Source organism: Devosia honganensis (assembly GCF_042648785.1).
Lineage (GTDB): Bacteria > Pseudomonadota > Alphaproteobacteria > Rhizobiales > Devosiaceae > Devosia > Devosia honganensis.
On sequence record NZ_JBHRYD010000007.1, the window covers coordinates 112461 to 168739 of the forward strand.

General features: G+C 65.3%; 51 protein-coding genes, 1 tRNA gene and 1 pseudogene (2 of these 53 cut by a window edge). 28 read left to right on the plus strand and 25 right to left on the minus strand.

Going from position 1 to position 56279, the window contains the following annotated elements; genetic code table 11:
- The 4 genes from ACFOOL_RS09460 to ACFOOL_RS09475 all read right to left on the minus strand — a co-directional run.
- Positions 1–923: the 5' portion of an iron chelate uptake ABC transporter family permease subunit gene (locus ACFOOL_RS09460; protein WP_380096713.1), read on the minus strand. 70 nt of this gene lie to the left of the window's left edge; the window shows 923 of its 993 coding nt (coding positions 1–923); its start codon is at positions 921–923; its stop codon lies beyond the left edge, outside the window.
- Entirely contained in the window at positions 920–1882 is a 963-nt protein-coding gene (locus tag ACFOOL_RS09465) for an ABC transporter permease (RefSeq protein ID WP_380096714.1), read from the minus strand. The genes ACFOOL_RS09460 and ACFOOL_RS09465 overlap by 4 nt, the downstream gene beginning before the upstream one ends.
- 136 nt (positions 1883–2018) lie before the next feature.
- Positions 2019–2942, minus strand: a complete 924-nt coding sequence (locus tag ACFOOL_RS09470) for a siderophore ABC transporter substrate-binding protein (protein ID WP_380096715.1) — start codon at positions 2940–2942, stop codon at positions 2019–2021.
- 154 nt (positions 2943–3096) lie between these two features.
- Positions 3097–4008: a LysR family transcriptional regulator gene (locus tag ACFOOL_RS09475; protein WP_380096716.1), complete on the minus strand. Its 912-nt coding sequence runs from the start codon at positions 4006–4008 to the stop codon at positions 3097–3099.
- A gap of 384 nt (positions 4009–4392) precedes the next feature.
- Here ACFOOL_RS09475 and ACFOOL_RS09480 point away from each other — a divergent pair, with 384 nt between their 5' ends.
- Positions 4393–6150, plus strand: a complete 1758-nt coding sequence (locus tag ACFOOL_RS09480) for an ABC transporter ATP-binding protein (RefSeq protein WP_380096717.1) — start codon at positions 4393–4395, stop codon at positions 6148–6150.
- Positions 6147–8045 carry an ABC transporter ATP-binding protein gene (locus ACFOOL_RS09485; protein ID WP_380096718.1) on the plus strand — a complete coding sequence of 633 codons (1899 nt, stop codon included), beginning with the start codon at positions 6147–6149 and terminating at the stop codon, positions 8043–8045. Before ACFOOL_RS09480 ends, ACFOOL_RS09485 begins: the two co-directional genes overlap by 4 nt.
- A gap of 10 nt (positions 8046–8055) precedes the next feature.
- Here the strand turns inward: ACFOOL_RS09485 and ACFOOL_RS09490 are convergent, their stop codons facing one another.
- The 5 genes from ACFOOL_RS09490 to ACFOOL_RS09510 all read right to left on the minus strand — a co-directional run bounded on the left by ACFOOL_RS09490 (position 8056) and on the right by ACFOOL_RS09510 (position 12531).
- On the minus strand, positions 8056–9045 hold the full coding sequence (locus ACFOOL_RS09490; RefSeq protein WP_380096719.1) for a heparan-alpha-glucosaminide N-acetyltransferase: 990 nt from the start codon (positions 9043–9045) through the stop codon (positions 8056–8058).
- Between the two features lie 76 nt (positions 9046–9121).
- Positions 9122–10969, minus strand: coding sequence for a DNA helicase RecQ (recQ, locus tag ACFOOL_RS09495; RefSeq protein ID WP_380096720.1), 1848 nt, complete (start codon positions 10967–10969; stop codon positions 9122–9124).
- A gap of 56 nt (positions 10970–11025) precedes the next feature.
- On the minus strand, positions 11026–11343 hold the full coding sequence (locus tag ACFOOL_RS09500; RefSeq protein WP_380096721.1) for a plasmid stabilization protein: 318 nt from the start codon (positions 11341–11343) through the stop codon (positions 11026–11028).
- Positions 11344–11526: 183 nt separating this feature from the next.
- Positions 11527–12093: a DNA-3-methyladenine glycosylase gene (locus ACFOOL_RS09505; protein ID WP_380096722.1), complete on the minus strand. Its 567-nt coding sequence runs from the start codon at positions 12091–12093 to the stop codon at positions 11527–11529.
- 12 nt (positions 12094–12105) lie between these two features.
- Positions 12106–12531 (minus strand): organic hydroperoxide resistance protein, encoded by a 426-nt coding sequence (locus ACFOOL_RS09510; RefSeq protein ID WP_380096723.1) that lies wholly within the window; start codon positions 12529–12531, stop codon positions 12106–12108.
- A gap of 191 nt (positions 12532–12722) precedes the next feature.
- Here ACFOOL_RS09510 and ACFOOL_RS09515 point away from each other — a divergent pair, with 191 nt between their 5' ends.
- On the plus strand, positions 12723–13268 hold the full coding sequence (locus ACFOOL_RS09515; RefSeq protein ID WP_380096724.1) for a DUF924 family protein: 546 nt from the start codon (positions 12723–12725) through the stop codon (positions 13266–13268).
- Positions 13269–13321: 53 nt separating this feature from the next.
- Positions 13322–13501 carry a hypothetical protein gene (locus ACFOOL_RS09520; RefSeq protein WP_380096725.1) on the plus strand — a complete coding sequence of 60 codons (180 nt, stop codon included), beginning with the start codon at positions 13322–13324 and terminating at the stop codon, positions 13499–13501.
- Positions 13502–13531: 30 nt separating this feature from the next.
- On the opposite strand, the gene ACFOOL_RS09525 is transcribed toward ACFOOL_RS09520, so the two are convergent.
- Complete coding sequence (locus ACFOOL_RS09525) at positions 13532–15328, minus strand: ABC transporter ATP-binding protein (protein ID WP_380096726.1); 1797 nt, start codon at positions 15326–15328, stop codon at positions 13532–13534.
- A 382-nt stretch (positions 15329–15710) separates the two neighbouring features.
- On the opposite strand from ACFOOL_RS09525, the gene ACFOOL_RS09530 reads away from it, so the two are divergent.
- Complete coding sequence (locus ACFOOL_RS09530; protein WP_380096727.1) at positions 15711–17006, plus strand: aminopeptidase; 1296 nt, start codon at positions 15711–15713, stop codon at positions 17004–17006.
- Positions 17007–17060: 54 nt separating this feature from the next.
- Here the strand turns inward: ACFOOL_RS09530 and ppk2 are convergent, their stop codons facing one another.
- Positions 17061–17915, minus strand: a complete 855-nt coding sequence (ppk2, locus tag ACFOOL_RS09535) for a polyphosphate kinase 2 (RefSeq protein WP_380096728.1) — start codon at positions 17913–17915, stop codon at positions 17061–17063.
- 69 nt (positions 17916–17984) lie between these two features.
- Here ppk2 and ACFOOL_RS09540 point away from each other — a divergent pair, with 69 nt between their 5' ends.
- Positions 17985–19289, plus strand: a complete 1305-nt coding sequence (locus ACFOOL_RS09540) for a sensor histidine kinase (RefSeq protein ID WP_380096729.1) — start codon at positions 17985–17987, stop codon at positions 19287–19289.
- A 91-nt stretch (positions 19290–19380) separates the two neighbouring features.
- Here ACFOOL_RS09540 and ACFOOL_RS09545 read toward each other — a convergent pair whose 3' ends face one another.
- Complete coding sequence (locus ACFOOL_RS09545) at positions 19381–19938, minus strand: GcrA family cell cycle regulator (RefSeq protein ID WP_380096929.1); 558 nt, start codon at positions 19936–19938, stop codon at positions 19381–19383.
- Positions 19939–20307: 369 nt separating this feature from the next.
- Between ACFOOL_RS09545 and ACFOOL_RS09550 the strand changes: the two genes are divergently transcribed.
- The 6 genes from ACFOOL_RS09550 (at position 20308) to ACFOOL_RS09575 (ending at position 27177) form a co-directional block, all read left to right on the plus strand.
- Positions 20308–21507 carry an aspartate aminotransferase family protein gene (locus tag ACFOOL_RS09550; protein WP_380096730.1) on the plus strand — a complete coding sequence of 400 codons (1200 nt, stop codon included), beginning with the start codon at positions 20308–20310 and terminating at the stop codon, positions 21505–21507.
- A 121-nt stretch (positions 21508–21628) separates the two neighbouring features.
- On the plus strand, positions 21629–22558 hold the full coding sequence (gene argF / locus ACFOOL_RS09555) for an ornithine carbamoyltransferase (RefSeq protein ID WP_380096731.1): 930 nt from the start codon (positions 21629–21631) through the stop codon (positions 22556–22558).
- A 178-nt stretch (positions 22559–22736) separates the two neighbouring features.
- Entirely contained in the window at positions 22737–23738 is a 1002-nt protein-coding gene (locus tag ACFOOL_RS09560; RefSeq protein ID WP_380096931.1) for an Hsp33 family molecular chaperone, read from the plus strand.
- A gap of 113 nt (positions 23739–23851) precedes the next feature.
- Positions 23852–24568, plus strand: coding sequence for an autoinducer binding domain-containing protein (locus tag ACFOOL_RS09565; RefSeq protein WP_380096732.1), 717 nt, complete (start codon positions 23852–23854; stop codon positions 24566–24568).
- 90 nt (positions 24569–24658) lie between these two features.
- Entirely contained in the window at positions 24659–25309 is a 651-nt protein-coding gene (locus ACFOOL_RS09570; RefSeq protein WP_380096733.1) for an acyl-homoserine-lactone synthase, read from the plus strand.
- An 8-nt stretch (positions 25310–25317) separates the two neighbouring features.
- Positions 25318–27177: a glycosyltransferase family 2 protein gene (locus tag ACFOOL_RS09575; protein ID WP_380096734.1), complete on the plus strand. Its 1860-nt coding sequence runs from the start codon at positions 25318–25320 to the stop codon at positions 27175–27177.
- A gap of 3 nt (positions 27178–27180) precedes the next feature.
- Here the strand turns inward: ACFOOL_RS09575 and ACFOOL_RS09580 are convergent, their stop codons facing one another.
- Positions 27181–28215 carry a sulfate/molybdate ABC transporter ATP-binding protein gene (locus ACFOOL_RS09580; RefSeq protein WP_380096735.1) on the minus strand — a complete coding sequence of 345 codons (1035 nt, stop codon included), beginning with the start codon at positions 28213–28215 and terminating at the stop codon, positions 27181–27183.
- A gap of 233 nt (positions 28216–28448) precedes the next feature.
- Between ACFOOL_RS09580 and ACFOOL_RS09585 the strand changes: the two genes are divergently transcribed.
- The gene (locus tag ACFOOL_RS09585) at positions 28449–29669 is read left to right on the plus strand and encodes a GGDEF domain-containing protein (RefSeq protein WP_380096736.1); all 1221 of its coding nucleotides are present in this window, start codon (positions 28449–28451) and stop codon (positions 29667–29669) included.
- Between the two features lie 10 nt (positions 29670–29679).
- On the opposite strand, the gene ACFOOL_RS09590 is transcribed toward ACFOOL_RS09585, so the two are convergent.
- Complete coding sequence (locus ACFOOL_RS09590) at positions 29680–30579, minus strand: dihydrodipicolinate synthase family protein (protein WP_380096737.1); 900 nt, start codon at positions 30577–30579, stop codon at positions 29680–29682.
- 23 nt (positions 30580–30602) lie between these two features.
- Positions 30603–32339, minus strand: coding sequence for an L-arabinonate dehydratase (gene araD / locus ACFOOL_RS09595; RefSeq protein WP_380096738.1), 1737 nt, complete (start codon positions 32337–32339; stop codon positions 30603–30605).
- A gap of 137 nt (positions 32340–32476) precedes the next feature.
- Here araD and ACFOOL_RS09600 point away from each other — a divergent pair, with 137 nt between their 5' ends.
- Complete coding sequence (locus tag ACFOOL_RS09600) at positions 32477–33505, plus strand: LacI family DNA-binding transcriptional regulator (protein WP_380096739.1); 1029 nt, start codon at positions 32477–32479, stop codon at positions 33503–33505.
- Between the two features lie 113 nt (positions 33506–33618).
- Positions 33619–35220, plus strand: a complete 1602-nt coding sequence (gene ctaD, locus ACFOOL_RS09605; RefSeq protein WP_380096740.1) for a cytochrome c oxidase subunit I — start codon at positions 33619–33621, stop codon at positions 35218–35220.
- Positions 35221–35251: 31 nt separating this feature from the next.
- On the opposite strand, the gene ACFOOL_RS09610 is transcribed toward ctaD, so the two are convergent.
- The gene (locus ACFOOL_RS09610) at positions 35252–36427 is read right to left on the minus strand and encodes a M24 family metallopeptidase (RefSeq protein ID WP_380096741.1); all 1176 of its coding nucleotides are present in this window, start codon (positions 36425–36427) and stop codon (positions 35252–35254) included.
- Between the two features lie 445 nt (positions 36428–36872).
- On the opposite strand from ACFOOL_RS09610, the gene ACFOOL_RS09615 reads away from it, so the two are divergent.
- From ACFOOL_RS09615 to ACFOOL_RS09635, 5 genes are read left to right on the plus strand one after another with little or no spacing between them, the layout of a single operon-like run.
- The gene (locus ACFOOL_RS09615; protein ID WP_380096742.1) at positions 36873–37724 is read left to right on the plus strand and encodes a transporter substrate-binding domain-containing protein; all 852 of its coding nucleotides are present in this window, start codon (positions 36873–36875) and stop codon (positions 37722–37724) included.
- Positions 37725–37750: 26 nt separating this feature from the next.
- Entirely contained in the window at positions 37751–38434 is a 684-nt protein-coding gene (locus tag ACFOOL_RS09620; protein WP_380096743.1) for an amino acid ABC transporter permease, read from the plus strand.
- Entirely contained in the window at positions 38431–39135 is a 705-nt protein-coding gene (locus ACFOOL_RS09625; RefSeq protein WP_380096744.1) for an amino acid ABC transporter permease, read from the plus strand. Before ACFOOL_RS09620 ends, ACFOOL_RS09625 begins: the two co-directional genes overlap by 4 nt.
- 9 nt (positions 39136–39144) lie before the next feature.
- Positions 39145–39855 carry an amino acid ABC transporter ATP-binding protein gene (locus tag ACFOOL_RS09630; RefSeq protein ID WP_380096745.1) on the plus strand — a complete coding sequence of 237 codons (711 nt, stop codon included), beginning with the start codon at positions 39145–39147 and terminating at the stop codon, positions 39853–39855.
- Between the two features lie 18 nt (positions 39856–39873).
- The gene (locus ACFOOL_RS09635; protein WP_380096746.1) at positions 39874–40233 is read left to right on the plus strand and encodes a cupin domain-containing protein; all 360 of its coding nucleotides are present in this window, start codon (positions 39874–39876) and stop codon (positions 40231–40233) included.
- A gap of 113 nt (positions 40234–40346) precedes the next feature.
- Here ACFOOL_RS09635 and ACFOOL_RS09640 read toward each other — a convergent pair whose 3' ends face one another.
- Genes ACFOOL_RS09640 through ACFOOL_RS09650 form a run of 3 tightly spaced genes read right to left on the minus strand, consistent with a single transcriptional unit; the run spans position 40347 to position 43146 of the window.
- On the minus strand, positions 40347–41735 hold the full coding sequence (locus tag ACFOOL_RS09640; RefSeq protein WP_380096747.1) for an amidase: 1389 nt from the start codon (positions 41733–41735) through the stop codon (positions 40347–40349).
- Positions 41732–41941, minus strand: a complete 210-nt coding sequence (locus tag ACFOOL_RS09645) for a hypothetical protein (protein ID WP_380096748.1) — start codon at positions 41939–41941, stop codon at positions 41732–41734. The genes ACFOOL_RS09640 and ACFOOL_RS09645 overlap by 4 nt, the downstream gene beginning before the upstream one ends.
- 2 nt (positions 41942–41943) lie before the next feature.
- A complete protein-coding gene (locus ACFOOL_RS09650) occupies positions 41944–43146 on the minus strand; it encodes an amidohydrolase family protein (RefSeq protein ID WP_380096749.1) in 1203 nt (400 codons plus the stop codon).
- Between the two features lie 325 nt (positions 43147–43471).
- Here ACFOOL_RS09650 and ACFOOL_RS09655 point away from each other — a divergent pair, with 325 nt between their 5' ends.
- The 4 genes from ACFOOL_RS09655 to ACFOOL_RS09670 all read left to right on the plus strand — a co-directional run bounded on the left by ACFOOL_RS09655 (position 43472) and on the right by ACFOOL_RS09670 (position 47090).
- Entirely contained in the window at positions 43472–44305 is an 834-nt protein-coding gene (locus ACFOOL_RS09655; protein ID WP_380096750.1) for an HpcH/HpaI aldolase family protein, read from the plus strand.
- A gap of 44 nt (positions 44306–44349) precedes the next feature.
- Complete coding sequence (locus ACFOOL_RS09660; protein WP_380096751.1) at positions 44350–45519, plus strand: pyridoxal-phosphate-dependent aminotransferase family protein; 1170 nt, start codon at positions 44350–44352, stop codon at positions 45517–45519.
- A 116-nt stretch (positions 45520–45635) separates the two neighbouring features.
- Positions 45636–46298 (plus strand): GntR family transcriptional regulator, encoded by a 663-nt coding sequence (locus ACFOOL_RS09665; RefSeq protein WP_380096752.1) that lies wholly within the window; start codon positions 45636–45638, stop codon positions 46296–46298.
- A gap of 27 nt (positions 46299–46325) precedes the next feature.
- Positions 46326–47090 carry an amino acid ABC transporter ATP-binding protein gene (locus tag ACFOOL_RS09670; protein ID WP_380096753.1) on the plus strand — a complete coding sequence of 255 codons (765 nt, stop codon included), beginning with the start codon at positions 46326–46328 and terminating at the stop codon, positions 47088–47090.
- A 189-nt stretch (positions 47091–47279) separates the two neighbouring features.
- Here ACFOOL_RS09670 and ACFOOL_RS09675 read toward each other — a convergent pair.
- Positions 47280–47353 (minus strand) — tRNA-Gly (locus ACFOOL_RS09675).
- Positions 47354–47451: 98 nt separating this feature from the next.
- On the opposite strand from ACFOOL_RS09675, the pseudogene ACFOOL_RS09680 reads away from it, so the two are divergent.
- Positions 47452–47745: pseudogene (locus ACFOOL_RS09680) on the plus strand (LacI family DNA-binding transcriptional regulator); the annotation flags it as partial.
- 113 nt (positions 47746–47858) lie between these two features.
- On the opposite strand, the gene ACFOOL_RS09685 reads toward ACFOOL_RS09680, so the two are convergent.
- Positions 47859–49139: a hypothetical protein gene (locus ACFOOL_RS09685; RefSeq protein WP_380096754.1), complete on the minus strand. Its 1281-nt coding sequence runs from the start codon at positions 49137–49139 to the stop codon at positions 47859–47861.
- A gap of 274 nt (positions 49140–49413) precedes the next feature.
- Between ACFOOL_RS09685 and ACFOOL_RS09690 the strand changes: the two genes are divergently transcribed.
- Complete coding sequence (locus tag ACFOOL_RS09690) at positions 49414–50352, plus strand: IclR family transcriptional regulator (protein ID WP_380096755.1); 939 nt, start codon at positions 49414–49416, stop codon at positions 50350–50352.
- A 103-nt stretch (positions 50353–50455) separates the two neighbouring features.
- On the opposite strand, the gene ACFOOL_RS09695 is transcribed toward ACFOOL_RS09690, so the two are convergent.
- The 4 genes from ACFOOL_RS09695 to ACFOOL_RS09710 all read right to left on the minus strand — a co-directional run bounded on the left by ACFOOL_RS09695 (position 50456) and on the right by ACFOOL_RS09710 (position 54140).
- On the minus strand, positions 50456–51199 hold the full coding sequence (locus ACFOOL_RS09695) for an SDR family NAD(P)-dependent oxidoreductase (RefSeq protein ID WP_380096756.1): 744 nt from the start codon (positions 51197–51199) through the stop codon (positions 50456–50458).
- A 225-nt stretch (positions 51200–51424) separates the two neighbouring features.
- Positions 51425–52246, minus strand: a complete 822-nt coding sequence (locus tag ACFOOL_RS09700; protein WP_380096757.1) for an ABC transporter permease — start codon at positions 52244–52246, stop codon at positions 51425–51427.
- Between the two features lie 26 nt (positions 52247–52272).
- Positions 52273–53049, minus strand: a complete 777-nt coding sequence (locus ACFOOL_RS09705; protein WP_380096758.1) for an ABC transporter ATP-binding protein — start codon at positions 53047–53049, stop codon at positions 52273–52275.
- Between the two features lie 35 nt (positions 53050–53084).
- Positions 53085–54140: an ABC transporter substrate-binding protein gene (locus tag ACFOOL_RS09710; protein ID WP_380096759.1), complete on the minus strand. Its 1056-nt coding sequence runs from the start codon at positions 54138–54140 to the stop codon at positions 53085–53087.
- 592 nt (positions 54141–54732) lie between these two features.
- Between ACFOOL_RS09710 and ACFOOL_RS09715 the strand changes: the two genes are divergently transcribed.
- Positions 54733–55506: an SDR family NAD(P)-dependent oxidoreductase gene (locus ACFOOL_RS09715; protein ID WP_380096760.1), complete on the plus strand. Its 774-nt coding sequence runs from the start codon at positions 54733–54735 to the stop codon at positions 55504–55506.
- Between the two features lie 177 nt (positions 55507–55683).
- Positions 55684–56279 carry the start of a dihydropyrimidinase gene (gene hydA, locus ACFOOL_RS09720; protein ID WP_380096761.1) on the plus strand. 808 nt of this gene lie beyond the right edge of the window, so the window shows 596 of its 1404 coding nt (coding positions 1–596); the start codon lies at positions 55684–55686; its stop codon lies off the right edge, out of view.

The window sequence follows — 56279 nt, forward strand, 5'->3', positions numbered from 1 at the left end:
AGGGCCGTATCGAAGGCGAAGACGCGCTCCAGCAGCGTCTGGCCGCCCACCAGGGCGATGATGCCCAACAGGACGGCGGCGGGAAGAACATAGCGGTGCTTGGAATTGCCCACCAGCGAATGGGCGAGCGTCGCCACCAGCAGGCCGAAAAAGGTGACCGGCCCGACCAGGGCGGTGGAGACCGAGACCAGCACGGCGACGAGCACCAGGATGATGGCGACGGTGCGCTTGTATTCGACGCCCAGATTGATCGCCGTGGCGCGCCCGAGCGAGAGCACGTCATAGGTGTGCATCAGCCGCCAGCCGACCAGGCTCGCCGCCGCCACGATGATGGTGGAAATGCCCAGGAGCGTGGGGTCGGTGGTGGCGAAGCTGGCGAACAGCGTGTCCTGCAGGACGTTGAAGGCGCCCGGATCAAGCATGCGCTGCATGAGCTGGGAGAGCGAGCGGAACAATATGCCGAAGATGATGCCGACCAGCACCAATAGATGCAGGCTCCGCTCTTCCCCCAGGAACAACCAGCGGAACAGCAGGCCCGAAAACCCGATCATCACCAGCACCTCGACGAGGAACTGGACCTGGCTGTCGATGGCGACGAGCGCGCCCACGCCGAGGAAGAACACCACGGCGGTCTTGATTAGCACATAGAGCGCGTCGAACCCCATGATCGAGGGGGTGAGGATGCGGTTGTTGGTGACGGTCTGGAACAGCACGGTGGAGATGGCCACCGAATAGGCCACGAGCAGCAGCGAGAGCAGCTTCTTGCCGCGGAAGGACAGCACGAAGCTCCAGCTTCCCCGGGCGCCCAGGGTCATGAACAGCACGATGGAGACGAGGGCGAGCAGCGTCAGCCCGATCAGCACCAGGGCCGGGCGGCTCAGCCGGCGCGGCGAGGGGGCCGCCTCGAGCGTGGTATCGGTCATGTCGCGCCCCTCGGCGTGCGCAGCAGCAGATAAAGGAAGATGGCGCTGCCCACCACGCCCATGACCACGGCGATGGGGATTTCGTAGGGAAAGCGGATGAGCCGGCCGATGATGTCGCAGGCCAGCACCATGCCGGCGCCGCCTATGGCCACCCAGGGCACGGTGCGGCGCATATTGTCCCCGATCATCAGGCTGACCAGATTGGGCACGATCAGCCCCAGGAACGGGATGGACCCCACCGAGACCAGCACCACGGCGCTGACCACCGAGACGATGACGAGGCCCAGCGCCATGACGCGCTGATAGTTGAGCCCCAGATTGGTGGTGAAGTCCTTGCCCATGCCCGCCACGGTGAAGCGGTCGGCGGCGATATAGGCCAGCGCGCAGCACACCAGGCCCAGCCAGAGCAACTCGTAGCGCCCGCGCAGCACGCCGGAGAAATCGCCCATGTTCCAGGCCAGCAGCGAGGCCATGAGATTGGCGCGATAGGCGATGAAGGCGGTGAACGCGCCGATGACCCCGCCCAGCATGATGCCCACCAGCGGCACCAGCAGCACGTCACGCAGCGGCACCACCCGCAGGATGCGCAGGAACAGCGCCGTGCCGCCCAGCGCGAACAGCGCCGAAACCCCCATCTTGGCCATGAGCGGCCAGCCGGGGGCGAACAGGGTGACGACGAGAAAGCCCAGCGCCGCCGATTCGGTGGTGCCGGTGGTGGAGGGCTCGACGAAGCGGTTGCGCACCACCATCTGCATGACCAGGCCCGCAATGGCCATGGACGCCCCCGCCAGCACCAGCGCCAGGGTGCGCGGAATGCGGCTGATCAGCAGCACTTCGAGCGCGCGCCCTTCCGCCCCGCCGGCCAGGAGCGAGGCCAGCGACACGTCGCTGACGCCGACGAACAGGCTGACGGCGGCCAGGACCAATGTGATTGCGAAGGCGAGGATGAGTGCAGGCACGAAAAACCGTATGGGGCGAAACGAGGAAAAAGAAAACCCGGCGGCTCGCCGGAGCCGCGCCGCTATCGAGACTGCGCCTCCCTCCCCACCGGGGGAAGGAGGCGCAGCGGACCGAGGCATGCGCGGATCGGGTCGGTCAGCCGTTGAGGCCGTCCAGCACCTGGTCGAGCAGCAGCATCACGCCCTGATAGCCGTGCATGGAGATATAGGAGGCCTGCGGGTCGAGATAAACGATGTGGCCCTGCTGGGCGGCGGTGGTCTGGTTGAACAATTCGTTATCCAGCAGCGCCGCGGCGGCGCCCGAGTTCTCGCCGGTGCCGGCGTCGCGGTCGACCACGAACACCCAGTCGGGGTTTACCTCGAGCAGGAATTCGAACGACACCGCATCGCCGCCATGGTCGCCGTCCTTGACCGCGTCGAGGGCCGAGGGCATGCCGATCTCGTTATAGACCCAGGACACGCGCGAATCCGGGCCATAGACGCCCAGCTTGCCGGCATTGGTGACCAGCACCAGCGCCGTGCCCTTGCCCTGGGCGGCGGCCCGGGCCTCGGCGACCTTGGCCTCGAGCGCCGCGGTGAGCTCGGCGGCCTTGTCCTCGAGGCCGAAGATCTCGCCCAGCGTGGCCAGATTGTGCTCGACGCCCTCGATGATGCTGCCATTGTTGACCGACAGATCGACGGTGGGGAGGATGTCCTTGGCGGTGCCATAGGCGGCGGCGGAACGGCCGGCGACGAAATAGATATCGGCTTCGGAAGCGGCGATGCCCTCGAAATCGGGCTCGAACAGCGAGCCGATCTGCAGGGCGTCGGCGGCGACCTTGCCGTCCAGATAGGAGGGGGCGTTGGAGGAGGGCACGCCGGCCACGGCAACGCCCAGCGCGTCCAGATCGTCGAACACCGCCCAGTCCTGGGTCAGCACGACGGAGGGCACGCCGCTGACGGTGGTTTCGCCCTGCGGATGCGTGATCACCTTGTCCTGCGCGAAGGTGGCGGGGGCCAGCGCGACGGTGCCGGCGAAAAGGGCTGCAACGAAGGCGGTGGTACGGAAAAGCGAGCTCACGGAAGTCATCCCATCCAGATTGCTGATCTCGCGCCACAGGTTTTAGCGGCGCTTGGCGGCTTCCTAGACTCGGACGGGCAGCGAGTCAAAGGATAACATGACGCGTTTGGTCTTATTTCGATTGCGGCCCTGAACCGCCATGCGCCGGGCCGTCTCAGCTCGCGGGCAGATAGGTCTCCCCGGCCAGCGCGATGAAGCTCTTCATCGCCGCCGAGAGCGGGCTGGATCTGCGCCGGGCGACGAGAAGCTGCCGCATCGCCCAGGGATCGGCCAGCGGCGCGCAGACCAGATCCGTGCCCGCCAGCAGATGCAGGCTCGTCGAGCGCAGAAAGCCGATGCCGAAACCCGCCTCCACCATGCGCACCAGGGCCGGGAAGCTCTCGACGCGCAGCGCCTCGGTCAGCGGCCTGCCGGCCTTGCCGGCCGCCTCCGCCAGCAGCCGGTCGAGCGAGCCGGCCTGATGGATGCCCACGATGGCATGGGGCAGCACCGTCTCGAAGGCGATGGCCCGGCGCGGCCCGATCCGGGCCGCCAGGGGGTGGTCGGGCGGCGCCAGCACCCAGACCCGCTCGTCCTCGAAGGGGCGGATCTCGAAACGGGTGAAATCGTAATTGTCCGACACGATGGCGATGTCGGCCCTTCCCTCGTCCAGCGCCAGCAAGGCCTTGGCCGCGCCCGTCTCGCCGATGGACAGCACGATGCCGGGATATTTTTCGGCGAATTTGGCCAGCAGTTCGGGGAGGCGCCCGGTGAGCGCCGAGCCGGTGCAGGCCAGCCGCAGGCTGCCGCGCTGGCCCGAGCTGAAATCGGCCATGATGGTGTCGAGATCGGCGATGGCGCTGAGCACGGTGCGGCAGCCCCCGGCATAGGCCTCCCCGGCGCTGGTCAGCCGCACGCCATGGGCCGAGCGGTCGAACAGCACCACGCCCAGCCGGGCCTCGAGGTCGGATACCCGCCGGCTGACGGCGGAAGAGGCAATGCCCTCGCGCTCGGCGGCGCGGCCGATCGAGCCGGTCTCGGCCAGCAACAGGATGAGGCGCGCCGTGACGCTGTCGAAAGATGCCATGTCGTCTCCCACCGGCACCATACCCATTCGCCCACCAGTGCCAAGGGCAATCCGCGCGGGAAACCGAAAATGCCGATGAAGGCGGCGCCCCGGCGCGGCGCGGCGGACGGGCCGCGGTCATGCCGCTGTCATCAAACCGCGCCATGATTTGCATTTTTTGCTCAAATAGCATCTTGAATGGTAGCCATATTGCGCCTCTTATAGCGGAGCGAGTTTGATTTGCCCGATTTAAGGCCGACGGCCCCACCGTCTTGCCGCCGGGTCCCACGTAACTGATGTCTGGACACTCCCTTGACGACCCTCAAGGCTGGCCGCGGTCCTACGCGCGGCGATGCTCGGACCCATGTTGCGGCCGCCTATGCCGGAAAGGGCAGGGGGTCGCTCATGCGGGTTATTCTTTTTTCACTGCGGCACTATTGGCGGGCCGGCATCGCCATCGGCGCCACCGTCATCGCGGCGATATTGCAGCTTTCCATTCCCCGCCTGCTCGGCCAGGCGGTCGACCAGGCCCAGAACGTGCTGAGCACGATGGCCGAGGGCGCCGAGCAGGCGCTGCTCTGGACGGCCCTGACCCTGCTGGCGGTTTCGGTGGCGCGGGGCCTGTTCACGCTGTTGCAGAACTATTTCGCGGAAAGCGTCGGCCACCATGTGGGCTACGAATTGCGGCTGGCTTTCTACGACAAGGTGCAAAAGCTCTCCTATTCCTATCACGACCGCGTCCATTCGGGCGATTTGATCACCGTGGGCCTGCTCGACCTGGACGGGTTGCGCATGTTCTTTTCCACCGGCCTCGTGCGCATGGTGCTGCTGACCGTGCTGATCGGGGTGGGCGCCTATATGCTGTTCACCACCGATATGGTGCTGGCCTTTCTGGCCCTGAGCTTCGTGCCCTTCGTGGCCTGGCGCTCCTCGGTGGCCCAGCTCACCCTGCGCGCCACCTGGCTGGTCCTGCAGGAAAAGCTCTCGGTCCTCACCCGCATCATGGAGGAGAATCTGGGGGGCATCCGCGTGGTGCGCGCCTTTTCCGGGCAGGAATTCGAGTTGCGCAAGTTCGACGCCGCCTCCCAGGAGGCGCTGGCGCTGGCCCATAGGCGCGTCAAGGTGCGCGTGACCAATACCTCGATGATGACCTTCTCGTTCTTCGCCGCCATGGGGCTGGTGCTGCTGGTGGGCGGGGGCAAGGTGATCGCCGGGGAAATGAGCGTGGGCACGCTCGCCTCCTTCCTCACCTTCATGACCATTCTGCAGATGCCGGTGCGCCAGCTCGGCCTCATGGTCAACTCCTTCGCCCGCGCCTCCACCTGCGGGGACCGCTTCTTCGCCTTTCTCGACGCCCAGGTCGAGATCGAGGACCGGCCCGGCGCGACGCCGCTCGAAATCACCGAGGGCACGCTGCGCTTCGAGGACGTGCATTTCACCTATCCCGGCGCCAGCCACCCCACCCTCAACGGCATCAGCTTCGAGGGCCGGGCCGGCCAGACCATCGGCATCGTCGGCGCGCCGGGCAGCGGCAAGTCCACCCTCGCCCATCTCATCCCGCGCTTTTACGACGTCACCGGGGGGCGCATCACCCTCGATGGCCAGGATGTGCGCGAGGTGACGCTGCAAAGCCTGCGCCGTTCCGTGGCCGTGGTGCAGCAGGACACGTTCCTGTTCACCACCACCATCGAGAACAATATCGCCTATGGCGATCCCTGGGCCAAGGAGCGCAAGATCGAGCGGGCGGCCGAAAGCGCGCAACTGCACAATTACATCATGGGCCTGCCGGCCGACTACGACACGGTGGTGGGCGAGCGCGGCGTGTCGCTCTCGGGCGGCCAGCGCCAGCGCCTCTCCATCGCCCGCGCCCTGGTGCTCAAGCCCGCGGTGATGGTGTTCGACGATTCCACCGCCGCCATCGACGCGGGCACCGAACACCGCATCCGCAGCGCCATCCGCCGCTACGCCAAGGACCGGGTGACGCTGGTGATCGCCCATCGCCTGTCCTCGCTCATGCACGCCGATCTCATCCTGTTCCTCGAGGACGGGCGCGTCGTCGAGCGCGGCACCCATGAGGAACTGCTCGAACAGGGCGGGCGCTACCGGGCGCTCTACGACCTGCAGACGCGTCCCGCCGACGATATCGAAAGGGCCGCCCAATGAGCATTACCGATCAGGACGACCGCGAAACCGCCGCCTTTCCCGGCCAGCGCCCGCCCCGCGCCTCGGTGGGCAGCCACCAGATCGAGGAAGAGGTCTTCGGCAAGGCCTACGACCCGCAGACCGTGCGCCGCATCTGGGCTTTCGTGCGGCCCTATCGGAGCAAGATCTATCTCTCCGTGGTGGCGGTGCTGGCATTCACCGCGACGCAACTGGCCATTCCGCTGATCATCGGCAACGCCATCGATTCCAGCATGGTGGCGGGCGGCGATCCGGCCAATCTCTATTGGGCGGCCGCGGCCTTCGCCGTGGCGGTGCTATTCAATTTCGGCGCCTCCTATGTGCAGGAAACCCAGGTGGGCCAGGTGGCCGAAAACGTCCTGTTCGACATGCGGCGGGCCATGTTCGCCCAGCTCCAGCGCGTATCGCTGAGCTATATGGACAAGACCGAGGTGGGCCGGCTGATGAGCCGCCTGCAGGGCGACGTCAGCTCCATGCAGGAATTCCTCGAAACCTCGGTGATCTCGGTGGGCGATCTGGTGCTGCTGTTCGGCATCATCGCCGTGCTGCTGGGCCTCGATCCGTGGTTGGGGCTGCTGACCCTGCTCACCATGCCGGTGCTGTTCATCGTGCGCATCTTCTGGCTGCCGCCGGCCAAGCGCGCCTTCTGGGCCGCGCACGAGACCAATTCGCTCACCAACGGCGCCATGGCCGAGGGCATCAACGGCGTGCGCACCGTGCAGAATCTCGACCGCCAGAAGGTCAATTTCGACCTTTATGACGACAAGGCGCACCAGAACCTGCGCACCCAGCTCACCGGCTCGCGCTACGCCCAGGTCATGGTGCCCATCGTCGACAGCCTGACCGGCATCTCCATGGCGACCGTGGTGGTGGTGGGCGGCGCCATGGTGCTCAACGGTTCCCTGCAGGTGGGCGTCATCGTCGCCTTCATCTTCTATATCCAGCGCTTCTTCGACCCGATCCGCTCGCTCACCATGCAATATTCGATCATGCAGCGCGCCATGACCTCGGGCCGCCGCATCACCGAGGTGCTGGACCTGCCGGTGCTGATCGCCGACAAGCCCGACGCGGTGGCCCTGACCGCCGACATGGACGGCTCGGTGGAGTTCCGCGACGTGGTCTTCGGCTACGACCCGAAGCGCCCCGTGCTCAAGCACGTCTCCTTCCGCGTCAATCCGGGCGAGACGGTGGCGGTGGTCGGCCCCACCGGCTCGGGCAAGACCAGCGCCATGGCCCTGGTGCACCGCTTCTACGAGGTGCAGCAGGGGGCGGTGCTGGTGGGCGGGCACGACGTGCGCGACGTGACCCAGGAAAGCCTGGGCGAGCAGGTGGCCATGGTGCTGCAGGAGCCGTTCCTGTTCACCGGCACCATTCTCGAGAACATCCGCTACAACAAGGCGTCGGCCACCCGCGAGGATGTGGTCGCCGCCGCCCGGGCGGTGGGGGCGCACGATTTCATCTCGCGCTTCGCCGACGGCTACGACACCATGCTCGAGCAGCGCGGCTCCAATCTGTCGCTGGGCCAGCGGCAATTGCTCAGCTTCGCCCGGGCGCTGGTGGCCGACGCCAAGATCCTGGTGCTGGACGAGGCCACCGCCAATATCGACTCCTATACCGAGCGGCAGATCCAGAAGGCGCTCGAAACCCTGCTGCGCGGCCGCACCGGCATGGTGATCGCCCATCGCCTGGCCACCATTCGCGGCGCCGACCGCATCATCGTGCTGCAGAACGGCGAGAAGATCGAGGAAGGCAATCACGACCAGCTCATGGAACTGGGCGGGCTCTATTCGCGGCTCTACAACATGAACTATGCCAGCTTCGACGACATTCCCGACGAGTTGGTGACCCAGGCCAATGCCCGCGCGGCGAGCACGTGAACGCCGTCCCCTATTCTACCGCCGGCGCATCCTCCAGTTCGGGATAGATCAGCGCCGAACATTGCCGGTTATTGGCATCGAGCTTTCTCTGCTCCTCGGCCGAGACGAGGCCGGTGAAGACCGGCTCCCACAGATCGTCGCGCGCGATGCCCTCGAGCCCGCACTGGCAATAGGTGGCGCACAGCGCCGCCGTGGTTCCGGTGGCCTCGCAACTGGCCTGGCAGGAAGAGAGGAAATCCAGCTCGCGGCCGGCCTCCTGGCTGCCCAGCGCCATGCCGAGCGGGGCGATGACCGCCAAGAGCAGCGGCTGGTGCACCAGATAGATGACGAGGGCCCAGCGCCCCATCCAGCCCAGCGCCCGCGCCGCGACATGCCGTGGGCGGATGGCGGCGAGCCGGTCTTCGAGGGCGGAGCCGCGCAGCAGCCGGGCGAGGACGACGCCGAATAGCGTGACCCCGAACCAGGGGAATACCGGCACCAGGTCGTTGGTGGGCGGCGGCACCACCCAGAAGCCGATCCAGGAAAACCATTTCTGGTCGTAGAGCGGGTCGGAAAAGAAAAACGGCAGGGCGACGGCCAGCGCCCCGACCAGGCCGGTCAGCCACAGCGGGGTGAAGACGAAGGGCAGGGCGATGAGGCTGAACAGCGCGATGGCGTGCAGCACGCCGAAATAGACGAAGCTCTCGGGAAAGGTGAGCCAGGTGCCCAGCGTGATCAGCGCCGCCCCGCCGGCGATGAAGGCGAGGCGCCGCCGGAAGCCGCGCCAGCGCACCCCCTCGCCATGGGCGAGGACCAGGCCGATGCCGACCAGCACCATGAAGGAAAACAGGATCGAGCGCGCGAACAGCACCCAGCCCGGATCGTAGCCCACATCCACCGGAATGAAGCGGAAATAAGACAGGTCCCAACACAGGTGATAGATCGCCATGGCCACGATGGCGACGCCGCGGGCGATGTCGATGACGGGCAGGCGGGGGCGTTTCGATGTCGGCGCGGTCATAGAAAAGCCCCCCTCATCCGGCCCTTGGGGTGGATCGCGCCTGGCGCGGGACGGGTGAGGGGGGATCGCCATGCCGCTATCCCTCGTGACCGGCCACCACCGCCAGGAACGCCTCGCCATAGCGGTCGAGCTTGCCCTGGCCGACGCCGGGCAGGTTGAGCATGTCGTGCGGATGCAGCGGCCGGGCCAGCGCCATGGCCCGCAGGGTGGAATCGTGGAAGATGACATAGGGCGGCACGCCCTGGGAGCGGGCGATGCGCAGCCTTTCCTCGCGCAGGGCGTCGAAAAGCGGCTGGGCGTGCTCGGGGATGCTGACGGCCTTGGCCAGCGAGCGGCGCACCTCGACCGCCTTTTTCGGCCGATCCTTGCGCAGGGTGACGACGCGCTCGCGCTTGAACACGGCATGGGCGCCCTCGGCCAAGGTCAGCGCGCCGTGATGGGCGTGGTCGACCACGATGAGGCCCATGGCGGTCAATTGGCGCAGCACCGACTGCCAGGAGCGGGCGTCCAGCTCGCGGCCCTGCCCGAACACCTTCTGGTGCTGATGGCCGAAGCGCTGGATCTTCTCCGTCTCCTTGCCCAGCAGCACGTCGATGACATGGGCGGCCCCGAAGCGCATGCCGGTGCGGTAGATGGCGGCCATGGCCTTGATGGCGGCCTCGGTGCCGTCCCAGCTTTCCACCGGCGAGCGGCAGGTGTCGCAATTGCCGCAGCGCCCGTCATGGGCCTCGCCGAAATGGCTGAGGATCGCCTGGCGGCGGCAGGAGGCGGTTTCGCACACGCCCAGCAGCGCGTTCAGCTTGCCGTGCTCGAGCCGCTTGATCTCGTCGGGCGCATTGCCCTCGTCGATCATGCGGCGGCGCTGCACCACATCGGCCATGCCATAGCTCATCCAGGCATCGGCCGGCTGGCCGTCGCGTCCGGCGCGGCCGGTCTCCTGGTAATAGGCCTCGATGGAGGCGGGCAGGTCCATATGGGCGACATAGCGCACATCCGGCTTGTCGATGCCCATGCCGAAGGCGACGGTGGCCACGAGGCACAGCCCCTCCTCCTTGAGGAAGGCGTCCTGGTTGGCGCTGCGCAATTCGGCGCTCATGCCGGCGTGATAGGGCAGGGCGCGGATGCCCTTGCCGCCGAGCCAGTCGGCCACGTCCTCGACCTTGGCGCGGCTGAGGCAATAGACGATGCCGCTCTCGCCCTTGTGGCCGGCAAGGAAATCCAGCAATTGCTCGCGCGGCCGGTCGCGCTCGAGGATGGAATAGGAGATATTGGGCCGGTCGAAGCTGCTGGTGAAGACCCGCGCCTGCTCGAGCCCCAGCCGCTCGATGATGTCCTCGCGGGTGGTGGGGTCGGCGGTGGCGGTGAGCGCGATGCGCGGCACGCCGGGAAACAGCTCGACCAGATGGATGAGCTCGCGATATTCGGGGCGGAAATCATGGCCCCACTGGCTGACGCAATGGGCCTCGTCGATGGCGAACAGCCCGATCCGGGTGTCGGCCAGCATATTGGCGAAGCCGGGCGTGGCCACCCGCTCGGGGGCGACATAGAGCAGGTCCAGCTCGCCGCGCCGCAATTGCCGGCGCACCTGGGCCGCTTCCTCGGGGCCGAGCGAGGAATTGAGCGCCGCCGCGGCGACGCCCGCCTGCCGCAGCGCCTCCACCTGGTCGCGCATCAAGGCGATCAGCGGCGAAACGACGATGCCCACCCCCGGCCGGCAGATGGCGGGGATCTGGTAGCACATCGACTTGCCCGCCCCGGTGGGGAACAGCACCACCGCATCGCCCCCCGAGGCGACGTGGTCGATGACCTCTTCCTGCTGGCCGCGGAATTCGCGATGGCCGAAAATATCGCGCAGCACGCCGAGCGGCGTCGGCCGCTCATGGCGCTGGGGCGAAAACAGATCGGTCGACTCAAGGGCTTCCACCCGCCCTTTGAATCATGGGGCGCCCGCATAGGCAATCGGGTCGGCCGGCCACCCTGTTAATGATGGGCGTGATGCTCGGCATTGCGCTTGCGGGTGGCGGCGGCCTTTTTCGCCGAGGCGGAGCGCTCGGCGGCGGCGCGGCTGGCCGAAGCCTCGCCGCCTTTCCTTCCGCCCTTCCTGGCCGCCGGATGGCCGGTATCCTTGCCCCTTCCCGAGCCGGACTTCTTGCCGCCGCCATCGTCCTTGTTGACGGTGGCCCAGGCGCGGCGCTCGGCCTCCTCGTGGGAAACGCCGCGATCCTCGTAGCTTTCCTCGATATGCTCGGCCTTGCGCTTCTGCTTGTCGGTATAGGCACTCTTGTCGCCCTGGGGCATGTCGGCCTCCTCAAAAAGAAAAACGGGGCGCGGCGCGGGTGGGACAAGGGCCTCGATCGGGATGAAGATCGGAGCGGGAAACCGGAAAAACCGCTCCGTTACCCTATACCACCACGTCCGGTTGACGCGCGCCGGCCCATGCAGACGAACGGGCATCGGCGCCGCCGGTTGCCCTTCGGCCGATCACAAATCGGCCCGGAGCGGCGAAAGCGGCCGGCTGAGAAAGGCCGAGCCGGCCAGAACGAAGCGCCAGGGCGTCTCGACGCCGCGGGTGATGCCGATGCGGGGACCGGCGGCGATGTGGTGGACGGCGTCGGCGGGCAGGATGGAAAAGGGCGGCGCATCCAGCGCCAGCCCATCCTCGGCCAGATCGATGCCCAGCGCCTGCGCCAGCCGGCCCGGGCCCGAGCAGAGCTGCCGCGTGGACACGCCCCCGCGCCGTCCGGCCATGTCCTCGAGCCCGAACCGGGGCTCGAGGGCGCGGATCAGCACGGCGCTGCCGGGGCGGCAGACGAAGTTGAGGCAATGATGGATGCCGTAGATCTTGTAGACATAGGCATGGCCGGGCGCGCCGAACATGGTGCGATTGCGCGGCGTGGGTCCGCGGAAGCTGTGCGAGGCGGGGTCGGTTTCGTCATAGGCCTCGACCTCGACGATAGGCCCGCCCGCCCCCTCGTACAGCAGCGTGGCGCCGATGATGTCGCGCGCCACCTCCAGAACCGGCCGGTCGAAAAAGACGCGCCCGAGCATGAGGGGCCGTTTCTAGACGACGTTGAGATCGACCTTGAAGCCCTTGCGGCTCACCTCGCTATAGGGGCAGATGACATTGGCGCGCTTGACGATGTCGTCCACCTTGGCCTTGTCCATGCCGGGCACGTCGATATTGAGCTTTGCCGAGATCCAGAAGCCCTCGCCGTCCTCGCGATCGGTGAAATTGATCTCGGCGGTCACCTTGGCGTCCTCGGGGACGGTGTCGCCGCTCTTGCGGGCCGCCGCCTTCATGGCGCCCAGGAAGCAGGCGGAATAACCCACCGCGAAGAGCTGCTCGGGATTGGTGCCGCGCGCCCCGTCCCCGCCCAGCTCCTTGGGCGTGGTCAGCGTCACGTCGAGCACGCCGTCATCGGTGGCGCCATGGCCGGCACGGCCGCCGGTGGAGGTGGCCCGGGCGGTGTACATGATCTTGGGCATGGTTCTGTTTCCTTTCGTGCAAAGCGTTCATCTACTCCAGCACGAAACTGCGCAAACCGGAAGGAGGCTGCAATTGATCGAAACCAGCGAACGATGTCTTTTGCGCCGTTCTCTTTTTAAGACCGGTGATCCAACTGGACAGGACGCGCCGCCTCCGCCCATGATGCGCCCGCATCTTAAGGAGTTTTTTCATGCAGGGTCCCGACGCCGTCATCCGCTTCTGGTTCGAGGAACACGGCAATGAGGACTGGTTCGGCGGCAAGCCGGAATTCGACGCCAGGCTGGCGGAGCGCTTTGCCGAGCTGCATGCGCAGGTGGCGCGCGGCGAAGCCTGGCCCTGGCGCGAAACCCCCGAGGGCCGGCTGGCGGAGCTGGTCGTGCTTGACCAGTTCTCGCGCCAGCTCCATCGCAACAGCCCCCTTGCCTTCGCGCAGGACAAGATGGCGCTGGCCCTGGCGCAGGAGGCGGTCGCGGGCGGCCACGACATGGCGGTCGAACGCGAAAGGATCATGTTCTTCTACATGCCCTACATGCACGCCGAATCCCTCCTCGTCCAGGACGAGGGGGTGAAGCTGTTCGCCGCCCTGGGCAGTGAGAACCTGCTGCAATACATGGTCGCCCATCGCGACACCGTCGCCCGTTTCGGGCGCTTCCCCTTCCGCAATGCGGCGCTGGGGCGCCGGAGCACGCCGGAGGAACTGGCCTATATGGACGAGCAGAAGGGGCGGATGTTTTAGCACCGCAACCCTTTGCCGCGTCCCGCCGTTGCTTTTGCGGAAGGAGACGCTCCATGATGGAAACCACGGGACCGGCTCTCTGGCTCGTCGTCCTCACCATCGGCGCCGTCGCGCTCATCGTCGCCATGGTCTATGGGGTGATGCGCAACCGGCAGCGCAGCCTGGGCGAACGCGTGGCCACAGAGGTGGAGACGCGGCGCGAATATGAGCGCGAGGACCGCGACGAGCAATGAGAAAGGGCGCCGCGCGGGCGCCCTTTCCGGTCAGGCCACCAGACCCTTGGTCAATTCCAGCGCCTGCCGCTCGAACAGGCGCCGGTAGATGCCGCCCTTGAGGCGGATCAGCGCCTCGTGGTCGCCTTCCTCGACGATCCTTCCCTTGTCGAAGACCAGCAGCCGGTCGAGCGCCCGCACGGTGGAGAGCCGGTGGGCGATGACCAGCGTGGTGCGGCCTTCCATCAGCCGCTCCATGGCCTGCTGGATCATCACCTCGCTCTCGCTGTCGAGGCTGGAGGTGGCCTCGTCCAGGATGAGGATCGGCGCATTGGCCAGGAACGCCCTGGCGATGGCGACGCGCTGCCGCTCCCCGCCCGACAGCTTCACCCCGCGCTCGCCCACCATGGTCTCGTACTGCTTGGGCAGGGACAGGATGAAGTCGTGGGCATTGGCCTGCCGGGCCGCCTCCATGATCTCGGCGCGGCTGGCATCGGGCCGGCCATAGGCGATGTTCTCGGCCAGCGTCCGGTGGAACAGGATCGGCTCCTGCTGCACGATGGCGATCTGGTTGCGCAGGCTCGATTGCTGCACCGCGGCGATATCCTGCCCGTCAATGGTGATGGCGCCGTCCGAGACGTCGTAGAGCCGCTGGATGAGCTTGACGAACGTGGTCTTGCCCGAGCCCGAATGCCCCACGAGGCCGACGCGCTCGCCCGGCCTGATCCCGACCGAAAAGTCGCGATAGAGCGGGGACGGATGCGCGCCGTACCGGAAGGTGACGCGCTCGAAGCGGATGGCGCCCTGGGTGATGGCGATGGGTCCGGCACCGGGCCTGTCGTCGATGCCCAGCGGCGTGCGCTCCAGCGCCACCAGTTCCTCCATGTCGTTGACCGCCCTCTGCAAATTGCGGATATGCTGGCCCACATCGCGCAGATAGCCCTGCAGCACGAAGAACATGGCGAGCACGAAGGTGATGTCGCCGGGGCTGGCCAGCCCGCGCTGCCACATGAGCAGGCCCGTGCCCAATATGCCGGCCTGCATCGCCACCATCAGATAGCCCTGGATGGTGCCGCTCAGATTGCCGCGCTTCCAGGTGCGGCGGGTGCGGTGGTCCCACTTGCCCAGCACGTGGCGCAGGCGGCTTTCCTCGCGCGTTTCCGCGCCGAAGGCCTTGACCACGTTGTTGCAGCTCACCGCATCCGCCAGCGCGCCGCCCAGCCGCGTGTCGCAGGCATTGGCCAGGCTCGCCGCCGGGGAGACGAAGCCCATGGACAGCCCCACAGTCACGCCGATATAGAGCATCGAGCCGAGCCCGACCACCAGCCCCATGACCGGCCAGTAGGACCCCAGGATGATCGTGGCGCCCACCAGCATGACCAGCGAGGGCAGCAGCGCCACCAGCAGCACGTCGTTGAGCTGATCCAGGGCCCACATGCCCCTGGTGATCTTGCGCACGGTGGAGCCGGCGAAGCTGTTGGCGTGCCAGTCCGTCGAAAAGCGCTGCACCCGGTGAAAGCCGTTATTGACGATGTCAGCCATCATCCTGAGCGTCAGCTTGATGACCCCATGGAAGGTGAACCAGCGCACGCTGATGCCGAACAGCCCCAGGCCGATCACGATGGCGAAGGCCCGCAGCGCCTCCTCTTCGGCGGCGGCCTGCGCGCCGGCGATGGCATCGACGATGCGGCCCGAAAAACTGGGCACCATGACCAGTGCCAGCGTGTCGGCGATGACCAGGGCGCAGATCAGCGCGATCCGCGCCGGCTGGTGGGCCCAATGCCGAAAGGTGAAGCCGAGCACGTTGCGATAGGCATCGGCGCGGAAATCGAGCGTCTTGCGACTCATTTGGCGATATCGGTGCCGTTCTCCGGACACCGCTTCCTTGAAACGGGAAAATGAAAGGCGCAGCGTCACCGGACGGCGAGGGACCCTTGCGGGCCGATGTCATCTGCGTTGGGACGGAAACATCCGCTGGGGGCGGTCCCCCGGGAAAATGGCCGGAAGGCGGACCGCGCGGGGCAGGGGCCTAATGGCGGCGCTTGCCCATGGGAGGAGCGAAAACCGGTGCTGTCATGCAACGCCTCCCCTGTCCTGAAAATGAAGCGGCGAACGGTTTGTAGCCAAACCGTTCGCCGCTGCCAATGGGGAAGAAATGCGCCGGCCGTCACCAAGGGCGCTGCTGATGCAAACGCGCCACAGGGGCGGAGGTCGCCGCTTCCGTCAAAACATGAAAGCCTCTAGGCTCGGCCTACCGATTCAAAAAACAAGAAGGCGTTGCCCCGTGAGCAATTCTCCCATCGATCCGGTCAAGCTCGACAAGCTCGGCGAAGTCGCCATCAAGGTGGGCCTGCAACTGGCTGAGGGCCAGGACCTGATCATCACCGCCCCGATGACCGCCGCCCCCCTGGTGCGCCGCATCGCCGAGCACGCCTACAAGGCCGGCGCCGGCCTCGTCACTACCATCTATTCGGACGAGCAAACCACCCTGGCGCGTTATCGCCACGCCAAGGATCTCAGCTTCGACCGCGCCGCCGGCTGGCTCTATGCGGGCATGGCCGAGGCCTACAGGAACAATGCCGCGCGGCTGGCCGTCTCGGGCGACAACCCGATGATGCTGGCCGCCGAGGACCCCGACAAGGTGTCGCGCGCCAACCGCGCCAATTCGGCCGCCTACCGGCCGGCGCTGGAGCTGATCACCGGCTTCGACATCAACTGGAACATCGTTTCCTATCCCACCCCCAACTGGGCCAGGCTGGTCTTCCCCGACGATCCCGAAGACGTGGCCGTCGCCAAACTGGCCGACGCCATCTTCAAGGCCTCCCGCGTCGACCAGGACGACCCCATCGCCGCCTGGAAGGCCCATAACGCCAATCTCAAGGCCCGCTGGACTTGGCTCAACGGCAAGAAGTTCTCGGCGCTGCGATATAAGGGGCCGGGCACCGACCTGACGGTGGGCCTCGCCGATGGCCATCGCTGGAAGGGCGGGGCCTCGGAGGCCAAGAACGGCATCACCTGCAACCCCAACATCCCCACCGAGGAAGTGTTCACCACCCCCCATCGCCTGCGCGTCGAGGGCACGGTGGCGGCGACCAAGCCGCTCTCGCACAACGGTACGCTGATCGAGGACATCCAGGCCCGGTTCGAGGACGGGCGGCTGGTCGAGCTCAAGGCATCCAAGGGCCGGGACGTGTTCGACAAGGTGCTCGACACCGACGAGGGCGCCCGGCGTCTCGGCGAGGTGGCGCTGGTGCCCCATTCCTCGCCGATCTCGGCCTCGGGCATCCTCTTTTACAACACGCTCTACGACGAGAACGCCTCGTGCCACATCGCCATGGGCCAGTGCTATGCCGACTGCTTCGAGGGCGGCAAGGACCTGACGCCCGAGCAGATCCTCGCCCAGGGCGGCAATAAGAGCCTCATCCATGTCGACTGGATGATCGGCTCGGACCGGGTCGATATCGATGGCGTCCACGCCGACGGCTCGACCGAACCGGTCATGCGCCAGGGCGAATGGGCGTTTTAGCTGCTGTTGCGTTGCCCTCCCATCTGAGGGAGGGCAACGCATCGCGAAGCCCCCTTATTCCCCGTCCATCTCCAGATATTCCTTCGCGCTCAGCACGAGCTTCCTGTCGATCCTGCCGATCTCGTCCTCGTCCTTGCCCGCATAGTCGAGCCCGTGCAGCACGGTGCGGATGGCGTTGAGGCGCAGGCGGTTCTTGTCGTTGGCGCGGATCACCGTCCAGGGGGCGTGGGCGCTGTCGGTCTTTGCCAGCATGCGGTCGCGGGCCGCCGAATAATCGTCCCACTTGTCGAGCGCCACGAGATCGATGGGCGACAGCTTCCAGGTCTTCAGCGGATCGTGGCGGCGGTCGTGGAAGCGCCTGAGCTGCATTTCCCGCCCGATCGACAGCCAGAACTTGAACACCCTGATCCCGTCATTGGTGAGGCGCTTCTCGAATTCCGGCGCCTCCTCGAGGAAATGCTCGGTTTGTTCCGGCGTGCAGAACCCCATGACCGGCTCGACCCCGGCGCGGTTGTACCAGGAACGGTCGAACAGCACCATTTCGCCCGCCGCCGGCAGCCAGTCGACATAGCGCTGGAAATACCATTGCGTGCTTTCCCGGTCGTTCGGCTTGGGCAGCGCGGCGACGATATTGTAGCGCGGGTTGAGATTCTTGAGGAACCGCTGGATCGTCCCGCCCTTGCCGGCCGCGTCGCGCCCCTCGAAGACGATCACCGTGCGGGTGCCGGCCCGGGCCATATGCGCCTGATGCAGCACCAGTTGCTTTTGCAGCGCATACATCTGCGTGTCATACTCGTCGTCGTCGAGCTTGTGGTCATAAGGATAGCCGCCCGAGCCCAGAGCGGCCTTCCTGATGGATTTGGGCAGGTCGGGATCGTCGATGTCGAAGCCGTCAATGGGGTCGGTCACGCTGTCTCTCCGTTGTCATGATGAACGTGCTATGAAGCCCCGGCCCGCGCAAGTGACGGGTGACCGGCAATGACCAGACCGCCCGACATGGACGATCCGCATCCCTCCCCGCCCCTGACCCTGCCGCAGGCTGCCCTTGGCCGGCTGATCGGCTACGGCCCGCTGCTGGCGGGGCTGGCCGGCATCGTCATCGCCTTCGTGGCGCTGGGCGGATTGCGCCCCGATCTCGCCATTCTCGGCCTGCTCGTCGCCGCTGCGCTGCTGGCGCTGCTGCCATTGCCGGTGGTGACGGTGACCCAAAGGGTGCAGGCGCCGGTCGCCGGCGAAACGGACGCAGCCGACGATGCCGTCGCCGCCTTCACCGAGGCGCTGGGCGACCCCTGCGTGGTGCTCGACGACCGCGGCGCCGTGGTCCATCGCAACGCGGCGGCGCAACGGCAATACCCCAACCTGCAGCCGGGCCGGGCCATGACCCTGGTGCTGCGCAACCCGGAGCTGATGGCGGCCATCGAGGGCTCGATGCGCAGCGGCGAGCCGCGCAGCTTCGAATTGCACGAGACCGTGCCGGCCGAGACCTGGGATCGGGTGACGGTGGCGCCGCTGCGCTATCCCGGCGCCGACTGGACCGCCGGCGGCAACCGGCAGATGCTGGTGACCTTCCAGAGCCTGACCGAGTTGAAGCGCGTCGACGCCATGCGTACCGATTTCATCGCCAATGCCAGCCATGAGCTGCGCACTCCGCTCGCCTCGCTGATCGGCTTCATCGACACGCTGCTGGGCCCGGCGGCGCGGGACGCGGCGGCGCGGGAGAAATTCCTCGGCATCATGCGCGCCCAGGCCGAGCGCATGAGCCGGCTGATCGACGATCTGCTGAGCCTGTCGCGCATCGAGATGCACCAGCATGTGCGTCCCACCGGCTCGGTGGATGTGGCGGCGCTGCTGCGCGAGGTGCGCGAGGGATTGCAGACCCAGGCCAGGGCCGCCGCGCTCGAGGTGGTGCTGGACTTGCCCGACGCTCCCGCCGTGGTGACCGGCGACCGCAGCCAGCTCTACGAAGTGTTCGAAAATCTCGTCGACAACGCCATCAAATACGGCGCCGGCGGCGGGACGGTGGAGGTGAGCCTCGCGGCGGCCAGCCGGCCCGGCATGCGCTATCAGGTCAGCGTCACCGATCACGGCCCCGGCGTCGAGCCCGAATATGTGCCGCGCATGACCGAGCGGTTCTACCGCATCGATGCCGAGGCCAGCCGCAAGAAGAAGGGAACGGGGCTGGGCCTCGCCATCGTCAAGCACATCGTCCAGCGCCATCGCGGGCAGATCTCCATCAAGAGCAGGCCCGGCGAAGGCCTGCGCGTGGACGTGCTGCTGCCTTAGCCGCGGAACCCCGCCAGGAAAATCGTGCCCCAGAAACCGGAAGGGCGCCCGAAGGCGCCCCGCTTTGGTCCCGTTCCGGCGCGGCGCTGGCTCAGCGCTTCTTGCGGTCGAGCTGGTGATAGGCCCGGCGGGAGTGGAAGTCGCAATAGGGGCCGGTTTCCAGGCTGTGCTGGCCGCAGAAGTAGAAATCCTTGGTCAGCGGGTCGCCGATCGGCCATTTGCAGGTATGCTCGGTGAGCTGGAGCAGCGACAGGCGCTTGTCCTCGGGGATGAAGAGCTCGGCGCTGGCCGGGGCGACATAGAGCTCGGCCTCGATCTCGGGGCTGGCGGCGAGCGCCGTGGCTCCCACGACCTGCGGACGCGCCATTGCGGCGCGCGGCTTGGTGCCGATATGGCCGATCCCCGCGGCGGGGCTGGCCACGCGGCGGGCGGCGGGCCGCGCGGCCGGGCGGGCACGCGGCGCGGTGTTGGTCGGCTTGGCCCGGGCGGACAGCTTGAGACGATGCACCTTGCCGATCACGGCATTGCGCGTCACGCCCTCGCCCAGTTCCGCCGCGATCTGGCTGGCGCTGAGCCCTTCCATCCAGAGCTTTTTCAAAACCTCGACGCGTTCGTCAGTCCAGCCCGTCGATTGCGCTCCTGAAACCATCTTCAAAACAGAATCCTTCATTGCGCCGCCAAAATGGCATGGCAGCCTTGCGACTCTACAGCTCGTATGTTGAGCGGGTCCGCCGCACGAGATGTCGTGCCCCCAACGCCATGCAGACTACGCCATGGCTGGAATCGGGATCAAGAGTCGGGGGCGATTTTCCCCGCTTATTCATTGGTTAAGATTGTCATAACAAACCTTGAGTCAATTCAGGGACTTGCCCGCCTCTCATTGACTTCGGACCCGGAATTCGCCTAATTCCCCTGTCCAAAACGTGCCGGGAGTCGGCGCGTTTTTGATTTTTGTGGCAGCTTTGCCACGCCCTCTACCCGCCTCGTCTCTCGCGCTCAACCCGAAGGAAATCCAGCCATGTCTGCGCTCTATGGCACCTATGCCCGGTCCGGTCTCGCTTTCGAGCGGGGCGAGGGCATGCGCCTTTACGACCAGCACGGCCGCGAATATCTGGATTTCCATTCCGGCGTGGCGGTCAACGCCCTGGGCCATGGCGACCCGCATCTGGTGGGCGCCCTCAAGGCCGCCGCCGACAAGGTCTGGCACACCGCCAACACCTTCACCATTCCCGAGCAGGAGCGGCTGGCCCGGCGCCTGGTGGACGCCACTTTCGCCGATGCGGTGTTTTTCACCAATTCGGGCGCCGAGGCGCTCGAATGCGCCATCAAGACCGCCCGGCATCATTTCTTCGCCAAGGGCCAGCCGGACCGCTACGAGATCATCGCCTTCACCGGCTCCTTCCATGGCCGCACCCTGGGCACCATCGCCGCCGCCGGCAATCCCGACTATCTGGAAGGGTTCGGCCCGCCCGTGCCCGGCTTCAAGCATGCCCATCCCGGCGATCTCGAGGCGGTCAAGGCGCTGATCACCCCGCAGACCTGCGCCATCCTCATCGAGCCCGTCCAGGGCGAGGGGGGCGCGACCGCCATGAGCAACGAGTTCCTCCAGGGGCTGCGGGCGCTGTGCGACGCGCACGGCATGCTGCTGATCCTGGACGAGGTGCAATGCGGCTTCGGCCGGACGGGCCGCTTCTTCGCCTTCGAATGGGCCGGCATCACCCCCGACATCGTCGCCGTGGCCAAGGCCATAGGCGGCGGCTTCCCGCTGGGAGCGTGCCTCGCCCGCGGCGAGGTGGCCGCCTCCATGGTGCCGGGCACGCATGGCTCGACCTATGGCGGCAACCCGCTGGCCAGCGCGGTGGGCAACGCCGTGCTCGACCGCATCCTGGCCCCGGGCTTTATCGAGCATGTCGAGGCCATGGGGCAGCGCCTCGCCTGGCATTTGCAGCAATTGGCGCAGAAATATCCCGAGCAGGTGCTCGAACTGCGCGGCAAGGGCCTGCTCGCCGGCATCCGCATCGCGCCGCCCGTGCGCGACGTCGTCACGCGCCTGCGCGACGATCACGGCCTGCTCGCCATGAGCGCCGGCGACAATGTGCTGCGCCTCCTGCCGCCGCTGATCGTCACCGAGGCCGATATCGAAGAGGCGATCGGCAGGATAGGCGCGGTTTTCGAGGCCATCGGCACCGGCTCCACGGCCGCGGCGACGGCGGAATGATCGTCATGCTCAGCTTTTATCACTTCGGACGGCGCCGAAACGGCTTGCTCCCTCCGCCCGATCGGGCAGAGTGACACTTCTTCCATCGCCGCATTCCAAGCGTCACAAAAGGAGCCCGGCCATGACGACCGGCACCCCAAGGCATTTTCTTTCCATCGACGATTTCACCTATGCCGAACTGCGCGGCATGCTCAACCAGGCCAGCGCGCTGAAGCAGCGCCTCAAGGAGGGCGACCGCCCGCTCCTGCTCAAGGACAAGGTTCTGGCGATGATCTTCGAGCGCCAGTCCACCCGCACCCGCGTCAGCTTCGACGTGGGCATGCGCCAGCTCGGCGGCGAGACCATCATGCTCTCGGGCCAGGAGATGCAGCTCAGCCGCGAGGAGACGCTGAGCGACACCGCAAGGGTGATGAGCCGCTATGTCGATGCCATCATGATCCGCATCCTCAGCCATGCCGATCTGCTGGAGCTGTCCGAGGCCGCCACCGTGCCGGTGATCAACGGCCTCACGCGCCGGGCCCATCCCTGCCAGATCATGGCCGACCTCATGACCTTCGAGGAGCATCGCGGCGACATACGCGGCGCCAAGGTCGCCTGGGTCGGCGACAGCAACAACGTGCTGCATTCCTGGGTGAACGCGGCCGAACTTTTCGGGTGCAACCTCACCATCGCGGTGCCCGACGAATACAGCCCCGAAAAGGACCTGATGCAGGACATCCATCGCGCCGGCGAGCGGGTGAAGCTGATCGAGGACCCGCGCGAGGCGGTGGAAGGGGCCGACCTGGTCATCACCGATACCTGGGTCTCCATGGGCGACACCGACGCCGCCGAGCGCCGCCGGGTCTTGAAACCCTATCAGGTCAACACCAATCTAATGGCCTTGGCGAACAAGGACGCCCTGTTCATGCACTGCCTGCCCGCCCATCGCGGCGACGAGGTGACCGACGAGGTGATCGACGGCCCGCATTCGGTAGTGTTCGACGAGGCCGAAAATCGCCTTCATGCCCAAAAAGCCGTGTTGTGCTGGGCCTTCGGGGTCGAAATCAACTAGGCGCCCCCGGCGCCTGTGCGTTGCCGATCCGCCTGACCACCTCCCCCGCGCCAGCGGGGGCCTTCGTTTTCGAACCGACGGCAGCGTCCGCCCGGGACGATCCGGCGGCGGGTGGCGTCGCGCGGCCCCGGGGCGTAGCCTGAGGAAAGACAGTGAACCCATGACCATGGAACCCGCCATGACCGACAATCTGCTCGCCGCCCTGGGCCTCGACCGCCCCGAGACCGGTGACGACGCGGTGGTGCCCTTCACCCTCGACAGGCTCGACACGCGTGGCCGCGTGGTGCGCCTCGCAGCCGCGCTCGACACCATATTGTCGCGTCACGACTATCCGGCGCCGGTCGCCCGCCTTCTGGGCGAGGCGGTGGTGCTGGCCGCCCTGATCGGCTCCTCGCTCAAATTCGAGGGCCGCTTCATCCTCCAGACCCAGACCGACGGGCCGGTCAACCTGATCGTGGTGGATTTCGACGCGCCTGACGGCATGCGCGGCTATGCCCGCTTCGATCGCGAGGCGCTGGTGAAGGCGGCCGAAGCGGGCCGGACCGGCCCCGCCGAACTGCTGGGCAACGGGCATCTGGCCATGACCATCGACCAGGGGCCCCATACCGAGCGGTATCAGGGCATCGTGGCGCTCGAGGGCAATACGCTGGAGGAGGTGGCCCACACCTATTTCATGCAGTCCGAGCAGATCCCCACCCAGGTGCGCCTGGCAGTGGCCCAGATCACCACCAGGGGCGACCACCGGCCGCGCTGGCGCGCCGGCGGCATGCTCATCCAGCACCTGCCCGAAAGCGGCGCCGCGGTGATGGCCGACCTGCCCGGCGACGGCAATTTCGACAATCCCGGCACGGCCGACCCCGATTTCGTCGAGGCCGATGGCTGGGCCGAGGCGCGGGCGCTGCTGGGCACGGTGGGCGATCTCGAGCTGGCCGATCCCGATCTCTCGCCCGAACGGCTGCTGTTCCGGCTCTATCACGAGACCGGCGTGCGGGTGTTCCCGCCGCAGGACCTGGAGGAGCGCTGCACCTGCTCGGCCGACCGCATCGAAAACATGCTCGCCGACAGTTTTTCCGACGAGGAACGTCAGGACATGGCGGTCGATGGCGAGATCGAAGTGGTCTGCGAGTTCTGCTCGACGGCCTACCGGTTCAATCCCCACCAGTTCCTGGCGCGGCACTAACTCCTTCCCATCTCCGCATTTTCTGGCGCAGGCCCGCCTCGGGCGGGCTTGCTTTTGCCCCGGAAGCTGGCCAATCTGGATGAGAGGATTCCAGCGGCAACGGGAGTGCCGGGATGAATGCCGACCTGATGTCGGTGATCGGCGAGATTCAACATCGCGCCGATGCCGAGGGGATACGTGACACTTTTCTGGCCGCCATAGGGCGCTATGGCTTTCACCGTTTCATCATTTCCGGCCTGCCCGATTCCGGCATGGACGTGCGGCCCTTCGTGCTGCTCTCGGGCTGGCCCCAGGAATGGTATGAGCGCTATACCGACCGGGGTTACGTCCATCACGATCCGGTGGCGCTGCACTGTTTCGCCACCGCCATGCCCTTCGACTGGTCGGACGCGCCCTATGACCGGGCCAGCCAGGCAATGGCCGGGCGCGTCATGGACGAGGCGCGCGATTTCGGCATGGACCAGGGCTTCTGCGTGCCGGTCCACATGGAAGGGGGCATGCAGGGCGTGGTCTCGCTGGTGGGGGAAACCGGCCATCTGGACCAGAAATCCAGGCTCGAGCTCCATATGCTGGCGCTCTACGCCCATGGGCGGCTGCGCTATCTGGGCGAAGCGGCGGAGGCCGGGCGCGAGCGTGCCATCACCAGGCGCGAGGCCGAAATCCTCAAATGGGCGGCCGGCGGCCGCACCGCCGCCGAAATCGCCGAGATCACCGGCCTGACCGCGCGCACCATCAACCAGCATTGCGAGAACGCCCAGCGGCGCCTGGGCACCAGCAACCGCCTGCACACCGTGGTGGAGGCGATCCGGCGCCGGCTCATCACGCTCTGAGGGCGCCGGCGCCTTGTGATTTCTGCCAATACCGCTTTGCCGCCCGCCCGTGCCTAATTGCAGCCGAGGCGGGTTTGGGGAGGCTGCGTGATGAAGGTGCATATCCTGCGCGATCCGGTCGACCGGCGCGGCCGCGACCTGCTGGAGATGAACTATCGGCTGCGCCACCGGATCTTCGTCGAATTGCAGGGCTGGGAAACGCTGCGCCGCCCCGATGGCCGCGACATCGACGCCTTCGACAATGGCGATGCCACCCATCTGCTGGTGACCTGCGGGGGCGAACTGGTGGGCGGCTCGCGCCTCACGCCCCTCGACAAGCCAACCCTGCTGCAGACCGTGTTCAGCGGGCTCGTCGAGCTGGACCTGCCCGCCAGTCCGTCGCTCGGGGCCGATTGGACGCGCTTCTACGTGCGTCCCGACCGGCGCGAGGGCCGGCGCCGCGCCCCCGAATCTGCCGCCCTGTTCTGCGCGGTGATGGAATACGCCCTGCAGCAGGGGCTGGGCTACATCACCTTCGTCTCCTCCGTCTACATGCTCGAGCACGGCACCGCCGTGGGCTGGCGCATCACCCCGCTGGGCCGCGCCAGGATGATCGACGGCAAGCCCACCGTCGCCGCCTGGATCGAGGTGTCGGAGGCGGCGCTGGACGGCGCGCGCCGCGCCGCCGGATGGAGCGCCGCGCCGGTGCCGCCGCACCGGCGGCCGCCTCGCCGGGAAACGACCCGCCCGGCCTGGCGCTAGGGGGCGCCATGTCCGCCGCCATCAGCCTGATGCGCGCCCTGCTCGGGGCCGGCGCGACCCGTTCGGAAGCCGCGATCGCCCTCGAGGGGGCCTTGCTGTCGGAAGTCGACCCGCTGCATTGGTGCGCCGTCAATCTGGGCCAGACCGATGCCGAAATGATGCGCCGCGCCTCGGATTGGGCGGACCTCGCCTATTTCGACGTGGTGCCGCGCCAGGCCGGCGGGGCCGACCCGCCGCAAAGGGTGGACATGCTGGCCGAGGTGCGCATGTTCCGGCTGTCGCTCTTCGGCCGCGACGTGCTCTTTGCCGCTCCCGATTTCTTCGGCGTGCTGCGGCTCGCCGCCGCCCGTCGGCACGACCCGGCGCTGCGCCAGCGGCTGTGTCTCGTGCCCGCGTCGGCCCTGCTTGACCGTCTGGTCGAATCCGCCGGCCCGGTGCTGATCGACGGGGCCCGGCAGAACCTGGCGCGGGTCTGGCCCAAGGCGGCCGCCCAGCTCGAACTGACCCGCCCGGCGCGCTGGATCTCCTCGCTCGCCATCCTCGCCCTCGCGGCTCTCCTGCTGGCGATGCCGCTTTGGGGGCAGCTCTGGCTGGCTCCCGCCTGGGCCGGGCTGGTGGTCCTGCCGGCCCTGCTTCGCCTGCTTGCCCTGACCGTGCCGCCCGAGCCCGAGGACCTGGCCGACCCGCATCTCGACCGGGCCGATCTGCCGCTTTATTCCGTGCTGGTGCCGCTGCGCGACGAGGCCAATATGGTCGACCAGATCTGCGGCAATCTCGGCCGGCTCGATTATCCGCGCGAAAAGCTGCAGATCGTCTTCGTGGTCGAAAGCCGCTCCCCCGGAACCATCGCCGCGATCCGGCGGCACCTCTGGGACCGGCGCTTTTCGCTCGTCGTGGTGCCCGACGCCTTGCCGCGCACCAAGCCCAAGGCGCTCGATTTCGCGCTGCCCCTGTGCCGCGGCGAGTTCGTCGTGGTCTATGACGCCGAGGACCGTCCCGATCCCGACCAGTTGCTGCGCATGGTGACCCGGTTCCGCCGCCAGCCCGAGCTGGAATGCATCCAGGCGCGGCTGGTGATCGGCAATGGCGGCGAAGGACCGCTGGCGGCGCTGTTCGCGGGGGAGTATGCGGGCCTGTTCGCGGTGCTGCTGCCGGCGCTGGCGCACTGGAACCTGGTGGTGCCGCTGGGCGGCACCTCGAACCATTTCCGGCTGGCCAGCCTGCGGCGCCTGGGCGGATGGGACGCCTATAACGTGACCGAGGACGCCGATTTGGGGGTGCGGCTGGCCCGCCGGCGCTTGCGCATCGCCACCAGCACCAGCCGCACCCTCGAGGACGCGCCGGCGAGTCCCGGCCCGTGGCTGGGCCAGCGCACCCGCTGGATGAAAGGCTGGATGCAAACCTTCGTGGTGCATAACCGCCGTCCGCGCCTGCTGCTGGCCGATCTGGGCTGGCGCGGCACCCTGCTGTTCCAGGTGATCGTGCTGGGCATGCTGCTGGCGCCGCTGCTGCATGCCGGGCTCCTGGGCACGCTGATCGCGCTGCACGTCGCGCAGGTGCCGGTCTGGCCGATCGGCGGCATCTGGCCGCTGGCCTGCCTGCTGGTGCTGCTGGCCGGGCATGCCGGGGCGATCCTCACCAATCTGGTGGGGTTGCGGCGAACCGGCCAGACCCATCTCCGCCCCTGGCAGGCCCTGCTGCCCTTTTATTGGCTGCTGATCGCGGTGGCGACGCTCCGGGCCCTGCACGAATTCGCCGTCCGCCCGTTCCACTGGTTCAAGACGCCGCACCGGGTCAGCGCCGCATCGCCGGCCCTGGCGCGGCGCGGCCGGGTGCAGCTCCGCCGCTGGGTGCTGCGGCGGGGGTGAGCCTCACGCCTCGGTGAAGATTTTCCAGCGCTTGGGGCGGAAGGCGATGCGGGAGCGTTCCGTGGCGGGGTGGTCGAAGGGCAGGTCGATCTCGACCCTGTGGGCGGCCTCCCCGATATCCAGCTCGACGCGCCGCGTGCCCCCGACCCGGCGGCTGCCGGCGACCACGCCGGCGAGCCCCGCCTCGTCCTCCACCAGCTCGATGTCGTGGGGGCGGAAGAACAGCCGCGCCGGCCCCTCGGCCTCCGGGCCGGAAATGCCGATGGGATGCTCGTCGAGCCGGATGCCGCCCTTCTCCACCCTGACCGGCAGCACGCTCGATTCCCCGATGAAGCCGAAGACGAATGGCGAGGAGGGCGTGTCATAGACGCTGTCGGGCGTGCCCACCTGCTCGATCCGCCCCTGGCTCATGACGCAGAGCCGGTCGGCCAGTTCCAGCGCCTCTTCCTGGTCATGGGTGACGAAAACCGTCGTATGCCCGGTGCGCTCGTGGATTTCGCGCAGCCATTTGCGCAGTTCACGCCGCACCTGCGCATCGAGCGCCCCGAAGGGCTCGTCCAGCAGCAGCACCCTGGGCTCGATGGCCAGCGCCCGGGCGAGCGCCACGCGCTGCCGCTGGCCGCCCGAAAGCTGGTTGGGATAGCGTTTCTCGAGGCCCGCAAGCTGCACCAGATCCAGCAGTTCCAGCGCGCGGCGGCGGATTTCGCCGGCCGGCGGCCGGGTCGAGCGCGGACGCACCTTGAGCCCGAAGGCGACGTTTTCCAGGACGCTCATATGGCGGAACAGCGCATAATGCTGGAAGACGAAGCCGATATTGCGCTCCTGCACGCTCTTTTCCGAGGCATCCTCGTCGCCGAAGAAAATGCGCCCGGACGTGGGCCGCTCGAGCCCGGCGATCAGCCGCAGCAGCGTGGTCTTGCCCGAGCCGGAGGGACCCAGCAGCGCCAGCAGCTCTCCCGAGCCGATCTCCAGCGAGACGGCGTGCAGCGCCGCGAACCGGTCGAACTCCTTGCGAACCTCTTCGACGCGTACGTCCATGAACTTTCCCCATCACCGACACGGGCAGATTATCCGTGCCTGTACTCGGAACAAAATCCCTCCCGCCGCAAGGGACTTCGTGCCGCCGGCCACGAATTTTTCCCCGGCTGGCGCCCGCGCGCCAAATTCTGCCCTTCCGGGCGCTTTCCGGAGGATGTGGCCACGGCGCCCAGGCAAGACAATCTCAACCTCTCCCCCCTACCTATGGGAACCTTCGGGGGGAGGCGGCGGCTATGGGCCTGGACAATACGACGTTATTCGTCGCCAATATCGTCATTCTCATCGTTGCCGCCGCCGCCTATGCGTGGATCTGGCTGCGCGTACAGGGCGAGCGTCACTGGCTCTGCTGGATCGTCTCGAACCTGATGTTCGCCGGCGCCCTGACCATCTATGCGGCACGGCCCGAACTGCCGGTCGAGCTGGCGATATGGCCCGACGCGCTCCTGCTGCTGGGCTTCGGCCTGCGATTGCTGGCGGCAAGGACCTTCAATGGCAGGGCGACCGCCCTGTGGGCCGTCTGCGCTCCGGCCGCCTGCTATGTGCTCATGGGCATGACGACGAATTCGTTGAGCCTGAATTTTGCGACGGTCAACACCATGCTGGCGCTGCTGGGGGCGGCGGTGGGCGTCGAATTCTGGCGCGACCGGGCGGATGGGCTGCCCTCCAGATATGCCCTGGCCGCCATCTATGGGCTGATGGCGCTGTCCTTCGCCCTCCGCTCGCTCCAGGGCCTCTTCATCGAGGACCAGATCGTCACCTACATCCCCTACGACATCCTGCTCGAAATCCATCTGCTGGTCGCGCTGATCTATGTGGCGGGCGGCTCGGTATTCGTGCTTTCGATCGCCTATGAACGCCGGGCGGTGGCGCTGCGGCAGGCGGCGCTGCTCGATCCGCTGACCGGCCTGCCGAACCGGCGGGCCTTCGAGATGGCGCTGCGGGCGCTGAAGCGGGAAGCCGACGGCAAGGGGTTCGCGCTGGCCCTGTTCGACATCGACCATTTCAAGCGCATAAACGATCGGCACGGCCATACCGCCGGCGACGAGGCGCTGCGCCATTTCGCCCGGGCCTGCACCGCGGTATTGCGCGAGACCGACCGGTTCTTCCGCATCGGCGGCGAGGAATTCGCCCTCATCGTTGCCGAGGTCACCCCCGAGGAGGCCGGCACCGTCGTCGAACGGGTGCGGGCGGCGGCGAATGGCTGCGTGGTGGAGGTGCATGGCCATGCCCTGGCGCTGACCGCCAGCGCCGGCGTCTGCCATTCCGCCCTGGTCGGCCTGGATTTCGACAGCCTGATCGAAGCGGCCGATGCCCAGCTCTACGCAGCCAAGAACGCCGGCCGCGACCGGACGGCGTCCGCGCCGCTCCCGGCCGGAGCGGGGCGTCGGGACAAGCCGCCATCCCGGACCGGTCCGCCCTGGCCGGACCCGGTCCCCGTCACGCGGACGGCGTAGCGCGCCGCCCTCAGGCGAGCCGGTTGGTGGCGATGAAGGCGTCGAGCCTTTCCTGCTGCTCCCCGGTCAATGGCCAGGCCGAAGGCGGCCGCGTCGGTCCGCAATCCCGGCCCAGCGCCAGGAGCGCCGCCTTGACCCCGGTGACATTGGTGCCGTTCATTTCCTCGGCGCGGATATCCTCGAAGACCTTCATGCCGGCGATGAGGGCGTTGGCGCCGGAAAAATCGCCGGCCTCGAGCGCGGCGTGGATGGCCAGCGACCGCTCCGGCCAGACATTGATGAGGCCGGAGGTGAAGCCGCGCGCGCCCACCGCGTAAAAGGCCGGCGCCCAGGTTTCGGCGAGCCCGCCGACCCAGACGATGGCAGGATCGCACGCGGCCTTGGCCTCGGCGAGCCGGAGGGGATTGGGCGTCGCCCATTTGACTCCCTTGACGCCGGGCAGGGCGCATAATTCGGCGATGGCCCGGGTGCCGATGGCGTCATTGCGCAGATAGAGCATCATCGGCAGGCCGCCCGAGGCGTCGGCGACGGCCTTGAGATAATCGAGGATGCCGCGCGGCGCGACGAACGGATCGGGCGGCTGGTGCACCATCAGCGCCGTCGCGCCCGCATCCGCCGAGGCCCGGGCCAGCACCGCCGCGTCGCGTATGCCCCGGCCGATGCCCGCCAGCACCGGCGCGCGGCCATCGACCAGGCCGACCACTTCGCGCACCATGGTGGCGGCTTCCTCGGTGGTGAGGGCATAAAATTCCCCGGTATTGCCGTTGACCACCGGCATGTGCAGCCCCGCGCCCAGGGCGCGGTCGATGATCGGGGAAAGCCGCGCCGGGGCGATATCGCCCTTGTTGTCATAGGGGGTGACGAGAATGCCCGAAATGCCGGTCAGCGCCTGGTCGAGGGAAAGGGTCATATGAGCTCCGCCTGGAAGATGCGTCAGAAAATATCCGGTTCGCCGGCCACAGCGCCGAAATCGCGTTCGAGGAAATCGAAGTCGCAGCCCTTGTCGGCCTGGGTCACGTGCTTCGAATAGATCCAGCCCCAGCCGCGCTCGAAGCGCGGCGCCGGCGGCACCCAGGCGGCACGGCGGCGCGCCAGCTCGTCCTCGGCCACCAGCATGTCGAGCCGCCGGGCGGGCAGGTCGAGCCGCACCATATCGCCCGTCCGGAGCAGGGCCAGTGGCCCCCCGACATAGGCTTCGGGCGCCGCATGCAGGATGCAGGCGCCATAGGAGGTGCCCGACATGCGCGCATCGGACAGGCGCAGCATGTCGCGATAACCCTGTTTGATCAGCGCCTTGGGAATGGGCAGCATGCCCCATTCGGGCATGCCGGGACCGCCCAGCGGCCCGGCATTGCGCAGCACCAGCACATGGTCGGGGGTGACGTCGAGATTTTCGTCGTCCACCGCCTTTTTCATCTCCGCATAGCTGTCGAAGACCAGCGCCGGCCCCTCATGCAGATAGAAGCGCGGATCGCAGGCGGCCGGCTTGATGACGGCGCCGTCCGGACACAGATTGCCACGCAGCACGGCGAGCGAGCCCTCGTGATAGACCGGGTTGGACAGCGGCCGGATGACGTCGTCATTATGGACCACCGCCCCCTCCAGCGCCTCGCCCAGCGTCCGCCCGGTCACGGTGATGCAGGAGGTGTCGAGCCGCGCGGCGAGCTGCTTCATCAGCGCCCGCAGCCCCCCGGCATAATGGAAATCCTCCATCAGATAGTCTTTTCCCGAGGGACGGACATTGGCGATGAGCGGGGTCACCCGGCCCAGCGCGTCCAGGTCGTCCAGCGACAGCGCGACGCCGGCGCGGCGGGCCATGGCGATCAGATGCACCACCGCATTGGTCGAGCAACCCGTGGCCATGGCGACGATGGCGGCATTGCGCACCGCCGCCGCGGTGACGATGCGGCCGGGCGTCAGGTCCTCCCAGACCATGTCGACGATCCGCCGCCCGCATTCCGCCGCCATGCGCTGATGGCCCGAATCCACTGCCGGAATGGAGGAAGCTCCGGGCAGGGTGAGGCCCAGCGCCTCGGCGATCGCCGTCATGGTCGCAGCCGTGCCCATGGTCATGCAGATGCCGTGGGAGCGGGCGATGCCGCTTTGCAGGCCCCGCCAATAGGCCTCGGTGACATTGCCGGCGCGGCGCTCGTCCCAATATTTCCAGGCGTCCGAGCCCGACCCCAGCGTGTGCCCGGCATGGTTGCCGCGCAGCATGGGCCCGGCCGGCAGGAAGATCATCGGCACGCCGGCGGTGAAGGCCCCCATGAGCAGGCCCGGCGTGGTCTTGTCGCAGCCGCCCATCAGCACCACCCCGTCCAGCGGATGGCTGCGGATCGTTTCTTCCGTCTCCATGGCCAGCAGGTTGCGATAGAGCATGGAGGTGGGCTTGGTGAAGCTCTCGTCCACCGACAGCGTGGGCAATTCGACCGCAAAGCCGCCCGCCTGCGCCACGCCGCGCTTCACCGCCTCCACCCTTTCGGGAAAGTGGCCGTGGCAGGCATTGAGCTCGGACCAGGTGTTGAGGATGCCGATCACCGGCCGGCCCATGAAGTCTTCCTCGCCATAGCCCAGTTGCAGCAGCCGCGAGCGATGCCCGAAGCTGCGCAGATCGTCCGGCGCGAACCAGCGCGCGGACCGCAGATCGGCTTTCGTCTTGCGCTGCGTCATGACAATGTCCTCCCGCCGATGATGTATGCGCATACATAGCCCCCGAGTCAATCGCCGTCCAGCCATGCGGGGAGGGGATTGGACGCGGGGACGCTTCCGGTGTATGCGCTTGCAAAGCCCGGATGAAAGGTGTTGCCATGGCCCGACCTCCCGCCGGATCCAGGCCGCCGCGAAACGGCGGCGTCACCATGGCCGATATCGGCCGGCTGGCGGGCGTCACGCAGGTGACGGTGTCGCGGGCGCTGTCGACGCCCTCCAAGGTCTCGCCCCAGACCCTCGAGCGCATCCGCGACGCCATCCGCCGCACCGGCTATGTGCCCAATGCCCTCGCCGGGGCCCTGGCGTCCAGCCGGTCGCGGCTGATCGCGGCGCTGGTGCCTTCCGTCACCAATATCGTCTATTCCAGCCTGCTGCATGCCTTCTCCGACATCATGTGGAGCCATGGCTACCAGATCATGCTCTCGGAAGTGGGCGCCGATCCGGAGCGTGAGGAACAGGCCATCGCCGCGCATCTGTCGCGGCGCCCCGATGCGGTGCTACTCACCGGCGTCCACCACAGCCCGGGCGCGCGGCTCATGCTGGTCAATGCCGGCATCCCGGTGGTGGAGGTCTGGGACCTCACCGAAACGCCCATCGATTGCTGCGTGGGCTTCTCCCACGAAAATGCCGGGCGGGCCGCCGCCGATTTCGCCTGGCAGGCCGGCTATCGCTCCGCCGCCACCGTCACTGCCGCGGAGGAGCGGGCCCGCCGGCGCCGCGATGCCTTTGCCGACCGTTTCGGCAGCCTCTCGGGCAGCCGGCCCGCCGGCCTCGATTTCGGGCGCGCCGCCACGCTGGGATCGGGGCGCGCGGCGCTGGCGCGGCTGCTGGAGCAGGGCATGGCGCCGGGGACGGTGGTTTTTTGCAGCTCCGACCAGTTCGCCCAGGGCATTCTGGTCGAGGCGGCGGCGCGCGGGCTGGCGGTGCCGCGAGACGTCGCCGTCATCGGCTTCGGCGACCAGGATTTCGCCGCCAGCACCGAGCCGTCCCTCACCACCATCCGTATCGACCGCCAGCATCTGGGCCGGGTCGCCGCCGAGGCCCTGCTCGACCGTTTCGCCGCCGAGGCGCCGGGCCCGGGCGTCCACGATGTCGGCTTTACCCTGACGCGCCGCAATTCGGCCTGAACGCGCAATTCAATGCAATATTGTGCATGTAATAGCGAATTAAATTCGTTTGTATCGTCTTATTCACAGTCCTAGGCTCCACACCAGTTGGTCACCATGACTGGAGAGCGACCATGGACATGCCGGCACCCACCGCCCCCGCTTCCCCGCCAATGTGGCGGCGCTGGCTGTTTTCCACCAATCACAAGGATATCGGCACGCTCTATCTGGTGTTCTCGGTGTGCGCGGGCCTCCTGGGCACCGGCCTGTCGCTGGCCATGCGCATCGAACTGCAGCAGCCGGGCCTGCAAATCTTCCACAATACCGATCTCTACAACGCCATCGTCTCCGCCCATGGGCTGGTGATGATCTTCTACGTGCTGATGCCGGCGCTGATCGGCGGCTTCGGCAACTGGTTCGTGCCGATCCTGATCGGCGCGCCGGACATGGCCTTTCCGCGCCTCAACAATGTGTCGTTCTGGCTGCTGGTGGCCTCGTTCGGCCTGTTCGCCGTCTCGCTCTTCGTCGAAGGCCCGCCGGGGTCCGCCGGCCATAGCGGCGGCTGGACGCTCTATCCGCCCTATTCGACCACCGGCCAGCCCGGCCCGGCGGTCGATTTCGTCATTTTCGCGGTCCACCTGTCCGGCGCCTCCTCGATCCTGGGCGCCATCAACCTCATCACCACCATCTTCAACATGCGCGCCCCGGGCATGAAACTGTTCCGCATGCCGCTTTTCGCCTGGGCGATGCTGGTGACGGCGTTCATGCTGCTGCTGTCGCTGCCGGTGCTGGCCGGCGCCATCACCATGCTGCTGACCGACCGCAATTTCGGCACCACCTTCTTCGCGCCCGAGGGCGGGGGCGACCCGATCCTCTACCAGCATCTGTTCTGGTTTTTCGGCCACCCCGAGGTCTACATCATGATCCTGCCCGCCTTCGGCATCGTCAGCCATGTGGTCTCGACCTTCTCGAGAAAGCCGGTCTTCGGCTATATGGGCATGGTCGCCGCCATGCTGGCCATCGGCTTCATCGGCTTCATCGTCTGGGCCCACCACATGTTCACCTCCGGCATCGGGCTCAACGTGCAGAGCTTCTTCATGGCCGCCTCCATGGTGATCGCCGTGCCCACCGGCGTGAAGGTGTTCTCCTGGATCGCCACCATGTGGGGCGGCTCCATCAGCTTCCGCACGCCCATGCTCTATGCCATGGGCTTCATCCTGCTGTTCACCATCGGCGGGGTGACGGGCGTGGTGGTGGCGGGGGCGGGGCTCGACCATTCCCTGCACGACACCTATTACGTCATCGCCCATTTCCACTACGTGCTGTCGCTGGGCTCGGCCTTCGCCATCTTTGCCGGCTTCTATTACTGGTTCCCCAAGATGAGCGGCTATCTCTATAGCGAGACGCTGGCCAAGGCGCAGTTCTGGGTCACCTTCGTGGGCGTCAACATCGTCTTCTTCCCCCAGCATTTCCTCGGCCTGGGCGGCATGCCGCGCCGCTATGTCGATTATCCCGACGCCTTCGCCTTCTGGAACCTGGTCTCCTCGCTCGGGGCCTATGTCTCGACCACCGGCGTGCTGCTGTTTCTGGTCACGATCGCCGAGGCCTATGCGCGCAAGCGCCCGGCGCCCGCCAATCCCTGGGGCGAAGGGGCGACCACCCTCGAATGGACCCTGACCTCGCCCCCGCCCACCCACCAGTTCGCCACGCTGCCGCGCATTCTCGAGCGGCAGTGAGAGGATCGGGCAGCCGGCGGGGACAGGCGGCTCAATAGCTGGCGAGCGCCAGATCGTGCCGCGTCAGCTCCTCGAATCCCCCCTCGGTCATCACAATCATGTTGCCCAGGGCGCAGCCACCGTCGCTGGCATGGAAAATATTGGGGTGGATTTCGAGCAGCATGCCCGGTTCGGCAATGCAGGACTGGGCGCGCTGGCCGGCGAAATAGGGTTGGGGGAAGCTGTCGGTCACGATAGGGTCCTCATAGGAGAGGCCCAGCCCATGCGCATAGCGGAAGCGGCTGAACTGCTGCGCATCGGCATGCTGCGGAATGCGTTTGGCCAGAATCCGGTCCATTGCCTCGCCCACGGCGGCCAGGTCCACCCCGGGCCGCAATTGGCTCAGCGCCGTGTCGTATATTTCGCGCACGACGTCATAATAGAAGCGGTGCCGTGCTTCCGGTCTTCCCATATGACCGGCGCGAACCCCATGCCCCCAATGTCCGTCAATGGTCAGGGAAACGCCACATAGAATCTGGTCGCCCCGCTGCGGAATGCGCTGCATGTCGACCTTGAACATGTATTCCCGCTGCGCATCGGGCGCGGCCGTCAGCCACAGGTCGCAATACTCCGCCCCGTGATCGGCGGCGACGGCCTGAAGCCGGGCCCGGATGCTGAAGAGGTTCCGGCCCGAATGCAGTTGTTCCGGCAGATGCGCGAATACGGCGTCGCAGGCCGCTGCCGCCCGGCGGTGGCGGGCGATTGCAGCGTCATCCTTCACCGCCCGGCGGGTGTTGATGAGCCCGGCGAAATCGGTGACCTGTGCCGCGTTGCGCCCCAATTGCTCCCAGACCGGCACCGGCATTTCGTCGCGGCCCAGCATGGCAAGCCCGGCTTCGGCGTCTATGCCGTGTTCGGCGAGGCAGGCGGCCGCCGCCATCCCAAGCGAATTGGAGGCGCAAAAGCGAACCTCGCAAAAATCCAGTTGCTCGCGTGCCGTGACGAATGCTCCAATATTTGGAACCAGCATTATGGGCCGTCGGCCCGGCACCAGCACCAGGAGCGAACAGAAGCGCTGGCTGTCCCAGCCGGTGAGGTAGCGCATATGGCCGTGCGACAGCGTGGTCTGGCCGTGGGCGGCACCCCAGGCAAAGACGATCAGCGCCGCCAGCCCGGCCTTGTCCACTTCACCCGCCACGAAATGCAGGCGCTCAGCATAGTCCATCATGGAGCGATCACAATCCCTATCGTCAACACATTATACAAATTTGTCCTACAATTCTAGCGAGTGTAATCGAAGAGGGCAACACGAAGGGTTCGCCTCGCTGCGCTCGCCTGCGGCGGCCCTCGCTGTCGATGATGGCTGCCAAAGGCATGGTGCGGCGCTCGAAAGTTCCCGGCGCGAGGCGTTTCCCGCCGAATCTGGCTGCGGCGGCCGGTATATCTCAACCTTCTGTCAATTGACGGCTCTTTGCGGCCTCTCAATATGACGTGGTCGATCACCGGGATTGGGGTGGCCCGGCCCCGTCGAGCAAATTCCTTCCATACAAACGGACAATTTTGTCCGACAAAGATGTTTGTATCATTCTTTTATTTGGTGTAGATTATTGACGTTAAGCGGAGTGTGCCTTTAGGGTTCGCCTGCTTTCGCACTCATGGAATGGGAGGATTTTATGACGCATACAAAATCAAACGGCGCGACTCGCCTGGCCCGGCTGTCGCTGGCGGCGCTTCTCGCCACCGGCGCCCTGGCGGCATTGTCCGTCGCGGCGCATGCCGACAAGCTCGATGAAATCAAGGAGCGCGGCGTCCTCATCTGTGGCGTGATGAGCACCAATCCGCCGCAGGGCATGCTGGAGACCGGCACCCGCGAAGTGGTCGGCTACGATGTCGATGTGTGCCGCGGCATTGCCGAGCAGCTCGGCGTATCCGCCGACCTCAAGGTGATGTCGACCGCTGCCCGCATTCCCGAGCTCACCCAGGGCCGGGTCGATATTCTCACTGCCGGCTTCATCTACACCGCCGAACGCGCCGCCCAGGTCGACTACAGCTATTCCTATCTCGACGCGGTGGAAAAGATCGTCGTGGCCGAGGATTCCGAATTCCAGTCGATCGCCGACCTGTCCGGGCACAAGGTCGCCGCCGCCGATGGCACCACCTCGGCCAATGCCGCCCGCGCCTCCATCGAGGGCGTGGAGGTCATCACCCTGCAGGACAACCCCACGGCCTTCCTCGCCTTCATGCAGAACCGCGCCGATGCCTTCGCGGCCAGCCAGTTCATCCTTGCCGACTATGTCCGCACCAGCCAGGACACCCGCCCGCTGCGCATCCTGCCCGAAGCCACCATGTCGTCGCCCTTTGGCGCCGCCGTGCGCAAGGGCGAGCCCCGGCTGCTCGAGGCGGTGAATGCGGCCCTGGTCGAGATGGACCAGTCCGGCCAGTTCGACGAGATTTTCGCCAAGTGGCTCGGGCCTGACACCAATTACAATCTCGAACGCACTTTCGTCGTTCAGGAAATCAAGTAAACAGGCGAGGCGGCGGGAACGGCAGCATGGACATCATTCTATCCGGCGACAATATCGCCAAATTCCTTCTTGGCCTGCTGACCACGCTTGAGCTTACCGCCGCCTTCATCGTCTTCGGGGGGCTGATCGGCATCATATTGGCGGCGCTGCGGTCGCTGCCGATAAAGCCCCTGCAATGGCTGGTGGCGCTGTTCGTGCTCTATCACCGCAACGTGCCGCTGCTGGTGCAGATCCTGTTCTGGTATTTCGCGATTCCGCAGATCTTCCCGCCGCCGCTGCAAAAGCTCGTCAACGGCACCTATCCCGAATTCATCCTCGGCGCCGCCGCGCTCAGCCTGGCCTTCGGCGCCTATGTGTCGGAGGATCTGCGCAGCGGCTTCCGCTCACTGCCCAAGGTTCAGTTCGAGGCCAGCCGCGCCATTGGCATGAGCTTCCTGCAGAGCTTCGTCTTCATCATCCTGCCCCAGGCCGTGCGCGTCGCCACCCCCGCCCTCACCAATCAGCTCCTGCTGTTCTTCAAGGGAACCAGCCTGGCCTCGGTGATCGGCGTGGCCGAGATCACCCATGTGGCCTCCGACCTCAACACCAGCACGCTGCTCACCTTCGAAGCCTTTTTCATCGCCACCATGCTCTATCTGACGATTTCCCTGATCATCATGACGGTGGGCCGTCAGCTTACGGCGCGCGCCGCCGCGGGGGCCCGCTCATGATCGAGATCATCCAGACCTATTGGCTCGATCTGCTGATCGGCAGCTATCCCAACGGGCCGCTGGGCGGCCTGGCCATGACCATGATCATCGCCGTGGTCAGCATTGCCCTGGCGGTGCCCCTGGGGGTGCTGCTGGCTTTGGCCGAGCTCAGCTCGCGCCGCTGGCTGAGTCTCGCCACCGGGGCGCTCATCACCTTCGTGCGCGGCGTGCCGCTGCTGATGTTCATCTTCTGGATCTATTTCGTGGTGCCGGTCATCACCGGCATCTCGATCCAGGGTACCACCACGCTGATCATCGCCCTGGTGATTTTCGAAAGCGCCTATATCTCGCAGATCGTCAAGGCCGGCATTCTCGCATTGCCCAAGGGGCAGAGCGAGGCGGCCGAGTCGCTGGGCATGGCGCCCTGGCAGATCAATGTGAAGATCATCCTGCCCCAGGCCATCTTCAACATGACGCCCAGCCTGATCTCCCAGCTCAGCTCGGCGGTGAAGGACACCTCGCTCGGCTATATCATCAACGCCACCGAGGTCACCTTCGCCACGGCCCAGATCAACAGTATCCTGCTGACCAAGCCGATGGAGGTGTTCGGCATCCTGGCCATCATCTTCTTCGTGGTCTGCACCTCGCTCACCGGTCTGGCCAGCCTGCTGGAAAAGCGCCTCGGCCACGCCCAGAACGCCCCCGGCGTGCGCGCCAGTTAGGAGCCGGAGATGATCGAGTTCGAAGCCGTCGAGAAATATTTCGGCGACCGCCATATTCTCAAATCCATAACCGGAAGCGTCTCCAAAGGGCAGGTCGTGGTGGTGTGCGGCCCGTCGGGCTCGGGCAAGTCGACGCTGATCCGCACCGTCAACCGGCTCGAATCCATCGATGGCGGCCATATCCGCGTCGACGGGCGCGACATCCACACGGTCCGCAACATCAACGAGCTGCGCAGCGGCATCGGCTTCGTCTTCCAGTCCTTCGGCCTGTTTCCGCATATGAGCGCGCTGGACAATGTGATGATCGGGCTGCGCCGGGTGCGCAAGCTCGGCCTCGACGAGGCCCGGCAGATTGCCATGGAGCGGCTGGCGGGGCTCGGCCTCGCCGACAAGGCCGATTCCATGCCGGCGCAATTGTCGGGCGGGCAGCAGCAGCGCGTGGCCATCGCCCGCGCCGTCAGCATGCGCCCGGCGGTGATGCTGTTCGACGAGCCGACCTCGGCGCTCGATCCCGAACTGGTCTCCGAAGTGCTGGCGGCCATAGAGCAACTGGCCGACGAGGGCATGACCATCATCTGCGTCACCCATGAAATGGGTTTCGCCCGCCGCGTCGCCGACCGCATCTGGTATCTGGAGGCGGGGCGCCTGCTGCATAATCTCGACACCGAGGATTTCTTCAAGCTGCGCCAGGCCATGCGTCTGGAGGCGGCGTCATCGTGACAGGATCAGGAGTTAGCCATGCATATCACACGCTCGCAGGATGTCGCCGCGATCGAAACCGGCGGCCGCGAAATTGGCGGCGTGCAGACCCAGGGCGAAGTCGATTTCAAGCTGCTGCGCTCAGGCGAGAAGGTGCAACTGGTCGAAACCAAGATGAAGGCCGGCTTCTTCCACCCCAACCATCTGCATCCGGAAAACGAAAGCATCGGCTATCTGGTCAGCGGCCGGCTGGAAATGGTCATTGGCGGGCAAACCTATATCGTCGAGCCCGGCACCTGCTGGCATCACCCCACCGGCGTGGTGCATTCCACCCGCGCCCTGGTCGACAGCCACGCCATCGAGGTCCATAGCCCCCTGCGCGCCGACCTCGCCCGCTGACGCCGTCTTTTATCACATCTGCCTCGGGTGAGGGGGTTTTTCCCGACGCCATGCCAGCTTATGGCAATGGCACCCTCACCCGATCTATCTCCCAAGCAGGGCATCCCTTCCCTTTACAGCCCTGCGGTCGGTCGACGCGCGCGCCAGGGCGTGGCGCCTTCATAGCGATGCCCCACGCGCAATATGGTCGCCTCGTCGAACAGCCTTCCCACCAATTGCAGCGAGAAGGGCAGGCCATTGGCCGCGAAGCCGTTGCACAGCGCCAGCGCCGGATTGCCCGATACGCTGAAGGCGGCGTTGAAGGCCAGCTTGGTGAACAGCGAACTGGCCGGCACCGGCGTCAGCTTGCCCGCCGGCTCGGCCGTGGGCAGCGCCAGCAGGTCCACCTCGGTCAGCACCGTCTGCACCGCCGCCGCCAGCGTGGTGCGGACCCGTTGCGCGCGCAGATAGTCCTCCGCCGGCACCAGGCCGCCGGCCAGCACCCGGCCGCGGAAATTGGCGCCATAGAGCTCGGGACGCTCCCGCAGCCCGCTGCCATGCAGCGAGAACAATTCGCATAGCGCCAGGATTTTCTTGGTGTCCTCGAAATCGACCAGCGGCGGCAGGCGCACCGTCACGACGCTGGCGCCCAGCGCCCGCAGCACCTTCAGCGCGGCCTCGAAGGCGGCCAGGGTCTCGTCATTGACCGGGCTTTCCTCGGTGAACCAGGCATAGGGCACGCCGATGCGCAGACCCTTGATGGACCCGTCCAGACCGGCCCGGTAATCGGGAACCGGCAGGCGCGACGACGCCGGATCGAGCGGATCGTGGCCGGCCAGGGCGTTGAGGGCGATGGCCAGATCCTCCACGCACCAGGCCAGCGGCCCCACATGGTCCTGGCTGGGCGAATTGGGCATGGCCCCGCGCCGGCTGACCCGGCCGAAGCTGGGCTTGATGCCGGCAATGCCGCAGGCGGCCGCCGGTCCTCGGATGGAGCCGCCGGTATCGGTGCCGATGGCCAGCATGCACAACCCCGCCGCCACCGCCGCCGCCGAGCCGGAGGAAGAGCCGGCCGGGCTGTGCTCGGGATTCCAGGGATTGCGCGCCGGCGGGAACAATACGTCCCAGGAGGGGCCGCCATGGGCGTGCTCCCAGGTGGCGTGCTTGCCCATCAGCACCGCACCCGCCGCCTGCAGCCGCTCCTGGGCGTGGCTGTCGGTGGCGGGCACATTGTCGCCCAGCATGCGCGATTGCGCCGCCGTCAGCAGGCCGGCGGTGTCGAACACGTCCTTGAGCCCATAGGGGATGCCATGCAGCGGTCCGCGATAATGCCCCGCCGCGATTTCGGCGGTGGCCGTCGCCGCCTCGCGCCGCGCCCGCTCCAGCGTCGGCGTGACGAAGCTGTGCAGCACCCCGTCATATTGCTCGATGCGGGCGATGGCGGCCTCGGTCAGCTCGACCGGCGACACTGCCCGTTTTTCGATCAGTGCGGCCGCCTGGGCGATGGTGAGGATCGCGGTCATGGATTTTCCTCCTTCGCGGCCGGCATGGGCACGAAAACCTGCTCCATCTCTCCGGGCGCGGTCTGGCAGCGGCGGAACCGCGTCAGCATGGCGTTCACATGCCCATAGGCTTCCACCAGCTCGCCGAAATAAGGCTCGGGCAGCAGCATATCGTTGGCTGCGGCCAGCGCCGCCACCGTCTCGCGTGAAGGCAAATCTCCCGGCATGGCTAGACCACCGCTTCCAGGGTGATCTCGCTCGGCCGCATGACCCGGCCGGCCTGCACCACCCGGTCCACCCGCTCCAGATTATAGGGGTCTTCCAGGGGGTCGGCGGCGAGGATCACGATATCGGCGATCTTGCCGGCTTCGAGCGTGCCGATATCGCGGGCCAGGCCCAGCGCTTCGGCGGCGTTTCGGGTACAGGCCAGCAGGCTGTCCTTGGCGGAGAGGCCGAACAGCCGCATCATTTCCACGTCCTCGGCATAGCGTCCGGCCGAATCGGTGCCGGTGACGATCTTCACGCCCGCCTTCACCGCGGCACGGAAGCTGGCCTCCATCGGTGCCACCAAGGCCAGGTGCCGCCGCCCCCATGCCTCGCCGCGCTGCAGCTTGGGGTTGAAGGTCTGCCGGCCATAGGAGCTGAGCGTCGGGTCGAAATAGACATTCTGCTCCACCATGCGGGCGGCATGCTCGTCATTGAGATAGAAGCCGTGCGAAATGACGTCCACACCCGCATCGAGCACGCGGGTCACCGCGGTGGTGCCCATGACGTGACAGGCGGTGCGCTTGCCGTGGGCGCGGGCCTGGTCGAAGGCCGCCTGCATCTCGTCGAGCTCCATTTCCGGCCGGGTCTTTTCCTCGTGGTCGATGTCGATCGGGTCGTGGCTGGCGACGATCTTGATGAAGTCGGCGCCGGCGAGCAATTGCTGGCGCGTGGCGCGGCGCACGTCATAGGGCCCGTCCGCCTCGATATTGAGCACATAGCCGTGCCCGCCGGTGATGCTGACCGGCGAGCCGCAGGCCAGCACGCGGGGGCCCGGCAGATGCCCCTCATTGATCAGGTCGCGATAATGCAGGCCCACGCCGAAGGACGAGCCCATGTCGCGCACCGTGGTCCAGCCGCGCCGCAGGGCGACCAGGGCGTTGCGCACCGCGTTGAGCGACAGGCGCGTCACCGGCGCCTGCAAATTCTCGTAAGGGTGCCCGATCAGGTCACGAAAGGCGAGATGGTCGTGCATGTTGATCAGGCCCGGCATCACCCATTGTCCGGTCGCATCGACGATCTCGGCATCGCCATAGGCGGGGTCCCGGCGCTCCGTCTCGGTGTCCAGCACGCGCGCGATCCGGCCATCCTCGATCACCAGGCTCCTGCCGGGCTGGGGATCGGCGCCCGTTCCATCGAACAGCATTCCGCAACGTATGATGCGCATGATTTCGTCCCTTTCGATCCGTGACATATTCGCGGCCGCGCCCATATCGCGGCCCCGGCTGGCTCCTCTGGCCTGGTGGGCTCGAACCTAAATCAAAAACATCCTAACACAAGCTCCATTTTGTAGGACGATTCGATTGCGTTTTGTGGATGTATATGACCATGAAGGGCTCGAAGGCGCAAAAAAACCCGTCAAATCCCGCCCTAGTTAGACATTTTCAAACATTTTGTTTATCAATCCTGTTGTATATTAGGACAATATGGCTATATTGCCGCCACTAGCGAGCGGAAAGGGCTGCATGATGAGCGCGACGAGACTGAATGGTGTGATCAGGGCATTCGAAAACGGCCAGACGGCCTTCGGCACTTTCGTGGCGCCCGAAATCTCGGACACGCAGGCCGTCGCTGCCGCGCCCTATGACGGCATCATCTTCGAGATGGAGCACAATCCCTACGACATCACCAAGCTGCGCCACGCCCTGCAATATATGCTCGACCGGCGCGAGCTGACCGAGGCCGGCAGCCCGGCGCCGCGCGTCACTCCCATGGTCCGCGTGCCGGTCAATGGCGGCGAGATGAGCCAGTGGATCGCCAAGCAGGTTCTCGATCTGGGCGTCTATGGCATCATCTGGCCGCATGTCTGCACGGTCGAGCAGGCCAAGGCGGCCGTCGCCGCCTGCCGCTATGCCCGTCCCCGCGGCGCGCCCAATTACGAGCCGGCCGGCCAGCGCGGCGATGGCCCGCGCGTCGCCGCGCGCTACTGGGGCGTCAGCCAGGCCGAATATTACCGCAAGGCCGATGTCTGGCCCATCGATCCCGAGGGGGAAATCCTGGTCGGCATGATGTGCGAGAAGGTCGAGGCCATGGAAAATCTCGAGGACATCCTCTCGCAGGTGCCCGGCATCGGCCTGGTCATCATCGGCGAGGGCGATCTCTCGCAGAACATGGGCTATCCGCGTCAATACGACCATCCCGAGGTGGTCGCGGCCATGACCCGCATCCGCGAGACCTGCCACCGCCACAACGTCGCCTGCGGCCACCCCCATGTCGACACCAGGAATATCGAGGACGTGTTGGCCAAGGGCTATCGCTGGGTGCAGTCGGCGCCGGTCACCAGCTTTCCCGGCCTCACCCAGGGGCGTCAACTGGCCGGCCGCTGAGCGGCAGCGGATTTCCCTTCACTGATTTCCTAGAGGAGCTCGCCATGCGCAAGCCAGGTCGCCACTTCCTGCAGATTCCCGGGCCAACCAATGTTCCCGATCGCATTTTGCGCGCCATGGACATGCCGACGATGAACCACCGCAGCCCCGCCTTCGGCGAATTGGGCCTGCGCGTGCTCACCGGCATCCGCACCATCTTCAAGACCGAGCGCGCGGTCGCCATCTATCCCGCCTCGGGCACCGGCGCCTGGGAGGCGGCCCTGGTCAACACCTTGTCACCCGGCGACAAGGTGCTGATGTACGAGACCGGCCATTTCGCCTCGCTATGGCGCAGCATGGCGCTGCGGCTGGGCCTCGAGCCCGAATTCATCGCCGGCGACTGGCGCCGGGGCGTCGATGCGGCGCGGCTGGGCGAGCGCCTGGCCGCCGACAAGGACCATGCGATCAAGGCGGTCTGCGTGGTCCATAACGAAACCTCCACCGGCTGCACCTCGTCCATTCCTGCCGTCCGCGCCGCCATGGACGCCATCGGCCATCCGGCCCTGCTGCTGGTCGACACCATCTCCTCGCTGGGCTCGATCGACTATCGGCACGACGAATGGGGCGTGGACGTCACCGTGGGGGGTTCGCAAAAGGGGCTCATGCTGCCCCCCGGCCTCTCGTTCAACGCCATCAGCGCCAAGGCGCTGGACGCGGCCAAGACCGCCACGCTGCCCCGCGCCTTCTGGGACTGGACCGAGATCCTGGCCTCGGGCGAAACCGGCTATTTCCCCTATACACCGGCCATCAACCTGCTCTACGGCCTCGCCGAGGCCATCGACATGATGCATGAGGAAGGGCTCGAGCAGATCTTCCTGCGCCATGACCGCCACGCCGAGGCGACCCGCCGCGCGGTGCGGGGCTGGGGCCTGGAAATCCTCTGCCAGGAGCCGGAGCATTACTCCAGCGCGCTGACCGCGGTGCTGATGCCCGAGGGCCATAGCGCCGACGCTTTCCGCCGCGTGGTCGAGGAGCAATTCGACATGACCCTGGGCAATGGGCTGTCCAAGGTCGCCGATCGGGTCTTCCGCATCGGCCATCTGGGTGATTTCAACGATCTGATGCTGATGGGCACCTTGTCCGGCCTGGAAATGGGCCTGGAGCGCGCCGGCGTCCCCTATCGCAAGGGGGGCGTCCAGGCGGCGCTGGATTATCTCGCAGAACCGGTGAACTGAGCGTCCCGCCCGGCGCTCTCGGGTGGCGGCGGCTTGCGCAGGCCACCCGAGGCACGCTAGTCAAGCAGAGGTGCTTGGACAATACTGGGACTTTTATGACAAAAAATTCGGAACAATTGGACAAAGAAAGCCGGGGGAGCGGTACAAAGGCCATCGATGCCCGCCAGGTCATCGAGGAGGCCATCCTCAAGGGCGAGTTCGACGCCGGCGAAAAGCTGAACGAGGCGACGCTGGCGGCGTCCATCGGCGTCAGCCGCGGCACCATCCGCGAAGCCCTGCGCTCCCTGGCCAGCCTGGGGGTGATCGAGATCATTCCCAATCGCGGCGCTTTCGTGCGCAAGCTGCGGCTCAGCGACGTGCTGGAATCCTACGACATCCGGGCCGAACTCTTCGCCTATGCCGCCCGCACCGTCACCAATCGTCTCACCCCCCGCATGACCGAGGAGCTCAAGGCGGTCATGGCGGCGATGCAGGCAGCGAGCGACGCCGAGGACAGCCACGCCTATCACCGCGAGAATCTGCGTTTCCACGCCATGCTGTTCGAGATGAGCAACAACCGCAAGGCATCGGAGATCTATCATTCCCTGGTGCGCGAAATCTCCATTTACCGCGCCAACATGATCTACAACCGCGCGGTCACCCTCAATTCCCAGGAAGAACACCAGCGCCTGCTCGAAGCCATTTTCGCCGGCGACGAGGCGCGGGCCGGCAAGCTGGCCCGGGACCACATCATGGGCGGCAAGACCCGTTTCGTGAACTACTTCAAATATGTTGACTGACGGATCCGTCCGTTGGGGGAGAACGACATGACCAATGGACGGAATTCGGCTTCCGGCATCGCTGTGACGCTGGCCGGCGTCAACAAGTGGTACGGCGCTTTCCATGCGCTGAAAGACATCGATCTCGTCGTCCGGCGCGGGGAGAAAGTGGTGGTTTGCGGCCCCTCCGGTTCCGGCAAATCGACCATGATCCGCTGCATCAACCGGCTGGAGACCCATCAGCAGGGGCGCATCACCGTCACCGGCATGGAATTGACCGATGACCCGCAGCGCATGCGCCAGATCCGCCGCAAGGTGGGAATGGTCTTCCAGCAATTCAACCTGTTCCCGCACCTGTCCATTCTGGAAAACTGCACCGTCGCCCCGGTCTGGGTGCTCGGTCGCGCCCGGCGCGAATCCGAGGAGCGCGCCATGCATTTCCTCGATACCGTGCGCATCGCCGATCAGGCGCGGAAATATCCCGGCCAGCTCTCCGGGGGGCAGCAGCAGCGCGCCGCCATCGCCCGCGCCCTGTGCATGGATCCCGAAATCATGCTGTTCGACGAGCCCACCTCAGCCCTCGACCCGGAAATGATCAACGAGGTGCTGGCAACCATGGTCGAATTGGCCGAGGCCGGCATGACCATGGTGTGCGTGACCCATGAAATGAATTTCGCCCGCCAGGTGGCCGACCGAGTGATCTTCATGGATCATGGCGAAATCCGGGAAAGCGCCGAACCGGATGAATTCTTCGATGCCCCCCGCGATCCGCGCCTGCGTAAATTCCTCGACCAGATCATCCGCGCCGACTGAGGACGATCCTCACCCCTCTCGGTGGCGCAAGGATTGCGCCTGCCCAGCAGCGGCAAGGGCTTGCCTTGGGTCCCCTTGCCGTCATCGTTTCGCTTCCATGCCGTTTCGCGCACGTCGAGCGACGCGTGATTCGGCGAAATGCGGCGCCTTTCGCAGGCGACTATTAAAAATATAATGATTTCAATGAAATGGAGCGGGTGAAGGGAATCGAACCCTCGTCGTAAGCTTGGGAAGCTTCTGCTCTACCATTGAGCTACACCCGCCCGGGCCCCCTAGATGCGGGAATTCGGGCGGGCCGTCAAGGTGGTGGCGCACCGTCCGCAATTGACCAGGCGGCCGGTGCGGCGCTAGCGTGCCGGCCATGGTCACCATCAAGGAAATCGCCGCCGCCGTGGGCGTCTCCAGCGCCACCGTCTCGCGCGTGCTCAACTACGATTCGACGCTGTCGATCTCGACGCGCAAGCGCCAGGCGATCATCGAGACGGCCGAGGCGCTCAGCTATGCCACGCCCCGCGCCCGCAACCGCGCCAACCGGCAGGGCCTGACCAAGCTGGCGCTGGTGCATTTCCTCGCGCCCGAGCGCGAGCTGATCGATCCCTATTACGTCGCCCTGCGGCTGGGCATCGAGCGGCACTGCGCCATGCTCAAGACTGAACAACCTGTTTGGAAACGACAGGCCTAGCCGCCGCCATATTAGGACGTCGGAGCGAAGTCTAATCGAAGGCGGGATATCTGTGTCCGCAAGGCGATCGCCTATGCATGGCGTGGTTACGATGACGCGGCTTGCTGGGGTTCTCTAGAAATAGCCTTGCAACGCGATATTATCGCGGCGAACTCGCTTTCGCTGATTTCTCCCTCTCGCTGCTCGATCAACGACAAGGCCGCAGCAAAGATGTCGTCGATTTCGGTATCCGTGGCCTCGACATTCAGCAGAGCCAGATTCCATTTTACGGCAACACGCGACAGACCAATACCCAGATAGACCCGTTCCTGGTTACCAACCATTTCCGGCAGATAGGGCAAAGTTGCCGTACGCGGAACGCCAGCGTCCTTTCGGTCCAGGTTGAGCTGGTTGTACATCACATCGTTGGACATAACGAAGGCGCGACTGCCGACAACCGCCTTATGAGGCGGCATGGTGATGCCGGTATAGCGCTGAATGTCTTGCGAGAGCGCGTAGAGTCTTTGTGCATCGACATCCATCGTCACGCCATAGCCTACGCTGAGCGCCACGATGACTTCCTCAAGCGGGGCCAGACCGGCGAAGTGGCCCAGCCCATGCATGGTGGTGTGAATGACGCTTGCGCCGGCTGCCGCAGCAAAACAGGCATTCGCCACTCCCAGGCCAAGATGGTTGTGGCAATGAACCTGTAGCGGAACATCGACCCAGGACTTAACGCGGCGCACCAAATAGGCGAAGCCCTGCGGCGTCCCCACCCCATGGGTGTCGGTCAGACAGATCTCGTCCAACGGCGTCGCCGCATGAATCCCTGTCAAGATCTCGCGAACATCCGTTTCCAGGTTGGCGCGCGTAATCCCTTGCGCCAGAATGCCCACGCGCAGGCCTAGGCTGCGCGCCTTTTCGGCCAGCTCCACGAAATCCGCGATCCGCTTTTCGTTCGATTCAGGCTCGATATCCTGGACCTTCGACACGTATTTGCGGATCACCACATCACGCACACCGACCTCGGCGGCGCGCTCGATATCGGCCGCACTTGTGGCCAACGCGCTGAGCGCACTTTTCTTCACCGCTTTGGCAATTCTCTTTGCTGCAGTGACTTCCTGTTTCAGCAGGGCCTTTTCCTCGTTGGTAATACGTTCGGGATAGCCCAGGACGCCGATGCGATGCACGCCCATTTCGTCCAGAGTTTCGGCGACCGCCAGCTTCTGATCTTCGGATAAATGGGCTCCGGCCATGCCTTCGCCATTTTCATCGAGGGAGAGGTCGAGCAGTTCGATCTTCTTGGGGAAGGCGATTTGCGCTTGTACATCCGCTATGAAGGTGTGTGGACTTGAGCACCACTGCTCACGCTGCCATGGATCCTGCAATTATTGTCTCCTTTTCAATGCGAATGCGATCAGTGTCGACGGCGGAAAACCCCGCTCGTTGACGGAGTGGGTGGTTATAAATGTTCTCTAACTAGAACGTAATTTCTTATACAGTACGATATGTTGAGCATAATTGCACGTCAAGCTGGATTTTCTTCGCGATCCAAGGGCTGGCATGTTGCCAATGACTGAAAGCACGAAGATTGCTAGCTTTCTGTCGTTCTGTCTGTAGAATGCTTAAAGGCTGGGATTGCGATGCCACTCGGAGAGGCTTGTGAAAAAAGTGAAACATGATGACGCGCCCAACGGCACGCAACGTTCCGATCAACAACCCCATGAGAGGTTGACCTCGGTTGCCGATAACTGGGTTCTGGAACTGGTGCGCGAAACGCCCCCTCAAGACGGACAGGCCCTGGTTCCAGCAGTCGACAAGGCCGTCCGAATCATGGCGCTGATCAACCAGCACGAAGACGGGCTCACGCTGGCTGAGATTTCAAAGGAAACACAGACGACCAAGAGCCATTGTCACGGCATCTTGAAGACTCTTTGTTACCATGCTTGGCTCGTCTTCGATGACGCCAGCAAGCGCTACCGTCTCCATATCGGAGTGATGCGTGACCTTTCCGGCGGGCTCCGGGATGAGATTTCGTTGGAGCATATGCGGCCGGTGCTGCACCGGCTGTCCGAGGCGGTAGGATCTTCATGCGTGCTCTCAAAACCCTTGCCAGACGGCAGCTTCCTCGTCGTGGATAAGGTGAGCGCTGACCAGAGCATCGAAATCTCCTATCCGATGGGCTATCGGCTTCCTCCTGACGCCACGGCCCATATGCGGGCCAACCTCGCCTGGCGGAGCGCTGCAGAGGTTGATGCTTGGTTTAGCCATCAGAAATTGAAACGCTACACCATGCACACCATCACCAAACCAGCTGAGGCGCGGGCCGAAATCCAGGCCACGCGCGAACGCGGATATGCGCGCAGCAACAGCGAATATACCGATGGCCTTACCGCGATAGCGATGCCGGTTTTCGATAAATCCGGACACGTCATCCTCTTATGCGACTGTGTCGGCACCGCACCCATCATGGAAGAAAAGGAACTGACGGTGTTCAAGGAAATGACGCTTGCCGTCGACGAACTGCATCGACTGATTGGCAGTCGTGTCCCCTCCGACTTTCCGCGCCCGCACCAGCCCGGCCATGACGACTCAGCCTGAAGAAACCGGCGCGCTCGACAGCTTCTCTTCTTCCCGGCAGTCCGGCCAGCGACGTCCGAGGCCCGCCCGCCGGGAATAGCTGGCCGGGCGGGCGAGCCGGCCGTTATGCGTTGTACTGAAATCCATCGATCGTCAGCGCCTGACCGGTAATGAAGTTTGGCTCATTCGTCGCCAGAAACACCACCACATTAGCGATGTCCAATGGCGTTCCCAGCCGCCGCAACGCATTGCCCTTGACGACGTCTTCAGCGCTGGTTTGCCCGATCATCGCCTCGACCTCGGACCGAATGACGCCCGGGCAAATCGCGTTGACGGCGATTGTCGGTCCCAGCTCCTTTGCGAGCGAACGTGTCATTCCGATGATCCCCGCCTTGGCAGCCGCGTATGAAAATTTGCTGATGGCGGCTGTCACGCCCCCCGATAGTGCCGCCAAGGACGACATGCTGACGATGCGGCCCGATTTCTGCGCCAGCATCAGGGGCGCCACATGGTGAATATAGTTGAAACAGCTTTTCAGATTGACCGAAATGGTGCGATCGAATTGCTCTTCGTTGATGTCCAGGATGCCGATCCCGTTCGATAGGCCGGCATTGTTCAGTAGAAAGTCGATTTGCCCGTATCTTTGCTGGACGCGCGCAACAATATCCTGCGCGGATTTGAAGTTGGCGACATCGGCAATGTGGGTGCTTGCAGTGCCGCCCGCCGCGCCGATAAGAGCGGCCGTTTCCTCAATGCCGTCTTCCGACAGATCAACCAGCGCGACCGCAAAACCGGCCTTTGCTAGCTCGATTGCGCAACTGCGACCGATATTTTTACCGGCGCCGGTAACAAGAGCAACTTTCTGCATTCTAACCCCTCGTAAAATAATTACGTCTCAGCTTGGGAGGACGTTCAGCGTCGCGATCCGTCGGAGTCGCGTGATACGCTACCTCCATGTGTGGCTGGTCTTTTCCTCGAGCGAGCACCCGCGCTGACCTGCCTGCATCGCTGGAAAAATGCGGACGTAAGGCAGCCTCGCCTGGCGCCTCCAAAGCAGGTGCGGGGTTCTCGATCCCCGCTGCTGGTGGACAGTTCAGCGCTCGCGCCAAGTGAACAGGCGGCTTTCGATAAACAGCAGCAGGTAGTTGCTGGCCAAGCCCAGCAGACCGATCACCACCGCGCCGACCAGCATATTGTCGATCTGGAACCAGACCCGGGAAAAATTGATCAAGAATCCCAGCCCTTCATTGGCAGCGAGAAATTCGGCCCCGACGATCAGAAACCAGGACATGGCCAGCGCCAGCCGGACGCCGACCATGACGTGAGGCAAAGCCGCGTTGAGCGTGACCCGTAGATAGGTTTGCCACCGGTTCAGGCCCAGACTCCCCGCCGCCTGGAAGAGGACAGGTTCGATGTTGCGGATGGCCTCGACGGTGGTAATGAAAATGATGAAAACGGAACTGTAGGTGATGAACACCACCTTGGTGGTCTCGCCAATCCCGAACCACACGATAAAGATCGGCAGCAGCGCCAGACTCGGCACGGGCCGCAGCAATTCGATGATCGGATCGACAATAATCTCGCCCACCCGACTCGTGGTTACGATCAGGGCCAGCACCACGCCCAGTACAATGGCGAAGCCCATTCCTTCCAGCACGCGGACAGTGGAGGCCAGGATATGGATCTGAAGCTGTCCTGTCTGCCACAGCGAAATACCAGCCGACAATATACGGGCCGGTGAGGGCAGCAGCACCTCGTTATAAAAGTTCAGATGATCATTTAGAATAGCGGTCAATTGCCAAAGGCCAATCGCCACGATCAGCGTTACCAGCTTTGCAGGCACGAGTTGCTGCAGTTTTTGCCAAACGGAGCCGACGGCTCGGACGCGCCGGCCGGTAGCAAGAATATCGGTCATGGTGTCCTCGTTGTCCGGAGAATTATTCACACGGGCGCGCGGCCGGCTTCGGCCTTACGCAAATAGGCATGAACTTCCCGCTCGAAGGCAATTACCTCGTCGGAAAGCCGGTCGCGGGGGCGCGAAAGGGGGCTGGCGAGCGATTTTACAGCGCTGCCGCCATCGACCCCAAAAATAGTCACTCGGTCGGCAAGCAAAACCGCCTCCTGAACGCTGTGCGTCACGAAGATGACCGTGCAACGAAGCCCATCCCAGATCGACAGCAATTCCTGTTGCAGGTGCTCCCGGCTCATCGCGTCGAGAGCAGCGAAAGGCTCGTCCATCAAGATGACCTGCGGCTTGGCGGCGAGGGTGCGGGCGATCGCCGCCCTCTGCTTCATGCCGCCTGAAAGCTCCTTCGGATATTTGTGCCGGTGCTCCCACAGCCCCACCGCGCGCAGCATATGTTCCACAATCTCGCGCTTTTCTGCAGAGGAAACCCCCTTTGCCTCCGGCCCAAGCTCGACATTGCGGTAGACATTATACCAGGGAAACAAGGCATATTGCTGAAACACCACGCCCCGGTCGGGGCCAGGACCCCCGACCGGTTTGCCGCCCACCAGAACGCGTCCCGCGGTTGGCTTGCCGAAGCCGGCGACCATGTTCAACACGGTAGATTTTCCACATCCGCTAGGCCCGAGGAGGCAAAGAAATTCGTTCTCCGCCACCTCGTGACTGAAATTTGAAATGACGGTATTGGCCGGGGCGCCCCGGCGACTCGCATAGGTCTTGGTGACGTTTTCAAAAACGACATTCTGCGACATGTTCAAGCCCTCCCAGAACCACCCCGGTCGTGGGTTTAAATCTTCACTGCGGACGGACTGATGTCACGCAGCAAACTGAGATCGAGCATGTCCTTGACGGCTGCGCCTGTATGTAGATAGCCGCGCGAGATCGCCCAGTCCTGATAGACCGGATAACCTTCCATGATGCGCTCATCGATCACGGGGCTATAGTCATTCTTGCGCAGAATCGCAGCCAGACCTTCCGCCGGAATACCCAGATTCCGGGAGATGGGGGCGACGACCTCATCGATATTTGCTGCAATCATGTCATTGGCCTTCAGTATCGCGCGCATCACCGCACGTAACGTATTGGGCGCCTGCTGAATGAATTCGGGCGTCGTTGTGAGGCCGGTCGACAATTGCAGCCAGTTGACCGGCGTGGGATTGTCGGGATCGTCGATATAGGACCTGTTGCCGGTGAAATAGACCCTGCCACCGAAAGAAGCCGCATTGCTGACATAGGGCTCCCAGCAGGCCATCACGTCGATATCGCCGCGAGACAGGGCTAGGGCCTGCTCGGGCGGCTCGATATTGAGGAATTTCAAGCTAGAAAAATCGATATCGTACGCCTTGCACATATTAAGAATTGCAAGCTCGACAGCCGCCCCGCTGTACATGCCGATGCGTTTTCCAGCGAGATCAGCGGGAGCATTGATACCGGAATTGTTTCCAATCACCACACCCTGCGTGTTGGAAATATCGGACACCTTCATCAGCCACCTGAAATCGAGGCCCTTCTCATGAAGCGAGGCGACCTGGTCCAGCGCAGTGGAAATCAGCTTGATCTTGCCGCTCGCCGCAAGGCTGGGAACGTCCGGACCATTGACGGTGTAGTTGACGCTGACGTCGACACCTTCGGCCCTGAACAGGCCCAGCTCCGTCGCGATGGCTATCTGGGCGGAGTGTTGTGGATCACGAACGCTGATGAGTTCGAGATCAGTAACCTCCGGTGTTCCGCTCTGGGCGAAAGCCGCAGCGGGGTTCAATAGGGTCGAACCGGTAGCCGCGCCTAGCATGCCGATGCTGAGACCTCCGAGCACCTGGCGTCGGTTGAAAGACGTGTTCCTCATGATGCATTTCCTCCCTTTTCGTTCTCTCAGTGGAGTGACGTTCTGATGGTAGGCTTATCCTGCGTCCGTTTGCAACATGATTCAGGATGAAGGCGGAGGGAATGGCGCCGTGTGAGGACGGATAGTGCCGACGACAACCGGTCGTAAAAGGGGCTATGGCGGCATTTGAGCTCTTCTTGCCCGGGCGGGCAATGGGAGGCGGGCCCCAATTGCCATAGGCTCTTCTTCCGACCTTTCCGGAAGGCCAGCCTAAAGCGGACGCCGCGTCGCGCATATCCCCTGATCCTCGTCGCCGGGCGCCGCTGAGCCAGCTTCCTAGGTGCTCAAGCGCTTGGTCCTGGCCGATGCCGACGGGGGGAAGCCGTCTTTGCCGAAAGGTCAATCTAGGATGTGGCGCGTCCCCGAATAACCTTCAAAATCGTTCTTTTTGCAGAATATCGTTTCCTATATAGACTTCAGGCAAAGTTTTCGTCACAGTGGATGGGCGTCGCTAGGGGGCGATGCCGGGCGCGGCGGATGGTCGACAATATTCCATCACGCCGCTGCAGGTGCGCCGATGTTTCGATCTGCAAATGAGGAGATTGACTTGAGAATGAATTTTGAAGGTCGCCGTGTACTGGTTACCGGCGCAGCTCATGGCATCGGTACCTGCATCGTGCAGAATTTTGCGGCGGCTGGCGCCGTCGTCGCGGCCACCGATATCCTGGCAGACAAAGTCGCGGCGTTGCAAAACGATCGCCCCGAAGGCCAGACCGGACGAATCGTCTCCCGGGCAATGGACGTTGCTGACGAAGCGGGGGTTGAGGCGGCGGTCGGCGCCTTGCAGGATGAGTTGGGTGGCATCGATACGCTGATCCATGTCGCGGGCGGAACGCTCGGCCAGGTCCACGCGCCCGTCGAGGAGGTGCGTCTTGAGGACTGGGACCCTATTTTCAACGTCAATCTGAGGGGCGCTTTTCTGGTCGCACGCTGTCTCGTGCCCGGAATGAAGGCGCGCGGGTTCGGGCGCATCATTCTGCTGTCGAGCGGAGCCGGGCTCGGCGTGAGCATGACCGGGATTCAGGCTTATGCGGCCGCCAAGGCCGGACAGGTCGGCTTCGTCCGGCAACTCGGTCACGAATTGGGACCCTACGGCATCACGGTAAACGCTGTCGCGCCGGGCTTTCTACTCACAAATCCGGGTAGTGACCTACAGTGGGCGTCCTATGGTGAAGATGGCCAAAAGCAGGTCATCCAGCAAATCCCGCGTCGCCGCCTGGGGAAGCCTGAGGACATTGCTCACGCCACCATGTTCTTTGCCTCCGACCTTGCCGATTGGATCACTTGTCAGGTTCTTTCAGTGAGTGGCGGACAGGCCAAGGCATGACGCCGGAGACGCGCGCGCTCAATGCTCGAAACGCCATCATCGCTACAGAAAGCGTCGCGTTGGAGCGCGCCGTTCCGGCGCGGCGGCAAAATCGATCTTGTGGTAGCAAAGTTGCGTTGACGCCGTTTCTATCGTTCTTTATGTAGGATGCAGTTCTCTATTTAAAACGATTTGGCTATGGATACGGTTATCAAAAACGGATTGATTGTCACAGTTGCAGGCACGTTTGCGGCCGATATTGGGATATCTGACGGTCGGATCGTGCAGATCGGTGGGACGGTGGAGCCTGCGTTCACCACCATCGACGCCGCCGGTTGCTATGTCATGCCCGGAGCGATCGATGTCCACACCCATCTCGATACGCCGGTCGGCGACGGCTTCACCGCCGATGACTTTGGCTCGGGAACGATTGCCGCCGCATGCGGCGGCACCACTGCCATCGTCGATTTCTGCAAGCAGGACCGGGGCCGGACCCTGGCGGAAGCCATTGATACCTGGGATCGAAAAGCGGCCGGCAAGGCGGCTATTGACTATGGTTATCATGTAATCATCACCGATCCCACTGAGGCGGTGTTCGAGGAACTGCCCTCCCTACCCGAACGCGGCATCACCAGTTTTAAGGTGTTCATGGCGGGCAAGGGCTTCGAGATGATCGACGACCTCACTCTCATTCGGTTGCTCGATAGCGCCCGGCAGATCGGCGCCTTAGTGATGGTGCATGCCGAGAACGGCGACGCCGTTCACTACCTGCAGCAGAAATTCGTCTCAGAGGG

What these genes read in the sequence shown, in the direction of transcription:
- ACFOOL_RS09475 (WP_380096716.1), bottom strand. Translation starts at nt 4,008, where the DNA reads ATGGCATCTTTCGACAGCGTCACGGCGCGCCTCATCCTGTTGCTGGCC.
- ACFOOL_RS09480 (WP_380096717.1), top strand. Translation starts at nt 4,393, where the DNA reads ATGCGGGTTATTCTTTTTTCACTGCGGCACTATTGGCGGGCCGGCATC.
- ACFOOL_RS09485 (WP_380096718.1), top strand. Translation starts at nt 6,147, where the DNA reads ATGAGCATTACCGATCAGGACGACCGCGAAACCGCCGCCTTTCCCGGC.
- ACFOOL_RS09490 (WP_380096719.1), bottom strand. Translation starts at nt 9,045, where the DNA reads ATGACCGCGCCGACATCGAAACGCCCCCGCCTGCCCGTCATCGACATC.
- ACFOOL_RS09500 (WP_380096721.1), bottom strand. Translation starts at nt 11,343, where the DNA reads ATGCCCCAGGGCGACAAGAGTGCCTATACCGACAAGCAGAAGCGCAAG.
- ACFOOL_RS09505 (WP_380096722.1), bottom strand. Translation starts at nt 12,093, where the DNA reads ATGCTCGGGCGCGTCTTTTTCGACCGGCCGGTTCTGGAGGTGGCGCGC.
- ACFOOL_RS09510 (WP_380096723.1), bottom strand. Translation starts at nt 12,531, where the DNA reads ATGCCCAAGATCATGTACACCGCCCGGGCCACCTCCACCGGCGGCCGT.
- ACFOOL_RS09515 (WP_380096724.1), top strand. Translation starts at nt 12,723, where the DNA reads ATGCAGGGTCCCGACGCCGTCATCCGCTTCTGGTTCGAGGAACACGGC.
- ACFOOL_RS09520 (WP_380096725.1), top strand. Translation starts at nt 13,322, where the DNA reads ATGATGGAAACCACGGGACCGGCTCTCTGGCTCGTCGTCCTCACCATC.
- ACFOOL_RS09525 (WP_380096726.1), bottom strand. Translation starts at nt 15,328, where the DNA reads ATGAGTCGCAAGACGCTCGATTTCCGCGCCGATGCCTATCGCAACGTG.
- ACFOOL_RS09530 (WP_380096727.1), top strand. Translation starts at nt 15,711, where the DNA reads ATGAAAGCCTCTAGGCTCGGCCTACCGATTCAAAAAACAAGAAGGCGT.
- ACFOOL_RS09540 (WP_380096729.1), top strand. Translation starts at nt 17,985, where the DNA reads ATGACCAGACCGCCCGACATGGACGATCCGCATCCCTCCCCGCCCCTG.
- ACFOOL_RS09545 (WP_380096929.1), bottom strand. Translation starts at nt 19,938, where the DNA reads ATGGTTTCAGGAGCGCAATCGACGGGCTGGACTGACGAACGCGTCGAG.
- ACFOOL_RS09550 (WP_380096730.1), top strand. Translation starts at nt 20,308, where the DNA reads ATGTCTGCGCTCTATGGCACCTATGCCCGGTCCGGTCTCGCTTTCGAG.
- argF (WP_380096731.1), top strand. Translation starts at nt 21,629, where the DNA reads ATGACGACCGGCACCCCAAGGCATTTTCTTTCCATCGACGATTTCACC.
- ACFOOL_RS09560 (WP_380096931.1), top strand. Translation starts at nt 22,737, where the DNA reads ATGACCGACAATCTGCTCGCCGCCCTGGGCCTCGACCGCCCCGAGACC.
- ACFOOL_RS09565 (WP_380096732.1), top strand. Translation starts at nt 23,852, where the DNA reads ATGAATGCCGACCTGATGTCGGTGATCGGCGAGATTCAACATCGCGCC.
- ACFOOL_RS09570 (WP_380096733.1), top strand. Translation starts at nt 24,659, where the DNA reads ATGAAGGTGCATATCCTGCGCGATCCGGTCGACCGGCGCGGCCGCGAC.
- ACFOOL_RS09575 (WP_380096734.1), top strand. Translation starts at nt 25,318, where the DNA reads ATGTCCGCCGCCATCAGCCTGATGCGCGCCCTGCTCGGGGCCGGCGCG.
- ACFOOL_RS09580 (WP_380096735.1), bottom strand. Translation starts at nt 28,215, where the DNA reads ATGGACGTACGCGTCGAAGAGGTTCGCAAGGAGTTCGACCGGTTCGCG.
- ACFOOL_RS09585 (WP_380096736.1), top strand. Translation starts at nt 28,449, where the DNA reads ATGGGCCTGGACAATACGACGTTATTCGTCGCCAATATCGTCATTCTC.
- ACFOOL_RS09590 (WP_380096737.1), bottom strand. Translation starts at nt 30,579, where the DNA reads ATGACCCTTTCCCTCGACCAGGCGCTGACCGGCATTTCGGGCATTCTC.
- araD (WP_380096738.1), bottom strand. Translation starts at nt 32,339, where the DNA reads ATGACGCAGCGCAAGACGAAAGCCGATCTGCGGTCCGCGCGCTGGTTC.
- ACFOOL_RS09600 (WP_380096739.1), top strand. Translation starts at nt 32,477, where the DNA reads ATGGCCCGACCTCCCGCCGGATCCAGGCCGCCGCGAAACGGCGGCGTC.
- ctaD (WP_380096740.1), top strand. Translation starts at nt 33,619, where the DNA reads ATGGACATGCCGGCACCCACCGCCCCCGCTTCCCCGCCAATGTGGCGG.
- ACFOOL_RS09610 (WP_380096741.1), bottom strand. Translation starts at nt 36,427, where the DNA reads ATGATGGACTATGCTGAGCGCCTGCATTTCGTGGCGGGTGAAGTGGAC.
- ACFOOL_RS09615 (WP_380096742.1), top strand. Translation starts at nt 36,873, where the DNA reads ATGACGCATACAAAATCAAACGGCGCGACTCGCCTGGCCCGGCTGTCG.
- ACFOOL_RS09620 (WP_380096743.1), top strand. Translation starts at nt 37,751, where the DNA reads ATGGACATCATTCTATCCGGCGACAATATCGCCAAATTCCTTCTTGGC.
- ACFOOL_RS09625 (WP_380096744.1), top strand. Translation starts at nt 38,431, where the DNA reads ATGATCGAGATCATCCAGACCTATTGGCTCGATCTGCTGATCGGCAGC.
- ACFOOL_RS09630 (WP_380096745.1), top strand. Translation starts at nt 39,145, where the DNA reads ATGATCGAGTTCGAAGCCGTCGAGAAATATTTCGGCGACCGCCATATT.
- ACFOOL_RS09635 (WP_380096746.1), top strand. Translation starts at nt 39,874, where the DNA reads ATGCATATCACACGCTCGCAGGATGTCGCCGCGATCGAAACCGGCGGC.
- ACFOOL_RS09640 (WP_380096747.1), bottom strand. Translation starts at nt 41,735, where the DNA reads ATGACCGCGATCCTCACCATCGCCCAGGCGGCCGCACTGATCGAAAAA.
- ACFOOL_RS09645 (WP_380096748.1), bottom strand. Translation starts at nt 41,941, where the DNA reads ATGCCGGGAGATTTGCCTTCACGCGAGACGGTGGCGGCGCTGGCCGCA.
- ACFOOL_RS09650 (WP_380096749.1), bottom strand. Translation starts at nt 43,146, where the DNA reads ATGCGCATCATACGTTGCGGAATGCTGTTCGATGGAACGGGCGCCGAT.
- ACFOOL_RS09660 (WP_380096751.1), top strand. Translation starts at nt 44,350, where the DNA reads ATGCGCAAGCCAGGTCGCCACTTCCTGCAGATTCCCGGGCCAACCAAT.
- ACFOOL_RS09670 (WP_380096753.1), top strand. Translation starts at nt 46,326, where the DNA reads ATGACCAATGGACGGAATTCGGCTTCCGGCATCGCTGTGACGCTGGCC.
- ACFOOL_RS09695 (WP_380096756.1), bottom strand. Translation starts at nt 51,199, where the DNA reads ATGCAGAAAGTTGCTCTTGTTACCGGCGCCGGTAAAAATATCGGTCGC.
- ACFOOL_RS09700 (WP_380096757.1), bottom strand. Translation starts at nt 52,246, where the DNA reads ATGACCGATATTCTTGCTACCGGCCGGCGCGTCCGAGCCGTCGGCTCC.
- ACFOOL_RS09705 (WP_380096758.1), bottom strand. Translation starts at nt 53,049, where the DNA reads ATGTCGCAGAATGTCGTTTTTGAAAACGTCACCAAGACCTATGCGAGT.
- ACFOOL_RS09710 (WP_380096759.1), bottom strand. Translation starts at nt 54,140, where the DNA reads ATGAGGAACACGTCTTTCAACCGACGCCAGGTGCTCGGAGGTCTCAGC.
- ACFOOL_RS09715 (WP_380096760.1), top strand. Translation starts at nt 54,733, where the DNA reads ATGAATTTTGAAGGTCGCCGTGTACTGGTTACCGGCGCAGCTCATGGC.